The sequence below is a fragment of the Acidimicrobiales bacterium genome, assembly GCA_025455885.1.
Taxonomy (GTDB): Bacteria; Actinomycetota; Acidimicrobiia; order Acidimicrobiales; family Acidimicrobilacustridaceae; genus Rhabdothermincola_A.
In genome coordinates, this window is sequence record JALOLR010000005.1 from 113,394 (window position 1) to 170,479 (window position 57,086).

The window sequence follows — 57,086 nt, forward strand, 5'->3', positions numbered from 1 at the left end:
CAGGGTGGCGGCGTTGTCGGAGGCCGGGCCGATGGTGGCGATGATCTTCGTGCGACGGGGCATGGAGGGGAACGCTACCGGGTGCGGGTTCCGGCCCCGGCGACGGTTCCGGCCCGCCGGCGGTCAGTTCAGCCGTGACCTGACGTGCTCGGCCCGCGCCGTGAGCTGGGCCGCGGCCGCGTGGTCGGGTGCCGCCACGGCCAGTGCGTCGAGCACCTCGGCGGCCCCCCGGAAGTCGCCCGCCGCGACCAGCGCCGAGGCGAGCTCACGGTGCTCGACGGTCCGCTCCCCCGGGACCAGGACCCGCAGCCGCAGGACCCAGAGGAGGTTGGCGGTGTCCCCCCGTGAGGCGAAGGTCGTCCGGAGGTTGGCCAGCATGCGGGAGGCGATCGCGTGGGCCCCGACCGGCTGGAGGTACGACGGGTGGAAGGGCGTGGCGGCACCGTGCAGCGAGTGGAAGAGTCGCTCGCATCCTGCCGTGTCGAGCAGGCTCCCGTGGTGGAAGGGATCGAGGAACACGTCGGCGTCGCGACCGTCGGCGACGAGGAAGTGCCCGGGCATGCCCACGCCGACCAGCGGCACACCGAGGCGGCGGCCGACGGCGACGGCCAGCACCGACAACGAGATCGGGATCCCGAGGCGACGCGTCACGACCTCGTCCAGATAGGAGTTGCGCGGGTCGTGGTAGTCGAGGCGGTCGCCGGTGAACCCGAGCTCGGCGAAGAGATGGGCCCGCAGCCCCTCCAGCGTCGCCTCGGGGCAACCGGAGGCCAGCGCGTCGAGGCGGGCCCGCTCGACGTCGGGGTCGAGCCCCGGGCGGGCGTTGGCGGCGATCGACCAGGCGAGCTCGTCCAGTTCGATCGTCGCTTCGGGCCGGGCCACGAGGGCCGCGAAGCGCTCCCTCTCCTCCACGGCCGGAGCGTACCGGCCGCTACCGTTCGGTGATCGCCCCGCCACCCACCCCGACGTCGACGAAGCCGTTCCTCGACCACCCCCACCCGATCCCCTTCGCCCATCGCGGTGGGGCGGGCGACCGGCCGGAGAACACCATGCCCGCGTTCGCCGCGGCCGTCGAGCTGGGCTACCGCTATGTCGAGACCGACGTCCACGTGACCTCCGACGGTGCGGTGCTGGCCTTCCACGACGATCGGCTCGACCGGGTGACCGACCGATCGGGCGCGGTGATCGACCTCCCGTGGTCCGAGGTCGGCCGAGCCCGAGTGGCGGGGCTCGAGCCCATCCCCCTCCTGGCCGAGCTGCTGGCCGCGTGGCCCGACCTGCGGGTCAACCTCGATCCGAAGCACGACGCCGCGGTGGAACCTCTCGCCGAGGTGATCCTCGCCGCCGGTGCGGTCGACAGGGTGTGCGTCGGCTCGTTCTCCGACCGACGCATCGCACGGCTGCGGGCGATGCTCGGCCCGCGGCTGTGCACGGCGATGGGACCGCGCGCCATCGCCCGCCTCCGGGCGGCGAGCTACGGCTACCCGCACCGGCCGATCGCCGACTGCGCCCAGGTCCCGGTGCGCCAGGGCCCGTTCCCGATCGTCGACGACCGCTTCGTGGCGACCGCCCACCGCTTCGGGGTGAAGGTCCACGTGTGGACCATCGACGAGCCCGAGGAGATGGAGGACCTGCTCGAGCTGGGCGTCGACGGGATCATGACGGACCGTCCGGCCGTGCTGAGGTCGGTGCTCGAGCAGCGGGCCGCCTGGCTCGGGCGCTGAGGCTCAGCGGCGGGGAACCAGCACCTCCGGGTTCAACACCGCGTCGGGGTCGAAGGCGCGGCGCAGCGCACGGAAGGCCTCCAGCTCCTCCGGACTGCGGGCGAGGTGCAGCCAGCGGTTCTTGGCCACCCCGATCCCGTGCTCGGCGCTGATCGAACCTCCCGACCGGGCGACGAGGCCGAGGACCGCGTCGTCGACGGTCTCGTCGTCGGGGTCGGTGCCGGTGACGTTGACGTGGACGTTGCCGTCGCCCACGTGGCCGAACAGCCAGGTGCGCGCCGCCGGGTCGACGGCCGCCACGACGGCGGGCACCTCGTCGAGGAACTCGGCCAGGGCGACCAGCGGGAGCGTCACGTCGAGCTTGTGGGGCACACCGTGGGTGGCGATGGCGGCGGTCTGTTCTTCGCGGAGCCTCCACAGCGCCGCGGCGCGCGGTGCGTCCTCCGCCACCGCGACGTCGGCGACCCCCTCGGCACCGGCCACCCCGTCGGCCAGGTCCCCCGTCGGATCGGTCGACCCCGCCGCCTCCACGAGCACGTACCAGCGATGGGCGGCCGCGAAGGGGTCGCTCCCGCCGAAGACGCCCAGCACCGCCTCGAGCCCGTCACGTCCGAAGAGCTCGAGGGCCTCGATCCCCGCCACCTCCCGGCGCCACGCCGACGCCGCCGCCACGGCCGATGCGGCGTCGGCGAAGGCGCAGAGCGCCGTGGTGCGGTGCCGCGGTCGGGGCACCAGGGCGAGACGCACCGAGGTGACCACCCCGAGGGTGCCCTCGCTGCCGCAGAGGAGCCCGCCGAGGTCGTAGCCGGTGTTGTCCTTCACCAGCCCGCCGAGGTGGCGCACCACCGCGCCCGTACCGAGCACCGCCTCGTGGCCGACGACCTGGTGGCGCATCGACCCGTGGCGCACCACGCGCAGGCCGCCGGCGTTGGTGGCCACCATCCCACCGATCGTCGCCGAGTCCCGGGCGGCGAGGTCGACCCCGACGGTCAGGCCGTGCTCGGCGACGGCGGCCTGCACGGCGCCGAGCGGCGCGCCGGCCCCGACCGTGATCTGTCCCTGCAAGGGTTCGACAGCGCCGACGTCGGCGAGTCGGCGCAGGGAGAGCACCAGCTCGCCCCGATGGGGCGTGGCGCCACCCACGAGGCCGGTGTTGCCCCCCTGGGGGACGAGGGCCAGACCGTGCCGGCGGCACAGGGTCACCACGGCGGCGACCTCCCCGGTCGAACCGGGCGAGACAAGTGCCGGGCTCGACCCCCGGAACCGGCCGGTCCAGTCGACGACGTGGGGAGCGATGACCTCGGGGTCGGTCGACAGCCCGGCGGGCCCGGTGACGGCGAGCAGCTCGTTGCGCACGACGCTGGACAACCGGGTCGCCATCACCCCATCGTGCCCCCTCCGACGCCACCGGGTGGCACGAGCTGCGAAAGGTGCGACCCGGTGAGGCCGATGGAGAAGGGTGAACACTTCGCGCTCCGGCACCCTCGAGGCGTCGCGTGCCTTGCCTTCCCGTCCCGGGGGGGACGAGGCTGGTCGGGTGCGTCGATACCGGTCCGAGCCGATGCACGAGCGTGCCCGCCTCCTCGTCACCGCCCTGGTCGTCGCGACGGCCGTCGCCACCGGTCCGGCGATCGCGGCGGCACAGACGACCCCGCCGAGCTCGGCGGTGACGACCGGTCAGGACGCCGACCCGGCGCTCGTGGTCGACGACGCCCGGCTCCATCCGTCGTTGGCCGGCGTCCAGGTGACCGGCTCCGGACGCGCCGAAGTGGCCGACGCCTACCGCGGGGCCCTCGCCAGGCGCGACACCGCCGCCACCGACCTGGCGGCGACGCAGGGCGAGCGGGCCGCAGCCGCCGACGAGCAGGTCAGGGTCACCGCCGTCGTCGACGAGGCGACGGCCGACCGCACGTCGGCAGAGGCCGAGGTCGTGTCACTGCGCGCCAGCCTCAGGGACCTCGCCGTGCAGAGCTACATGAGGGGCGGGACCACGGCCGGCGCCTCCGTCGACCTCGAGGCGGTCGACGCGGAGCTGCGCCAGCAGGCGATGGTCAACACCGTCAGCACGAACAAGGTCGAGGAGCTCCGACGAGCGATGGCGGTGATCGATCGGTCCACCCGGGCCATCGAGGAGGGCGCTCGAGCGCTGTCGACGCTCGGAGCGCGCCTCGACGAGCTCGCCACCAGGGAGGCGGACCAGCAGCGACAGCTCTCGACCGCCGCGGGGGAGGTCGTCCGTACGCGCGCCACCCTGGCCGACTGGCGCCTCGGCTCCGATGTCGCCGGCACCGACATCCCGCTCGTCGTCCTCGACGCGTACGTGAAGGCCGCCGAGCGGACGGCCTTCGAACGGCCCGAGTGCGGCCTGCGCTGGTGGGGCCTCGCCGGGATCGGGAAGGTGGAGTCCCGGCACGCCACCTTCACCGGTACCCGTCCAGGGCCCGACGGCGTGACGCTGCGCCAGATCATCGGCATCCCTCTGGACGGCACCAACAACACCGCGGTGATCCTCGACACCGACGCCGGTGCGCTCGACGGCGACATCTTCGTGGATCGCGCCGTGGGCCCGATGCAGTTCATCCCGGGGACCTGGCGGTCGCTGGGACGCGACGCCACCGGCGACGGTCGTGCCGACCCCCACAACATCTACGACGCCGCCCTCTCCGCGGCCGGCCTGCTCTGTCGGGCCGGCGGTGCCGGCCTCGACCAGCCCGAACCCCTGCGGCGCGCCGCACTGGGGTACAACGCCTCCGGCCCCTATGCCGACCTGGTGGTCCGCACCGCCCTCGACTACGCCGCCCGGGCCGACACCATCATCCCGCCTCCACCCCCGACGCCCGAACAGGAGCTGATGGCGGCCCTGGCGGCGGGCCTGCTCCCCCCGGTGGCGGCCCCCCCGACCGCCGCCGCCTCGGGCGCCGTGGGCCCGTGAGCGACGCGACCACCTGCGTCGGGTCGGCACCCGGACCAGGGTCGTTGACACCGACCCGGGCCGTTCCTAACGTCGACGCTGTGGCCGAGGTCACAGCGTCGTCCCGGGTCTCGGGACCAGGGGGAAGCCGGGGACGGTGCGTGACGAGATCTAGATCGTGCGAGCGGGTCTCGCGATGAGGTTCGTGCGCAAGAAGCTCCTGCAGCTGGTCATCGTGCTGTTCGCGGTCACCTTCCTGTCGTTCCTGATGCTCAACCTCCTCCCCGGCGACACCGCCGAGCGACTGTGCGCAGGGGCGGGCGGCGACGAGTGCGTCGAGCAGAAACGCGAGGAGCTGGGCCTCGACCGGCCGATCCCGATCCGCTACGCCGAGTGGCTGGGCAACGCCGTCACGGGCGACCTCGGCACGTCGGCCCGCAACCAGCAACCGGTGTGGGAAGCCATCACCCAACGGCTGCCGGTCACGATCGAGCTGTTGCTCTACTCCCAGTTCATCGCCCTCGTCGTCGCGATCCCGATGGGGCTGCTCGCCGCGCAGCGCTCCGGCGGCATCTTCGACCGTGCCTCGACCAGTCTGCTGTTCGGCCTCCTCTCGGTGCCGAACTTCATGCTGGCGCTGATCCTGTTGCTGATCTTCTCCAAACAGCTCGGGTGGTTCCCGGCCGTCGGCTACACGCCGTTCAGCGAGAACCCCCTCGAGAACCTCTGGTCGCTCTTCCTCCCCGCCCTCACCCTGGCGGTCGCCGAGATGGCGGTGTACATGCGCCTCCTGCGCACGGACCTCATCGCCACGCTCCAGGAGGACTACATCACCATGGCCAAGGCCAAGGGGATGCCGTCACGTCGCGTCCTCCTGCGCCACGCCTTCCGGCCGTCGACGTTCTCGCTCGTGACGGTCGTCGGGCTCAACTTCGGCCGACTCATCGGCGGCACGCTCATCGTCGAGGTGATCTTCGCCCTGAACGGCCTGGGCAAGTACACGGTGGACTCGATCCTCGGCCAGGACTACATCCCGGTCCAGGGTGCGGTGCTCGTCATCGCCACCGGCTACGTGCTCATCAACTTCGCCGTCGACCTCTTCTACGCCGTGCTCGACCCGAGGATCCGCCATGCCCGCGCGCTCACCTGACGACCGGGCCATGCCCAGCCCGACGGGCTCCACCCTCTTCTCCGGCTCCGGCGACCTGGCCACCGAGGTCTCCGGGATCGCCGACGGCGACGCCTTCGTCCTCGATCTCCTCCACGAGCTCGATCCCGACCAGGTCGACACCACCGTCGCCAGGCGGCGCCTCGGTCCGGCGTTCTGGGTGGCGGGAGGCTGGTTCTCCCTCGTGGCGATCCTCGCCCTGCTCGCCCCCGTGCTCCCCCTCGACGACCCGAGCCTCCCTGCCGGCGCCCCCCGCCAGTCCCCCAACGCCGAGTTCTGGTTCGGCACCGACATGCTGGGACGCGACATCTTCAGCCGGGTCATCTGGGGGGGCCGCGTCTCTCTCGTCGTCGGCTTCGCCTCGATCCTGCTGGGCCTGGCCATCGGCGGCACGATCGGTGTCCTCGCCGGCTTCTTCAAGCGCCGCACCGAGACCGTCCTCATGGGCTCGATGGACGTGCTGTTGGCGTTCCCTTCCCTGCTCCTCGCGCTGGTCATCGTGAGCTTCACCGGCGACAGCAGCATCACCAACGTGGTGCTCGCCATCGGCATCGTCTCGATCGCCCCCGTGGCGCGACTGGTGCGGGCCTCGACGCTCGTCTTCAGCGAGCGCGAGTTCGTCACCGCCGCCCGCTCGCTCGGCGCGTCGAACGGGCGGATCATCACCCGCGAGATCCTGCCGAACGTCATGCTCCCGGTGCTGTCCTTCGCGATCATCGGCATCGCGGTGGCCATCATCGCCGAGGGCGGCCTCGCCTTCCTCGGTCTCTCGGTGCCGCCGCCCACCCCGACGTGGGGCGGGATGATCAACGACGGGCGAGCCCAACTCGACACCTATCCCTACATGTCGTTGATCCCGTGCTTCGTGATGTTCCTCACGGTCCTGTCGCTGAACCTCGCCGGTGACCGGATCAGGGAGTACTTCGACATCAAGGAGGGCGCACTGTGACCTCGAAGGTCATCACCGCCCCCGGCGACGCCCGAGGCGTCGCCTCCGACCACCGCCTCCTCGAGGTGGAGGACCTGCGCACCTGGTTCCGCACCGATCGAGGGACCGTCAAGGCGGTGGACGGGGTGTCGCTCACGCTCGACCGCGGCATGACCCTCGGCGTCGTGGGCGAGTCCGGCTCGGGCAAGACGATCCTGTCGCGCTCGGTCATGGGCCTCCTCCCGGCCCGCAACACCATCCGCACGGGCCGGGTTCGCTACGAGGGCGTCGACATCGTCGACTACGACCAGCACCAGATGCGCGACATCTGGGGCGCCGAGATGGCGATGGTCTTCCAGGACCCGATGACCTCGCTCAACCCGGTCATGAAGATCGGCCACCAGATCACCGAGTCGCTCGTCCACCACCTGCGCATGGGCAAGTCCGACGCCAAGCAGACCGCCATCGCGCTCCTGGCCTCCGTCGGCATCCCCGAGCCGGCGCAGCGCTTCGACGAGTACCCCCACCAGCTCTCCGGCGGCATGCGTCAGCGGGTGACCATCGCCATCGCGCTCGCCTGCGGCCCGAAGCTCCTCTTCGCCGACGAGCCGACGACCGCCCTGGACGTGACCGTGCAGGCCCAGATCCTCGACCTGCTCGCCGCCCAGCAACGGGAACGGCACATGGCGATGATCCTCGTCACCCACGACCTCGGGGTGGTGGCGGGTCGTACCGACGAGATCCTCGTGATGTACGGCGGCAAGGTCGTCGAGCACGCCCCCACGACCGCGCTCTTCGATCAGGTGAAGATGCCGTACACCGAGGCGCTCCTGCGGTCCATCCCCAAGCTGGACATGGCCAGCCACACCCGGCTCGACGCCATCCCGGGACGCCCGCCCGACCTGGTGAACCAGCCGGCCGGCTGCAACTTCGCGCCCCGCTGCCGCTACGTGCAGCCGCGCTGCCTGCGCGAGGAGCCGCCGCTGCTCACCATCGGCACCACCGGGCACCGCTACCGCTGCTGGTTCCCCGTCGGGACGGCCGAGGGCAGCGAGGCGCTGGCCCGCAACACCGCGCTCGCGGCCGGATCCGACGACATCGCCGCGGCCGGCCTGAAGGCGGCGACCGACGCCCTCGGCACCGCTCCGCGCCGCCCCGACGGGCCCCCGGCCGCCCCCGCCCCGCCGGTCAGCCCGTCCGCCGCCGACCTCACGTCCGCCGATGACGGGGTCACACCCACGGCGGCCACCGACACGGGAACCCCGGACACGGCGGTCACCGCCGAGGAGTCCTGAGATGGCCGGGAGCGGGACCGCCCACCTCCGCGACGACGGTGACGTCGTCCTGCGCGCCGAGAACCTCGTCGTCGAGTTCCCCCTCGGGGGGACGGGGCTGAAGGTGAACGCCGTGTCCGACGTCAGCCTCGACGTGATGCGCGGCGAGACCCTCGGATTGGTCGGCGAGTCGGGCTGCGGGAAGTCGACCACGGGTCGGGCCCTGATCCAGATGCCCCCTCCCACCAGCGGGACGGTCCACTACGAGCAGCGGGACCTCACCGCCATGTCGTCCGCGGAGCTGCGCAAGGTCCGCCCCGAGATGCAGATGATCTTCCAGGACCCGATCTCGTCGCTGAACCCCCGCCGCAAGGTGGGCGACATCGTGGCCGAGCCGCTGCGCATCTGGAACCGGGGCACCGCCGAGGAGCAGCGGGCCCTCGTCACCGAGACCCTCGAGGCGGTGGGCATCGACCCGGCCGCAGCCGTCGATCGACGCCCCCACCAGTTCTCGGGTGGGCAGTGCCAGCGGATCTGCGTGGCACGCGCGCTCATGCTCGACCCGAAGCTCATCATCTGCGACGAGCCCGTGTCGGCCCTCGACGTGTCGGTGCAGGCGCAGATCCTCAACCTGCTCGAGGACATGAAGGCCCGGTACGGGCTCACCCTGGTCTTCATCGCCCACGACCTCGCCGTCGTGAAGAACGTGAGCGACCGGGTGGCGGTGATGTACCTCGGCAAGCTCTGCGAGGTGGCCGAACCCGACGAGCTGTACGCCCATCCGGCTCATCCCTACACCGCGGCCCTGCTCTCGTCGATCCCGGTACCGGACCCGACCGCCGAGGTCACCGCCGAGCCGCTGGCGGGTGAGCTCCCGTCGCCGGTCGCCCCGCCGAGCGGCTGTCGCTTCCGGACCCGGTGCCCCCTGGCCCAGGACCTCTGCGCCCAGGTGGAGCCGGTGATGCGCGAGGTCCGACCGGGCCACCACGTGGCGTGCCACTTCCCCCTCGAGGGCGGGGACGGCGTCGCCTCGCCGACACCCGGCGCCTCGGCCCCCGGACCCGCAGAGCCGACCGTCTGAACCCCGAACTGTTGAGTGCTCAGCTCGCCCAGCCGAGCGGGGCGCTCAACAGTCCGTCGAGGTTCGGTCAGTCGTCGCCGTCGGCGGCGGCCCACAGGTACCAGGCGGCCACGCTGCGGTGGGGCCGGAACCGGTCCCCCAGCACCTCCAGCTCGCCCGGGGTGGGGGGCGTGGCCCAGCCGTAGGCGCGCCCCCAGCCGTTGCGCACCCCGAGATCCCCCACCGGCCACACATCGGGCCGGTCGAGGGCGAACATCAGGAACATCTGGGCGGTCCACGGGCCGATGCCCCGCACCTGGACGAGCTCGGCGACCACCGCGTCGTCGTCCCGACGCCCGACGCGGTCGAGTCGCACCCGTCCGTCGGCGACGTGGGCAGCCAGGTCGACGAGGGCCGCCAGCTTGGCGCCCGACAGCCCGGCTGCCCGGAGAGCCTCCGGGTCCGTCCCGAGGAGGGCGTCGGCGGTGACGTCACCCCCGACGGCGGTCCGGGTCCGCTCCCAGATGGACCGGGCGGCGGCCCCGGCGAGCTGCTGGTGGACGATCGAGTGAGCCAGGCGTTCGAAGCGGGCCGCGACGGGGGCGGGGCGCTCGAGGCGGACGGGACCGTGACGCTCGACGAGTGCGGCCATCACGGGGTCGGCGGCGCTGACGGCGGCCATGGCCTCGCGGTGGTGTCGGCGGACGCGCATGGCCGGGGATCCTACGGTCGGCCGGAGGGGGGATGGCCGGAGGGGGGACGGGCGGGGCGAGGTCCGTGTGCCACGATGCACCCATGCCGACACCACCCGAGATGGCCATCGACACCGACACGATCTACCGCGCCACGATCACCACCGAACGCGGGACGATCGTCGCCGACCTCGATCCGCGCATCGCCCCGATCACCGTCAACAACTTCGTGGGCCTGGCCCGCCAGGGCTACTACGACGGACTCACGTTCCACCGGGTCGAGCCGGGCTTCGTGATCCAGGGCGGTTGCCCCGAGGGCAGCGGTCGGGGCGGCCCGGGCTACAAGTTCCAGGACGAGCCGGTGCAGGGCAACTACCGAGAGGGTGCGGTGGCCATGGCCAACGCCGGCCCGGACACGAACGGCTCGCAGTTCTTCATCTGCCTGAACGACCTCACCGGCCGGCTGCCGAAGCAGTACAACCTGTTCGGCCACGTCGTGTCGGGCCTCGACGTCGTGCAGGCCACCAAGCGGGGCGACGTGATGCAGACCGTGGTGATCGAGGAACGCCCCGTCGACGCATGAGCGACGCCGTCGTCGAGATCGTGTGCCCGAGGTGCGCCCTGACGTCCACCGTCCGCTACTACGGGCCGTGCGACGACTGCCGCTCGGCGCTGCGGATGTCGTACGCCGGGTTGGCCCGCCACGTCGAGGCGGCCGAGTACGAACCGAAGATGAACGTCACCCCGAACGCCGTCGCGTCGAAGGAGTGACGGGGTCGTCCACAGGGACGGGCCGTGACGACACAGGGTTGTCCCTCTTGTGACCCACAGGACGCCGTTCCTACGGTGAGCCACGCACCGGGATCCCGGTGCGTGGCGAGAGGAGGACAGGATGGCGATCCACGAGGTCACGATGCGCGACCAGTCGGTGGAGCGCATCGCGGGTGCCGATGCCTACGCCCAGGAGGGTCCGCTGACGACCTTCTTCCGCACCGATCCCGACCGGCGCCTGATCGACCGCTGGAGTATCCGACTGGCCAGCTTCCGCACGACCGACGTGACCGCCGTCCGCCGCCTCGACGAACCCGGTCCGGCTGCCCCGGTCGGCCCGGTCTGACCGGCCGACCGTGAGGCCTCGGCCGAGGAGGGCGCCATCATCACGCCCCGCAGCCACGTCCGAAGGCCCGTCCCAGGCGAGGCGGGGAAAGCGCCAGCGACCCGCCTCGCACCGCGCCCCGACGAGGCCTCGGCCGAGGAGGGCGCCATCATCACGGCACGTAGACGCCGAGCCAGGCGAGCCCGCTGAGGGCCACCACCCCGCCGGAGAGGACCGCGAGCGCGACCCGTTCGACCCGGGGGTCCCGGGTGAGGCCGGCGAGGGCGAGGGCCAGCGGGAAGGCGCTGAGGGCGTAGCGCTCGAGGGAGTTGAGGTTGTCGGCGCCGAGGGCGACGACCAGCACCGCGGTGGCGAAGAGGCCGTACGAGGCGGGCCACCACCGCCACACCAGCACCACCAGGACCACGAAGGCCAAGGCGAAGGGGATGTGGAGGCCGTCACCCATGGCCTCCGGGCCGACCATCTGCCCGAGGCCCTCCCACAGTCGGCTCAACGGGTTGATCGAGTCGCCCCGCAGCGGTCCCTGGGTGCGGACGGGCAGCCACCAGTCGTCGAAGGACACCTGCACCCAGGCCAGATACGCGCCGACGCCGAGCACCGGGGCGACCAGGGCCGCCACACCGGCGAGGCGCTCGTCGTTGCGCGCCGGTCGCCAGATCCGGATCAGCTCGACCAGCACCGGCAGGACGAGCAGGACGCCGAGCGGTCGGGTGGCGCCGGCGAGGAACCCGGCCAGCACGGCCCAACCCCACCGCCGGGACCTGATGGCCCAGAAGACGACCACCGCACCCAGCATCCAGAGCGCCTCGGCGTAGGCCCAGCTCAACACGAAGGCGCCGGGGAAGAGCACGGTCACCCACACCGCACGATCGGCGAGCTGCGTGCTTCCCCGCTCGAAGATCACCAGCCGCCGCACCGCGACGGCGAGGGCCAGCGAGCAGAGGTTCGCCACCACGATCAGGGCGATGTCGGCTCGTCCCGCGAAGAGCGGGGAGAGGATGCGCCCGAGGAGCGGGAAGGCGGGGAAGAACCGCAGGCTCTCGAGGGGCAGGGCGCCGTAGCCCATCTCGGCGATGTCGCGGTACCAGGTGCCGTCCCAGGCGACGAGGCCTTCGGTCAGCGCGGTGGGGCGGGCGCCCGGGACGAGCTGGTCGGCGGCCGCGTAGGCCATCACGAACCCGGCCGCGACGAGGAGGCGGGCAGTCAGCCAGGGGACGATGACGACCCGGAGGTCCGCCCCGAGCACCCGGAGCCGACTCATCCCCCGGGGGCCTGGGTCACCGTGCCGTGCTCGAAGAACCGGCCGCCGCCGTCGGGGACCAGCTCGCGGGCGGGTCGGGCGGCGGCGATGGCGTTCACCAGGGCCTCGCACTGCCCGTCGAAGGTGCGGTAGCTGCCGTTCCAGACGACGAAGATGCCCCGGTCCCCTGCCCGATCGAGCGCCTGCGCGGCGAAGGCCTCGGGGTCGGCGGCCGCGTTGCGGGCCGCGTAGTCGACCCAGTCGACCCGCTCGGGGGAACCGAACGTCGGATAGACGACCTGGTCGAACCCGTCGGGCAGCTCGCGGCTCCCGGCGGGCCCGAGTTGGTCGGGGCAGTAGACGACGAGGTCGCCGGGCCGGCCCTCGGCGACGATCGCCGCCGCCCACTCCTCGGACTGGGTGCGCTCGTCCGTGACGTTGAAGACCGCCCCGACGGCGAACAGCGCGAGCACCACGGCGAGGCCGCCGAGGCGCACCCAGGCGTGCAGGAAGCGGGTGAGGCCGGCGGCGACGAGGACGGCGAAGAGGGGGAACACCACCGCGGCGTAGCGGGTCGCGAACGCGCTCCACGTGAGGTAGGTGAAGGCCGTGCCGAGGCCGAGGGTCGACACGAACAGCAGCGCCTCGGGTCGGTAGGCCCGCTCGCTGCGCAGATCGAGCAGGATCGACCTGGCATCGACGCCCCGGCCGAACACGGCGAGCAGCGCCACCGTGGTCACCACGAGGGCGATGAACCCGGCGTCGGCGAACGGGCCGGCGGTGAAGTCGGCCAAGGTGATCCCGACCACGGTGGTGGGTCGGGAGGGCGACGCCCACGGCGTCCCGGTGTTGGCCGACTGGTAGAGCAGGGTCGGGAGCCACGGGAGGAAGGCAACGCCGGCGACGACGAGCGCACCGACGGTCCGCCACGCCGAGCGGTTCGAGCCCGAGCCCCGATTGCGCCAGAGCCGCCACACCAGCCAGAGCCCGACCGCACCCAGCAGCCAGATCGCCCAGTAGTGCGTGTAGAGGAGCGCGGCCCCCACCAGCGCCACTCCGACGATGCGGCCCCACCCGTCGTGGCCGCGGGCCAGGACGTCGTCGAGCAGCACCGCGCCGACGAACACCAAGAGGACGACGAGGGCGTACATCCGGGTCTCGGTGGCGTAGCGCAGGGAGTAGGGGGCGAGCGCGACCACGGCGAGGACGAGCCAGCCGAGCGCGGGTCCACCCCGGCGGCGGCCGTACCACCAGGCGACGGGGAGGGTGAGCACGGCGACGACGCCGGAGAGGGCGCGCACCGCGGCGTCGCCGTCGCCGAAGAGCTCGATCCACCCGTGGAGCGCCACGTAGTAGAGGGGCGGGTGGCCGTCCTGGCGGAGGGCGTCGAGGAGCTCGCCGATCGGCAGCTCGGCGATGTTGACGCTCAGCGCCTCGTCGAGCCACAGCGCCGACCCGGTGGCGAACCGCAGCGCGATGCCCAGCGCCGCCGCCCCCACCGCGACCACGATCGTCAGGGTCGCCGCGAGATCGGCCCGACGTCCCACGACCGGCGCGGGAGCGCCCGCCGAAGGGGTCGGCGCACCCCCGTCGGGCGCCTCTGGCGATGCGTCGTGCATGGCGGCCGACACTACCCTCGGCCCCCGTTCGGCCCGGGTACCGCCCCGCCCACGATGCCCGGGCCGGAACGACCCGTTCACTACACTGCCGAGCGTTCTCCATCCCTGAAAGCGATGTCCTCAATGCCATCAACCGACGCCTCCGGTGCCGAGACCCGCACCGATCCCAAGGTCGTCATCATCGGGGCCGGTCCCGCCGGGCTCACCGCTGCCTACCAACTCACCAAGCACGACCTCTCGAGCACCGTGCTCGAGTCCGACGGCATCGTGGGCGGCATCTCGCGCACGGTCGAGCGGGACGGCTGGCGTTTCGACATCGGCGGGCACCGGTTCTTCACCAAGGTCGTGCCGGTCCAGGAGCTCTGGCACGAGATCCTGCCCGCCGAGGAGTTCCTCCTGCGCCCGCGGATGAGCCGCATCTACTACGACGGCAAGTACTTCGACTACCCGTTGAAGGCCTCGAACGCGCTGAAGAACCTGGGCATCTGGGAAGCGGTCCTCTGCGTGCTCTCGTACGTCTGGGCGCGCATCAAGCCGCCGAAGGACCAGAGCACGCTCGAGGGGTGGATCGCCGCCCGCTTCGGATGGCGGCTGTACCGCCACTTCTTCAAGACCTACAACGAGAAGGTCTGGGGGGTTCCGGCCAGCAAGCTGCAGGCCGACTGGGCGGCGCAGCGCATCAAGAACCTCTCGTTGCTGAACGCCGGCACGAACGCGGTGATCGACGAGCTCTCGAAGCGCTTCCCCGCGCTGTCGAAGCGCAAGGCCACCGACATCACGAGCCTCATCGAGGAGTTCGAGTACCCGAAGTACGGACCGGGCCAGATGTGGGAGGTCTGCCAGGAGAAGGTCGAGGCGGCGGGCACCAAGGTCCACATGCGCACCCGGGCCACGAAGGTCCGCCACGACAACGGCCGGGCGGTCGCCGTCGTCGCCACCTCCCGTGACGGCGTCGAGACCGAGTACGAGTGCGACGAGGTCATCTCCTCGATGCCGATGTCGCAGCTGCTGCGGGCGATGGACCCGCCCGTGCCGCCCGACGTCCTCGCCGCGGCCGACAACCTCGCCTACCGGGACTTCCTCACCGTGGCCCTCGTCGTCCCCGAGTCGGCGAGCTTCCCCGACAACTGGATCTACATCCACTCCCCCGAGGTCGAGGTCGGTCGCATCCAGAACTTCGCCTCCTGGTCGCCGTACATGGTGAAGGAGGGCCGCACCTGCCTGGGGCTCGAGTACTTCGTCTTCGAGGGCGACCACCTCTGGAACGCGACCGACGAGGACCTCATCGCCCGCGCCAAGCGGGAGCTCGAGACGATCGGCCTGGTCAAGGCCGACGCCGTCGAGGCCGGGTACGTGGTGCGGATGCCCAAGGCGTATCCGTTCTACGACGAGCACTACAAGGCCAACGTGCAACGCCTCCGGGACTGGCTCACCGACTGCGCGCCGAACGTGCATCCCGTCGGCCGCAACGGGATGCACCGCTACAACAACCAGGACCACTCGATGTACACCGCCATGCTCACCGTCGACAACATCGTGAGCGGCACCGCCTACGACGTCTGGGAGGTCAACGTCGAGGAGGAGTACCACGAGGAGAAGGCCGCCGACGCGACCTCGTCGGGCGGGACGGGCCGTGACGCTCCGGTGATCCCCCGCGAAGCCCTCGGGGCCGACCACCCCGTCAACCGGCCGCCGACCTGATCGACGCCCACGTGCCCGCACACGAGGACGGTCCGGGGAGCCCGCCCACCCCGGCGACGCACGCGTCCGGGGTGCTGGCCATCTCCGACCTCGCCACGCAGGCAGGTCTGCGTCGCGTGCACGTGCTGGCCTGGCGCGACCTCGTCGACATCGAGGCCGGAGGCTCCGAGGTCCACGCCGCGAAGATCCTGGCCATCTGGGCCGAGGCGGGCCTCGACATCACGATGCGGACGTCGTACGCGCAGGGCCACCCCTACGAGGGCACTCGCGACGGCTACCGGATCGTGCGCAAGCACGGGCGCTTCATGGTCTTCCCTACCGCGGTGCTCGCCGAGCTGAGCGGGGCCCACGGACCGCGGGACGGGCTCGTCGAGATCTGGAACGGCGTGCCGTTCCTCACCCCGCTGTGGGCCACCGGCCCGAAGATCGCGTTCGTGCACCACGTGCACCGCGACATGTGGGACATGGTCCTCGAGGACAAGCTGGCCCGAGCCGGGAAGTTCTTCGAGCACCGCATCGCCCCACCCCTCTACCGCCGCACCCCCGTCGTCACGCTCTCGCACTCCTCACGCCACGAGCTCGTCGACTACCTGGGGCTGCGGCCCCAGCAGGTCACGGTCGTCCCCCCGGGGATCGACGAGCGCTTCAGCCCCGGCGGGACCAGGAGCGAACGGCCCCTCGTCGTGGCGGTCGGGCGGCTGATGCCGTCGAAGCGGTTCGACGAGCTGATCCGCGTCGCCGACGAGGTACGGCGCACCGTGCCGGACCTGCAGCTCGTCATCGTGGGGGACGGCTACGAACGACCCGACCTCGAGGCCCAGGTGGCCGCCCTCGACGCCGAGGACTGGGTTCGGCTGGCCGGCAAGGTCTCCGACGAGGAGCTGTTGTCGCTCTACCGGCGGGCATGGGCGGTGGCGAGCGCCTCGATCGCCGAGGGCTGGGGGATGACGCTCACCGAGGCCGCGGCGTGTGGCACGCCGGCGGTGGCGAGCGACATCGCCGGTCACCGCGATTCCGTCGCCGCGGGGCGCTCCGGCCTGCTGGCCCCCGATTCGCGGGGCCTCGTCCGTGACCTCACCGCCGTGCTGACCGACGCGTCGCTGCGCGAGGCGCTCAGCACGGGCGCCCTCGCCCACGCCGCGACGCTCACCTGGGAGGCCACGGCTCTCGGGGCCTTCACGCCCCTGGCCGACGACGCGATCCGTCGGTCGGGCGGGTCCGGGCCCGCCTCCCGCCGCTCCGACGCGACGTGACCGCCACGGCCACCGGCACCCCGCCCCGAACCCGGCGAAGGTTCGACTGGCTGGGCATCGGGCTCCCGGCGCTCATCGCCTACGTGCCACTGCTGCTCACCCAGCCCGGGATCGTCGGCGCCGACACCAAGACCTACCTCTACCTCGACCCCGGCAAGCTGCTCTCCGAGGCGCCCTACCTCTGGAACACCGATGTCGGCCTCGGGTCGGTGACCCACCAGAACATCGGCTACCTCTGGCCGATGGGGCCCTTCTACCTCTTCTTCGAGACCATCGGTGTGCCCGACTGGGTCGCGCAGCGGCTCTGGATGGGAACGCTCATCTTCGCGGCCGGCATGGGCGTCCGCTTCCTCCTGCGGACCATCGGATGGGGCTCGATCCCTCTCCGCCGCGGCGGGGTCCTCGTCGCCACGCTCGCCTACATGCTGAGCCCCTACCTGCTCAACTACTCCGCTCGCATCAGCGTCATCCTGCTGCCCTGGACGGCCCTGCCCTGGCTCATCGCCTTCACCGCCAGGGCGCTGCGGCGAGGTGGGTGGCGCGACCCCGCGCTGTTCGCGCTCGTCGTGCTCACCGTCGGCGGTGTCAACGCCACCGCCCTGTTGCTCATCGGCCTCGGCCCCCTGCTGTGGCTGGTCCACGCAGTGGTCGTCGACCGGGAGGCCAAGGCGCGGGCCGCGCTCGCCGCGGCGGCCCGCATCGGCGTGCTCACGATCGCCGCGTCGCTGTGGTGGATCGCCGGCCTCTGGGCGCAAGGTCGTTACGGACTGCCGGTGGTGCGCTACACCGAGACCTACGAGGTGATCGCCGACGCCTCGAGCGCGCCCGAGGTGCTCCGTGGCCTCGGCTACTGGCTGTTCTACGGCACCGACAAGCTCGGTCCCTGGATCGAGCCGAGCATCACCTACACCCGCAACCTGTTCTTCCTCGGCCTCAGCTACCTGGTCCCGCTCCTCGCCATGCTCTCGGCGTCGCTGCTGCGGTGGCGCTACCGGGCGTTCTTCCTCACCCTCGTCGTCGTCGGCACCCTCGCCGCCGTCGCCGGGCACCCGTGGGACGGCTCGTCGTTCCTGGGGTCGCTCTTCACCGACTTCACCCGCACCGACGCCGGCCTGTCGCTGCGGTCGACGCCTCGTGCCGTGCCGCTCATCGCCCTCGGGCTCTCGGTGTGCCTCGGTGCCGGCGTGGCGGCGCTGTCGCGACGGGTACCCCGCCTCACCGTCCCGGTGACCGCCGTCGTCGTCCTCCTCGTCGCCGCGAACCTGCCCACGCTGTGGAACGGCGAGATGGTGGCCGCGAACCTCCAGCGACCCGAGAACATCCCCTCCTACTGGGTCGATGCGGCGAAGTACCTCACCGAGACCGACGACGGCACGCGCGTGCTCGAGGTCCCCGGGGCCGACTTCGCCAGCTATCGGTGGGGCAACACCATCGATCCGGTCACCCCCGGCCTGACCGAGCGCGAGTACGCGGCACGCGAGCTGTTCCTCTACGGCTCCGAGCAGGCGGCCGACCTGCAGCTGGCCGTCGACCAGCGCTACCAGGAGAACACCCTCGAGCCCGAGGCGATCGCCCCGCTGGCCCGGCTGGTCGGCGGAGGGCAGATCCTCCTGCGCAACGATCTCAAGTACGAGCGGTACCGGTTGGCCCGCCCGCGGTACATGTGGGACCTGTTGCGCCGTGCCCCCGGCCTCACCGAGCCGGTGACCTTCGGTCCCAGCACGCCGAACCGCGCCGGGCCCGAGCTGCCCGTCATCGACGAGATCGAGCTCGACGCCCCCGACACCTGGGAGGACCCGCCGGCCATCGCCGTGTTCGGCGTCGAGGACCCGCTCGCCACCATCCGCACGAGCCCGAGTGAGCGGCCCCTCCTCCTCTCGGGCAGCGGTGACGGGCTGGTCGACCTCGCCGGCGTCGGGGCGCTGCACCCCGAGCAGTCCATCTTCTACAGCGGCACCTTCGCCGGTGACGCCGGGACCATCGACGAGATGGTGGCCGACGGCGCCGACCTGGTGGTCACCGACACGAACCGCAAGCGCGCCCGGTCGTGGAACACGCTGCGCGAGAACGCCGGCTACACCGAGCAGGCCGGCGAGGAACCCCTCACGTATCGGCCCGGCGACCAGCGCCTCCCGCTCTTCCCGGACGCCGACGACGACGCCTACACGGTCACCGAGCAGGAGGGCAACGCCACGGTCCTCGCCACCGGCTACGGCAACATCGGCACGCTCACCGCCAACGACCGGGCCGCAGGGGCCCTCGACGGCGATCCCCTGACCGCCTGGCGGGTCGCCGACGGCGGGGACCCGAAGGGCGAGCGGCTCGTGATCGTCGCCGACGAGCCGGTCACCACCGGTGAGGTGCGCCTGCTCCAGCCGATCAACGGGGTCCGCACGAGATCGATCACACAGGCCCGGCTGTGGTTCGACGGTGCCGACCCGGTGACCGTCGACCTCGGTGACGCCAGCCTCGCCGAGCCCGGGCAGGTCGTGACCTTCCCCGAGCGGACCTTCTCCCGCCTCGAGGTCGAGATCCTGGCCGACACCTCCGGGCGGCGCTCGCTCTACTTCGGCCAGGCCGGTGTCGGTTTCGCCGAGGTGGGGGTCGGCGACCTGCGGATCAGGGAGCTCATCCGACCCCCGGTCGACCTCCTCGAGGCAGCCGGACCGGCGTCGGCCGCCAACCGGCTGAGCTACGTGTTCACCCGCCTGCGCAGCAACCCGAGCGAGCCGGTGCGCACCGACACCGAGGTCGACATGACCCGGATCGTCGACGTGCCGACGCCGCGGGCCTTCGGGCTCACCGCCCAGGCCAGGCTGAACCCGCTCGCCCCGGACCAGCGGCTCGACGCCCTCCTCCAGATCCCGGGAGCTGCCGACGGCGGGGTGAGCGCGGTCGCCTCCGACTCCATGCCGGGTGCCATCTCGGCGAGGGCATTCGCGGCGGTCGACGGCGACCCTGGGACCGCGTGGACCACGCCGTTCGGCGCGCTGCTCGGGCAGTGGGTGGAGGCCACCGGTCCCACCCCGCTGACGATCGACCGGCTCGACCTGCGGATCGTCAACGACGGCCGTCACTCCGTCCCCACCGTGGTGACCCTCCGGGCCGACGGCGATCCCGCCCTCGTGCGCACCATCGAGCTGCCCACGATCGACGACCAGGCCGACCCGGATGCCTCGGTGGTGGTCCCGGTGTCGTTCGAACCCCTCACCGGCACCACCTACCGCCTGACCGTGGACGCCGTCCGGCCGGTCACGACGACCGACTGGTACACGAAGCAACCGATCGACATGCCGGTCGGGGTGGCCGAGCTGGGTATCCCCGGGCTCACGGCGCCGGCCGGGCCCGCGGCCATCGACACGGGCTGTCGTAGCGACCTGCTGGCCGTCGACGGCGTGCCCGTCCCCGTCCGGGTCACCGGGACCACTGCCGACGCCGTGCGGCGGGAGCCGCTGACCGTCGAGACGTGCGACCCCCAGGGTGCCCCCATCGTGCTGGACGCCGGCCGCCACGAGCTCACGACCGCCATCGGTCGCGACGTCGGCATCGATCTCGACCGTGTGGTGCTGGCCTCGGATCGCGACGGAGGACCCCTCTCGTCCGCCGGGTTGCAGGTACCGGTGGTCGAGGCCGACGTCGCCCTCGACGTGACCCGGGACCGCGGCGTCGGCTACGAGATCGAGGTGCCGGAGGCCGACGAGGTGCGGTGGCTCTCGTTCGGTCAGTCGTGGAGCCCCGGCTGGACGGCCGAGGTGGCGGGCCGGGACCTCGGGCCCTCCGTCGTGATCGACGGGTACGCGAACGGATGGGTGCTCGACCCGGAGGTGCTCGGACCGGGGCCCTACACGGTCAGTGTCACCTGGGCCCCGCAGCGGACCATCTGGATCGCCATCGCCGTCTCCGCACTCGCCATCCTGCTCTGCCTCGGCATCATCCTCGCCTCGTTGCGGCGCTCGTCCTCCGCCGGGCGGACCTCGCGCGACGCCGACCCCGTCGAGGAGGACGCCGAGGCCTCACTGCGCACGGGGCACCGGGCCCTGCCCCTCGACCCCGATCTCTCCCCGCCCCCGTGGGCCCTGCCGCAGCGTCCCGGCGTCGTCGAACAGGCCTCCCCCCGTGCTGCGCTCGTCGCGGCGGTGGCCCTCTTCGTCGTCATCGTCCCCAACGTGCCCCTGACGGCCCGCGAGCTGGTCATCGCCCCGGTGGTGGCCGCGCTGTCGTGGTTCGCCTTCCGGTCCCCCCGGGGACGGGGTGTGCTGGGTCTCGCCGGCACCGCCAGCTACGCCCTGGCCGTCCTCTACACGATGGCCGCCGAGTGGCGCAGGGGCGAGACCGCGGACTTCATCCAGCTCGTCGCCCCCGTCAACGGACTGGGGCTCGCCGCCGCCTTCCTCCTCTTCGCCGAGGGGGTCCGCGACGTCATCGTCCGCCGCCGTCGGTCCGAGGACCGGGCCCCGTCCAGCCAGGAGACCGCCCCGTGACCCCACCCGTCGTGCTGCTCCACGGGTTCGCCACCTCCGCCGCCCGCACGTGGGGCGACAACGGTTGGTTCGACATCCTCGCCGACACCGGCCGTGAGGTGCACGCTCCCGACCTCCTGGGCCACGGCACCGCCGAGCGGCCGACCGAACCACGAGCCTACGACCGCCTCGAGGAGGAGATCCTCTCCCGGCTCCCCACCGAGCCCGTCGACGCGGTCGGCTTCTCGCTGGGCGCCCGCACCCTCCTGGTCTGCGCCGGGGCACACCCCGAACGCTTCCACAGCCTGGTCGTCGCCGGGGTCGGGGCGAACCTCTTCACCCAGGACGGCTCGTCGGCGGCGATCGCCGACGCCATCGAGGGACGGGGTGACCTCGACGACCCCACTCTGCGCTACTTCGCCACCTTGGCCGAGTCCCCCGACCAGGACCCGGCCGCGCTCGCTGCGCTCATGCGTCGCCCCGAACCGGCCACCCTCACCGACGAGGCGCTGGCCCGGATCACCTGCCCCGTCCTCGTCGTCCTCGGCGACGCCGACTTCGCGGGACCCGCCGATCCCCTCCTCGAACGACTCCCCGATGCCCGTCTGGTCACGCTGCGCGGGGTCGACCACTTCGCCACCCCGAAGAACTTCGGCTTCATCGACGCCGTGCTCGACTTCCTCGAGCGCGGGTCCTGACGGCTCGGGCCGGACGTGGCCGACGAGTTCGTCCTCGGCGTCGACCTCGACGGGGTGTGCGGCGACCACGGTGAGGCGTTCCGACGGGTGGTGGCCATGGAGCGCGGCGTGGACCCGGGGCAGCTGACCCCGCAGACGAGCTGGGACTTCGGCGAGTGGGGCCTCGATCGGGACGCCTTCGAGGCCCTCCACAAGCGGGCGGTCCTCGAGCACCGCATCTTCCGGACGATGCCGGTGGTCGGGGGGGCGGCGGCGGCGCTGTGGCGGCTGTCCGACGCCGGGGTGTGGATCCGGCTCATCACCCACCGGCTCTACACGAACTGGGGTCACGCCGTGGCGGTCGCCGACACGGTGGCCTGGCTCGACGAGCACGCCATCCCCTACCGGGATCTCTGCTTCCTCGGCGACAAACCCCAGGTGGAGGCGGACGCCTACGTGGACGACGCCCCCCACAACATCGCGGCGCTGCGGGCCTCGGGCGCAGCCGCAGCGGTGTTCGACCAGCCCTACAACCGCGACGTGGCCGGTCCCCGGGTCACCGGGTGGAGCGAGGTCGAGCAGTGGGTCCTGGCCGAGATGGCCCGGCGAGGCCGGTCCGTACAGCCCGCGTTGGCCCTCGGCGAGGACCCAGCCGCCCGTCTTCGGCCCCCGTCGACGGACGGTACCTGAGCCCCGGGGGCACCGGGCACCGTGCCCACGCCCGGCCCGTCGAGCGGGGGCCCCACTCGGTACCGTGGCCGGATGGACGACGTGGGAGAGCTCTTCGGTGCCATCGCCTGGACGGCACTCCTGTGCGTCCCGCTCGGCATCTCGCTGTGGGCCCTGCTCGACTGCGCGAAGCGGCCCGGCTGGGCGTGGGCGCTCGCGGGGCGCCGTCAGGTGATCTGGATGGCGGTCATCCTCGTCGGGTTCATCTCGGTCGTCGGCGGGCTCGCCGTCTCGATCTGGTACCTGGCGAAGGTGCGACCGGTGATCGCCCGGGCGGAGGCCGGCGTCGGGTCCTGACGGTCAGGCCTGCTGGCTGACACTGGCCCGCAGGAGGGCGTGCTGCACCAGCTCGAGGAGGGCGGCCTTGGTCTGGGTTCGGTCCCGGGCGTCGGTGGTGATGAGGGGCACGTCCTCGGGCACCGCGAGCGCCTCCCGGACGTCCTCGAGGCGATGGTCGAGCTGACCGTGGAACTTGTTGACCCCGACGATGAAGGGAACGCCGTGGCTCTCCATGTAGTCGACGGCCGGGAAGCAGTCGGCCAACCGCCCGGTGTCGACCAGGACCACCGCCCCGATCGCCCCCCGGACGAGGTCGTCCCACATGAACTGGAACCGGTCCTGGCCCGGCGTGCCGAACAGGTAGAGGATCAGGTCCTCGCCCAGCGTGATGCGCCCGAAGTCCATGGCGACGGTCGTGGAGGTCTTGCCGGTGTTCGTACCGCCCGTCTCGTCGATGCCCTCGGCGGCGCTGGTCATCGCCGCTTCGGTCGTGAGCGGCGGGATCTCCGAGATCGACCCCACGAAGGTGGTCTTGCCGACGGCGAAGCCGCCGGCGACGATGATCTTGACGGGCAGCGGGGTGTGCTCGTCGGCACCCCCGGCGCGGCGACCGTCGGCGATCGGGGCGGACGTGGTGGCGTCAGAGTGCTTGGAGGCCATCGAGGACCCTTTCGAGCAGGCTCAGGTCGGGCCGGTCGTCGGCGCCGATGTGCTGGGGGGTGGATGCGGTCAGGAGGCCCTCGGCGGTCATGTCGCCGACGATGACCCGGCAGACGCCGAGCGGCATGTGGAGGTGGGCGGAGAGCTCGGCGATCGAGAGGGTCTCCTCGGCACGCCCGACGATCTCCTTGCGCTCGAGCGTCAGGCGGGGCCCGAGGAGGCGACCCCGCTCGGTCACCTTCACCAACGTCTCGAAGGGGAGGTCGGTGGCGGAACGGGTTCGGCCGCCGGTCAGGACGTAGGACCGGACTCGCATCGCCGGGGTGGCGTCAGGGCCTTCGGGGGCACCCGCCGGGGTCATCGCGGAAGCGACGCCTGGAGCTCTGCGCGGATCTCGGGCGTCAGGACGGCGCCGGCCTTGTCGACCAGCACCGCCATCTCGTAGCCGACGAGGCCGACGTCGCACTGGGCGTCGGCCACGCAGGCGAGACAGGACCCGTCGCTGATCCCCGTGACGAAGAGGAAGGCGTACTCCATCTCGACGATCACCTCGTTGACGGCCCCGCCGCCGAAACGGCCCGCCGCGCCGTAGGCCAGGCCGATGAGACCCGACGACACGGCCGCGAAGCGGTCGGCCGCGTCACGGTCGAGTCCCGACGAGGCGGCGATGGGGAGCCCGTCGGAGGAGACCACGACGGCCTCGTTCACCCCGGCCACCTTCTCGGCGAAGCTCTGGACCAGCCAGTTCAGATTGCGGGCTCCTGCGGACAGTTCGATCATGTCTCTCTCGATCCTTCGTTGCGGCCGAATCAGGCCTGGTCGTCGCTGCTGGTGCTGGTGGTGTCGTCACCCTGGCGTCCCCGGTCGAGACCGGAGCGGTACCGCGAGAGCATGCGCCGGACCTCCTCGGGTGAGCGGCTGCTGCGGGCCACGGGTCGGGCGGCCGTCGCCGCGGACTCCACGGGACTGGTCGGCGTGGCGGTGGCCGCCTTCGGCGTGCGGCGCACGAGCCCTGCGGCGGTGAGCGCCGGTGCCGCCGAGTCCGGCGCCGACACGCTCGGGGCGCTGTCGGTGACCGGGCTGGGGGCCGGCGCGCCGACCGAGGCGCGACGAGCCGGGAGACCGGAGGCCCCGACCGTGGCCGGCTCGGGAACGGCGGCTGGCGAGGGGGCGGGCACGGGCGACGTCGGCGCCGCCGGTGCGGAGCGCCGCACGAGCGGTCCGGCCGACCGGGCCGCGCCGTCGGTCCCGCCGGGACGCTCGACACGACCGGCAGGGAGCAGCTTCGTCGGGGTCGCCCCCCGAGTGGTCGACCGACCGGTCGACGGGGTCGTCTCGCCGTCCTCGGGGTACTCCACCAGAGAGAACGGGAGGGTGACGGTCGCCGTCGTCCCGCCGTTCGGCGTGGGCTCGAGCGTCACCGTCAGCCCGAACCGGTTCGCCAGCCGGCCGATCACGATGAACCCGAGGGAGCGGGACAGGGCAAGGCCCACGAGCGGCGGCCGGGCGAGCTGCGCGTTCGCCTCGGCGAGTTGCTGGGCGTTCATCCCGATGCCACGGTCGGCGACGGTCAGCACGTAGCCGTTGCGGTCCCCGCGGCGTCCGAGCACCTCGACACTGCTCTCGGGCGGCGAGAAGTGGGTGGCGTTCTCCATGAGCTCGGAGAGCAGGTGGGCGAGGTCGACCGCCACGTTGCCGGCGATGGTGGCGTCGTCGAGGGCGATGAGGTGCACGCGGCTGAAGTCCTCGACCTCCCCGATGGCCACCCGCACCACGTCGACCACGGGCACGGGACGACCGCGGCGCCGAGGCGGTTCGGCGCCGGCGAGCACCAGGAGCGACTCGGCGTTGCGGCGCATCCGGGTGGCGAGGTGGTCGAGCTTGAAGAGGTTGTCGAGCTGGTCGGGGTCCTGCTCGTGGGTCTCGAGGTGGTCGATGAACTCGATCTGGCGGTCGAGCAGGCTCTGGTTGCGGCGGGCGAGGTGGACGAAGATGTCTCCGATGCCCTTGCGCAGCAGGCGGCTCTGCTCCTCGGCCACGTCGACGGTCACCGTCTGGATCGAGTTGAAGGCCTCGGCGAGCTGGCCGATCTCGTCGGTGGAGTCGACCGGGATGGCCTCGAGGGACTCGGTGACCGACTCGCTGGCTTCGTCGTCGGGGTTCCGGAGCTGCTCGACGAGCGACGGGAGCTGCTCGGTGGAGAGGCGGTACGCCGCCCCGGTGAGCCGGTTCAGCGGGCGGGTCACGGACCGGGCGACCACGACGGCCAGGCCGAAGGCCAGCACCAGTGCACCGATCCCGGCGACCAGGTAGAGCAGCGCGCCCCGGAAGGCGTTCGAGGCGAGGTCGGAGGCGGTGCTGGCGACGTTGGCGGTGAGCACCTCGCTCACGCCCGACAGCCCGTCGACCGCGGCGAGGGATGCGGCGGTGAGCTCGTCGGCCGGCACGGTGATGACGTTGCCCCCCACGCCCTCGTCGAGGGTCCGCTGGGCGAGCTCCTCGAACTGGTTGGCCGCCTGCGCGTTCTGGACGAGCTGCTTCTCGGCCGGGGTGGCCCGGCCCTGCGAGAAGGCGTCGGTGGTCTGCTGCAGGTCGCCGTTGGCCTCCTCGGCCCGGACGAACGAGTCGCACTCGGTGCCGAAGGTGGCGCAGACCTGGCCGGTCCGGTCGGTGAACTGCCCGACCCGGGCGGCGCCCACGGTCTGGACGGCGAGCGCGCCCTGGGCGACGCTGATCCGGTCGAGCGCCGCCACCGTCTCGAGGCCCCGCAGCAGTTCGGCGTCGTTCGCCGTCTGGACGAGTGCGGACGTCACCGCACCGAGGGCGTCGACGCTGTCGCTGTAGCTCTGGCCGATGGCGTACGGGAGCACCTGGCCGGTGTCGACCGAGGTGCGCAGGGTGCCGAGGGTGCCGAGTCGGGCCTCGGCGAAGCGCAGCGAATCGGAGACCGCACCACCGAGGTCGGCCGCGCCGCTGCGCTCGGCGGCATCCTCGAACTCGGCGAGAGCGGTGTCGGTCGCAGCCCGCTGGGCGGCCAGCTCGGGGGCTCCGACGGCCCCCTGGGAACCGCTGACGTTCACCGACCGGACCGCCTCGATCTGGAGCTGGTCGGCCAGGGTCGACGTGGCCGCCGCGAAGCCGGCCACCTCCTCGACGCTGTTGGCGCTGCGAGCCACATCGAGTCGGTCACGGACCCCGATGGTCACCAGGACGACGATGACCAGCGCCGGCGCCACCAGGGTCGCCATCAGCTTGGTCCCGACCTTCAAGTTTCGCAGCATCCTCGGCCTCTCAGCTCTCCGCCCGATCCGGCTCGGCGTGGTCACGGGGAGGTCTCCACTCCTCGTCTGAGGTTGATCGGGCGGTTCCGGCCGTGACTTGAGAGCGGAGGTCCCGACGGCCCAACGGCGCCGGGCGAACGCTGTCCCCGCCCGCGGCCCTCGCAGCACCGCCACGATCGCCTCACACCGAAGAGCCGCGCCGGAGCACGCGACCTGACTAAGTTGACGGAGGATTCTCGGGCCCGACTCCTGGTCGGGTCCGTCTGCTCGACAAGGAGACGGAATGAGCGACACCTCGCAGGGCCCGGGCTGGTGGCAGGCCTCCGACGGCAAGTGGTACCCGCCGGAGCAGGCGCCGGGCGGACCTCCCCCCGGCGCGCCCACGGCCCGACCCGCCGGCGCCGGCGGCGGCGTCGACATCGGCGGCTCGATCTCCTACGGGTGGAACAAGTTCACCGCCAACGCCGGTCCGTTGATCGTCGGGATCCTGTTCGTGTGGGGCGTCAGCGTCGTCCTCAACGTCGTCGGCATCCCGATCTCCCGTTCCGGCTTCTTCGTCCAGCTCCTCTGGAACGTGGTGGTGATCTGCGTGTCGGCCGTCGTCTCGTTCGGCATCGTGCGCATGGCCCTCGCCCTCACGAAGGGCGAGCCGATCGACATGGGGATGGCCATCCCCAGCGGCCCGCAGGTCGTCGCCTACGGGATCACCGGGGTGCTGGTCGGCCTGGCCGTCGGCATCGGGATCATCCTGTGCGTGATCCCCGGTCTCATCGCCGCCACCTTCTTGTTGTTCTCGTCGTTCGCGGTCCTCGACGAGAACCTCCAGCCGGGGGACGCGATCAAGCGCAGCATCGACCTCGTCAAGACCAACTTCGGCGGCGTGCTGGGCTTCATGATCGTGGCGTTCCTCGTGAACCTGCTCGGCGCGCTGCTGTGCTTCGTGGGGCTGCTCGTCTCGTGGCCGGTCACCATCGTGGCCGGGGCCTACGTGTACCGAGGCCTGAAGGGCGAGCCGGTCGCCGCCTGACGCCGCCCCGGCGGTCACCGAGGACGACGAGAGCCCCGGGCCACGGGCCCGGGGCTCTTCGCGTGGCGGCGGGCACGACCGACGGTGCCCCGCCGACCGCACACCGACCGGGGTCAGGTCAGAGGGCGGGCGTCGGGAGTGAGCGGCGACGGCAGCATCGTCTCGCCCATGAGGTGACGATCGACCGCAGCGGCCGCCGAGCGCCCCTCGGCGATCGCCCAGACGATGAGGCTCTGCCCCCTGCCCATGTCACCGGCCACGAACACACCGGGGACGTTGGTCGACCACTCGTCGTCCCGGGCGACGTTCCCCCGGAGGTCGAGGTCGACACCGAGCTGGTCGACGAGACCGCCCTTCTCCGGGCCGACGAACCCCATGGCCAGGAACACCAGCTCGCAGGGGAGCTCGAACTCGCTGCCCTCCACCGGGACGAACGACGGCCGGCCGTCGACGACCTCGGAACGCACCTCGACGGCCCGCAGGCCCACGAGGTTGCCCTCGCCGTCGCCGAGGAACTCCACGGTGTTGACGGCGTAGACCCGCTCACCGCCCTCCTCGTGCGCCGACGACGTGCGGTACAGCAGGGGCCAGGTGGGCCAGGGCGTGGTCTCGGCGCGGGCGTCGGGCGGGCGGGGCATGATCTCGAACTGGTGGACCGACGCTGCGCCCTGGCGGTGGGCCGTGCCCAGGCAGTCGGCGCCGGTGTCGCCACCGCCGATGATGACCACCCGCTTGCCGCCGGCGTCGATCGGGGCCGAGGCCAGGTCGCCCTCGATGACGCGGTTGGCGCCCGGCAGGTACTCCATGGCCTGGTGGATGCCATTGAGGTCGCGGCCCGGGATGGGCAGGTCTCGCCACGCCGTGGCCCCCGCGGCGAGCACCACGGCGTCGTACTCGCGCCGTAGCTCGTCCCCGGTCACGTCGACACCGACCTCGACGTTCGTCCGGAACTCGGTCCCTTCGGCGACCATCTGCTCGAGGCGGCGCTCGATGTGCCGCTTCTCCATCTTGAACTCGGGGATCCCGTAGCGCAGGAGCCCTCCGATGCGGTCGGCTCGCTCGAGGACCACCACCTCGTGGCCCGCCCGGGTGAGCTGCTGGGCGGCGGCCAGCCCGGCCGGACCGGACCCCACGACGGCCACGCGCCTGCCGGTGGTCTCTGCGGGCACCTGCGGGGTGACCCACCCCTCCGACCAGGCCCGGTCGATGATCTCGACCTCGACCTGCTTGATCGTCACCGGGTCCGCGTTGATGCCGAGGACGCAGGCCGCCTCGCACGGGGCCGGGCACAGCCGGCCGGTGAACTCGGGGAAGTTGTTGGTGGCGTGCAGCTGGTCGATCGCCTCGTGCCAGTGGTCGCGGTAGACGAGGTCGTTCCAGTCGGGGATCAGGTTCCCGAGCGGGCACCCGTTGTTGCAGAACGGGATGCCGCAGTCCATGCACCGGCTGGCCTGCTCGCGCACCTTGACGATCGGGAACTCCTCGTACACCTCACGCCAGTCGCGCAGGCGCACCGGCACCTCCCGCCGCGGCGGCAGCTCGCGGGGCAGCTTCAGGAATCCGGTCGTGTCGCCCATCGTCGTCCTCAGATCCGGGCGGCGGCCATGACCGCCTCCACGGGGTCGGCGCCGGTGGCCAGCGCGTCGCGCTCGGCGAGCAGCACCCGGCGGTAGTCCTTCGGCATGACCTTCACGAACCGCTCCGCGGAGTGGGTCCACTCGTGGAGGAGCCGTCGTGCGACGGCCGAGTCGGTCTCGGCGAGGTGGCGCTCGACGCGGTGGTGCAGCCACACCAGGTCGTCGTCGTCGAGCGGGTCGAGGTCGACCATCTCGGGGTTCACCCGGGACGGGAACGTCCCGTCGACGTCGAGGACGAAGGCGGTTCCGCCGCTCATGCCCGCCCCGAAGTTGCGACCGGTCGGCCCCAGCACCACGATGCGGCCGCCGGTCATGTATTCACAGCCGTGGTCGCCGACACCTTCGACGACGGCGATCGCGCCGCTGTTGCGGACCCCGAAGCGCTCGCCGACGACGCCGCGGAGGAACACCTCGCCGGCGGTGGCGCCGTAGAGGATGACGTTGCCGGCGATGATGTTCTCCTCGGCCACGAAGGTCGAACCCGCGGGGGGTCGCACGACGAGCCGACCACCGGAGAGGCCCTTGCCGACGTAGTCGTTGGCGTCGCCGGAGAGGCGCAGGGTGATCCCCCGCGGCAGGAACGCCCCGAGGCTCTGGCCGGCCGAGCCGGTGAGGTTCACGACGATCGTGTCGTCGGGCAGCCCGTCCGCGCCGTGGCGGCGGGTCAGCTCGGCGCCGAGCATGGTCCCCACGGTGCGGTTCACGTTGCGCACGGGAAGGTCGATGCTGACCGGCTCACCCGCCGTGAGGGCCGGGCCCGCCCGGGCGATGAGCTCGTTGTCGAGCGCCCGGTCGAGGCCGTGGTCCTGGCCCACGACCTGGTGGCGATGGGCCCCTTCGGGGAGGTCGGGGACGTGGAGCACCGGCGAGAGGTCGAGCCCGGAAGCCTTCCAGTGGTCGACGGCGGCGGTCGCGTCGATCATCTCGACCCGTCCGATGGCCTCGTCGAGGGTGCGGAAGCCGAGCTCGGCGAGCAGCTCGCGCACCTCCTCGGCGATGTACTCGAAGAAGGTCACCACGAACTCGGGCTTCCCGGTGAAGCGCTTGCGCAGCTCGGGGTTCTGCGTCGCGACCCCGACCGGGCACGTGTCGAGGTGGCAGACCCGCATCATCACGCAGCCCGACACGACCAGCGGGGCGGTGGCGAAACCGAACTCCTCGGCGCCGAGCAGGGCCCCGATGACCACGTCGCGGCCGGTCTTGAGCTGCCCGTCGACCTGCACCACGATGCGGTCGCGCAGGTCGTTGAGCAGCAGGGTCTGCTGCGTCTCGGCGAGCCCGAGCTCCCAGGGGCCGCCGGCGTGCTTGAGCGACGTCAACGGGGAGGCACCGGTCCCGCCGTCGTTCCCCGAGATCAACACCACGTCGGCGTGGGCCTTCGAGACACCGGCGGCGACGGTGCCCACACCGATCTCGGCCACCAGCTTGACGTGGATGCGAGCCTGGTCGTTGGCGTTCTTCAGGTCGTGGATGAGCTGGGCGAGGTCCTCGATCGAGTAGATGTCGTGGTGGGGCGGCGGGGAGATGAGCCCCACCCCGGGCGTCGAGTGCCGGGTCTTGGCGATCCAGGGGTACACCTTGCTGCCGGGCAGCTGGCCGCCCTCCCCCGGCTTCGCGCCCTGGGCCATCTTGATCTGGATGTCGTCGGCGTTCACGAGGTAGTCGCTCGTCACCCCGAAGCGGCCCGACGCCACCTGCTTGATGGCCGAGCGCTTCGAGTCGCCGTCGGGCATGGTGACGAACCGCTCGGGGTCCTCGCCGCCCTCGCCGGTGTTGGACTTGCCGCCGAGACGGTTCATGGCGACGGCGAGGGTCTCGTGGGCCTCCGCGGAGATCGAGCCGTAGGACATGGCGCCGGTGGAGAACCGCTTCACGATCTCCGAGACGGGTTCCACCTCCTCGATCGGGACGGGAGGACGCTCACCGGTGCGGAGGCGGAACATGCCGCGCAAGGTGGCGAGCTGGGCCGACTGCTCGTCGACCCGGCGCGTGTACTCCTTGAAGATCTCGTAACGGCGCGAGCGGGTGGCGTGCTGGAGCTTGTAGACGGTCTCGGGGTTGAAGAGGTGGAACTCCCCCTCCCGACGCCACTGGTACTCGCCGCCGACCGCGAGGCTGCGATGGGCCCGCTCGGTCGGGTTGGCGGGGTAGGCCATCGCGTGGCGGCGGCGGACCTCCTCGGCCACCTCGTCGATCCCGATCCCGCCGAGCCGGCTCACGGTGCCGCTGAAGTACTCCTCGACCAGGTCCTCGCCGAGGCCGACGGCCTCGAAGATCTGCGCTCCGGTGTAGGAGGCGACGGTGGAGATGCCCATCTTGGACATGACCTTCAGCACGCCCTTGCTGGCCGCCTTGATGTAGTTGGCGACCGCCTTGTTGGGGTCGTGCATGTCGGTCAGGCCCTCGGCGATGCGGTCCTCGATCGTCTCGAAGGCGAGGTAGGGGTTCACCGCGGCCGCGCCGTACCCGATCAGGAGGCACATGTGGTGCACCTCCCGGGCCTCCCCCGTCTCGACGACGAGCCCCACCTTGGTCCGGGTCTTCTCGCGGATCAGGTGGTGGTGCACGGCGGAGGTGTAGAGCAGGGACGGGATGGGGGCGAGCTCCTCGTCGGCACCGCGGTCGGAGAGCACGAGCATCGTGGCCCCGGCGGCGATGGCCTCGCTGGCCTGGCGCCGAACGTCCTCGATCGCCCGGCGGAGCCCCTCGCCGCCCTCCGCCACGGGATACAGGCAGCGCAGGACGGTCGTCGAGAAGCCGGGGATCACCTCGGCGATGTGGACGATCTTGGCGAGCTCGTCGTTGTCGATGACCGGTCGGGGGATGTGCAGCTGTCGACACGACCCGGGTTGGGGGTTCAACAGGTTCTGCTCCGGGCCGAGGTTGCGACCCAGGGCGGTGACGAGCTCTTCGCGGATCGCGTCGAGCGGCGGGTTCGTGACCTGGGCGAAGAGCTGGTTGAAGTAGTCGAACAGCAGGCGGGGCCGGTCGGAGAGCACGGCGAGGGGCGTGTCGGTGCCCATCGACCCGATGGGCTCGGCCCCGGTGCGGGCCATGGGGTCGAGGAGGATCCGCAGCTCCTCGGACGTGTAGCCGAACACCTGCTGGCGGTTGACGACCGTCCCGTGCAGGCGCAGCTCGTGGCTTCGCGCCGGGAGTCCCTCCAGCGCGATCAGGTTCTGGGCCAGCCACTGGCCGTAGGGGTGGCGGTCGGCGAGGTGTCCCTTGATCTCCTCGTCGCCGATGATGCGACCGGCGGTGGTGTCGACCAGGAACATGCGCCCCGGCTGCAGCCGTCCCTTCTGGACGACCCGGGCGGGATCGACGTCGACGACGCCGACCTCGGACGCCATGACGACGATGTCGTCGGCGGTGACCCAGTAGCGCGACGGGCGCAGCCCGTTGCGGTCGAGCACCGCGCCGATCACCGCACCGTCGGTGAACGCGATCGACGCCGGGCCGTCCCAGGGCTCCATCAGCGAGGAGTGGTAGCGGTAGAAGTCACGCTTCGCGACGGGCATCGAGGGCTGGTGCTCCCAGGCCTCGGGGATCATCATCAACACGGCGTGGGGCAGCTCGTAGCCCCCCATGTGCAGGAGCTCCAGCACCTCGTCGAAGGTGGCCGAGTCGCTCGCCTCGGGGGTGCAGATGGGGAAGATCCGCTCGAGGTCGCCGGGCAGCAGGTCGGAGTGCAGGAGGGCCTCGCGGGCCTGCATCCAGTTCCGGTTGCCCTGGACGGTGTTGATCTCGCCGTTGTGGGCGACGTAGCGGAACGGATGGGCGAGCGGCCACGACGGGAACGTGTTCGTCGAGAACCGGGAGTGCACGAGGGCCAGGGCGGACTCGACCCGCTCGTCGACCAGGTCCGGGAAGAACTCGGGGAGCTGGTTGGTGGTGAGCATGCCCTTGTAGACGAAGGTGCGACACGACAGCGACGGGAAGTACGCCCCTCCCTCGCCGTTCAGCGGCCCCAGCTCGTGCTCGATGCGCTTGCGCACGATGTAGGCCCGTCGCTCGAGCGACATGTCGGCGAGCCCGTCGCCGGCCAGGAAGGGCTGACGGAACGAGGGCTCGACCGAGCGGGCCTGTGAACCGATCATCGAGTCGTCGTGGGGGACGTCGCGCCAGCCGAGGACCCGGAGGCCCTCGCTGGTGGCGATCTTCTCGACGGCGTCGACGACCTCGGCCGCCGCGTCCGGGTCCTTCGGGAGGAACCCCAGGCCGGTGGCGTACTGGCCCTCGGCGGGGAGCGGGAACTCCACGACGTCACGCAGGAACCGGTCCGGGATCTGGATGAGGATGCCGGCGCCGTCGCCGGTGTTCGTCTCGGCCCCGGCCGCGCCCCGGTGCTCGAGGTTGCACAGGGCCCCGACGCCCTGGACCACGATGTCGTGGCTCCTGAGGCCCTTCATGTGGACGACGAAGCTCACCCCGCAGGCATCGTGCTCGAAGCGCGGGTCGTAGAGCCCTTGGCGGGGTGGGGACAGGGGGGAATGCGAGGCCATACGTCTTCCTGGGAGCGTGGGGTGGCCCGGGCGGGCGCTGGACACGACACGCGTGGCGGGGACGACGTTGGCCCCTCAGCGGAGGTTGCACCGTAGCCGTCCGCGACGGGTACGGGCCACTCCGGGAGCGAGGGTTCGTGGCTCACGTCGGGACGGATCGAGGGCGTTAGGGTGCCCGGGTGGCTGCACCCGACCGGTCCGACCGCACCACCCCCCCGGCCGGCGACGGCGCGGCGTCGTTCACGACCCAGGCCGCCGACTTGTGCGCCTTCCTCGACGCCGCCCCGTCGCCGTACCACGCCGTGCAGGAGTGCGCCCGCCGGCTCGACGGGGCCGGCTTCCAGCAGGTGCTCGAGGCCGACGAGTGGCCGGTCGGTCCGGGGCGGCGCTACGTGGCCCGGGGCGGCGCCCTCGTCGCATGGGTGGTGGGTGACGACCGCCACCCTGCGCAGGGGTTCCACCTGGTCGGCGCCCACACGGACTCACCGAACCTGCGCGTCAAGCCGCACGCCGACACGGGGGGCCACGGTTGGCGACAGGTCGGCGTGGAGGTCTACGGCGGTGCGCTGCTGAACTCCTGGCTGGACCGAGACCTCGGGCTGTCCGGACGCGTGACGGTCCGGGGTCGCCACGGTCCCGAGGTCCGCCTCGTCCGCGATGACCGGCCGCTCCTGCGCGTCGCCCAGCTCGCCATCCACCTCGACCGGGGCGTGAACGACAAGGGCCTGGTGCTCGACCCACAGCGCCACATGGTGCCGCTGTGGGGCACGGGCCCGGTGGGCGTCGGCGACCTGGTCGCCCTGTTGGCCGAGCGGGCGGACGTGGCCCCTGCCGACGTCCTGGCCCACGACGTGATGCTCCACGACCTCACCCCGGCGACCGTGCTCGGTGTCGACCGCTCACTGCTCGCCGGCGCCCGCATCGACAACCTACTGTCCTGCCATGCCGCGGTGGACGCCATGCTCCGGACCGTGGCCACGCGGGAGGAGGGCCCTCGACCGGTGCCGGTGATCTGCCTGTTCGACCACGAGGAGGTGGGCAGCGCCACCACCACCGGCGCCGCCGGCCCGATGCTCGCCACCACGCTCGAGCGGATCGCCTCGGCGGCGGGGCTCGGGCGCGACGAGTGGTTCCGGGCACTCGCCGCGTCGATCTGCGTCTCCGCCGACGGAGCGCACGCCACGCACCCCAACTACGCCGAACGCCACGAGCCCGAGCACCACGTCGCCCCGAACGCCGGTCCGGTGCTGAAAGCCAACGCCAACGCCCGCTACGCGACGGATGCGATCGGGGCGGCGAGGGTGCGGGCGGCGGCCGAGTCCGTCGGCGTGCCCCTCCAGGACTTCGTGTCCCGCACCGACATGCCGTGCGGCTCGACGATCGGGCCGGTCACCGCCACCCGTCTGGGGATCGACACGGTCGACGTCGGCGTCGCCCAGCTCTCCATGCACTCCGCTCGTGAGCTGTGCGGTGTCGACGACCCGGAGTGGTTCGCCCGGTTGCTGTCGGCCGTCCTCCACGACGGCCCCGTCGCGCCCACCACCTGAACGTCCGGACCTCTGCTCAGATGCGGCGCCCACCTTCGGGCCAGTAGCGGTCCCGCAGCACGCGGGTGTGCAGCTTGCCCGTCGTGAAACGGGGCAGGGCCTCCTCGAAGTCGACGGAGCGGGGCACCTTGTAGCCGGCCAGGCGTTCACGGGCGAAGGCCAGGATCTCCTCGGCCAGCTCCTCGGAGGGACGACGGTCGCCGAGCAGCTCCACCGCCGCCTTGACCTGCTCCCCCCACTCCTCGTCGGGGACGCCGAACACGGCCACGTCAGCCACCGCGGGGTGGTCGGCGAGCACCTGGGCCACCTCAGTGGGGTAGACGTTCATCCCCCCGGTGATGATCATGTCGGCAGCCCGGTCCGAGAGGTGCACGAACCCGTCGTCGTCGACCCGTCCGATGTCGCCGAGCGTGTACACCCCGGGGGAGGCGAACGCCGCCGCGGTCTTCTCCGGGGCGTTGTGGTACTCGAAGACGCGGTCCGAGAGGACGTTGCGACACCAGAGCAGGCCCTCGTCACCGGTGGGGAGCGGTGCGCCCGCGGTGTCCCCGGCGTAGACCTCGTAGGTGGACACCGGCCGCCCGACGGTGCCGGGGTGGTCGAGCCACTCCTGCGTGGTGGCCACGGTGACGTAGCCCCCCTCGCTCCCCCCCCAGTACTCGACGAGGATCGGGCCCCACCAGTCGATCATGCGGTGCTTGACACCGGGCGCGACGGGCGCCGCCCCGTGCAGCACCGTGCGCAGCGAGGAGCCGTCGAACCGGGCGCGCTCCTCGTCGGGCAGCCGCAGCAGGCGGACGAACATCGTCGGGACGAGGTGCGTCGTCGTCACGTGGTGCCGGTCGACCAGCTCGAGGAAGGTGCGCTCGTCCCAGCGGGGCATGAGCACGAGCGGCGCACCGTTGTGGAGGTCGAACAGCGCGAAGCCCAACGGTGCGGCGTGGTGCAGCGGGCCGGTGACCAGATGGGGGCCTGCGCCGGTCAGCCCGAGGGGACGACCCGAGGCGGCCAGTGCCCGCAGCTGGGCCCCCAGGTCCGAGGCGACCCACCGACGCACGCCCTTCGGACGCCCGGTGGTGCCGCTCGTGTAGAACATCGTCCCGCCGGCCGGCCCGCTGAGCGGGTACGGCGTGGTCGTGGTCGCGGCGAGCCGGTCGTCCAGGTCGTCGCCGGCGACCACCACGTTCCTGTTCCCGGCGGCCCGACGGGCGAGCTCCTCGTGCTCGGGATCGGCGAGCACCACGGTCGCCCCCGAGTCGTCGAGCACGTAGCGGACCTCGTCGAGGGTGAGGTGGCGGTTGACCGGCGTGAGCCACGCGCCCGAGAGGGTGGCCGCCAGGACCGCCTCGACCACCTCGACCCGGTTGCCCCAGAGGGCGGCGACATGTCCGCCCGTCCCGACGCCGAGGAACTCGAGGAGCCGTCCCAGCCGGGTGGCCCGGTCGAGGAGCTCACCGCGGGTGCGACGTCGCGTCCCGTCGTCGAGCGCCGCCGCGTCGGGATCTCGGGCGACGAGGTCGGTGAACACCGGCCGATGCTCGCACGCCGGGAGCAGCCGGGTGCACGGGCGACGGTTGTGACCCCTCGGGGAGGTCGCCGTACCCTTCGTGCGTGCGTCGCCGCGGACCCATGACCCTGCTCGTCGCCGCCGCGGCCGTCGCGTTCCTCGCAGGGTGCAGCGGTGACCCCGGCGCCGAGCCGCCGGCCGTCACCTCGCCGGTGACCCTGCCCACCGAGCTCGACCCGACGGCGCCCACCAGCGCACCCGGTTCGACGCCGACGCCCTCCGCCCCCGCCCCCTCCGCGGCACCTGCGGAGGGTCTGCGCATCGAGAGCTTCGCGGTGCGGGCTCCCCTCACCTGCGACGGGACGGAGTTCACCGCCCGCGCCGAGTGGACGGCGTCCGGGGCGGTCGGCGCCACGATCGTCGTCGACGGGGCGACGCTCGACGCCCCGGTGCCCGTCGCCGGCCCGGTGGACCTCACCCTCCCGTGCGACGGGTCGGCCCACCCGGTGCTGCTGGTCCTGGCCGCGGCCGACGGTTCGACCGTCGTGGGTTCCCAGGCCGTCCTGGCCAGCCCGGCCCGCTGATGGCGGAGATGACGCTCACCGAGGCGCTCACGGTCCTCGGGGTCGCACCGGGGACCCCCATGGCGGAGGTGCGCACGGCGTACCGGGCCCTGGTGCGGTCCAACCACCCCGATGTCGTGGACCGACCCCTCGCCACCGAGCGCACCGCCCGGGTGACGACGGCGTTCGCCACGGTCCGCTCGGCGGTCCTGGCCGGTGGCGCCGGGGTCGTCCCCGAGGTGACGCCGACCGCCACCGACCTCCCCGAGCCGCCGGCCCGCCCGGCGCCACGGTGGTCGTCGGACCAGGTCGCCGCGGACGCCGTGGACGGGGACACGATCGCCATCGAGGCGCCCGCCGCCGAAGCCTTCGCGCTGCTGCTCGACGCCGCCGCGACGGTGGGCAGCGTCGGCTACGTCGACCGCCACCTCGGGATCCTCGAGGTGCTCGTCCGCTTCGAGGGCGGCCCGACGTGCTCGGTGCTGATCACGCTGCAGGGCCGAGCCTTCGGCACCGACGCCTTCTGCACCATCGACTCCATCGAGGCGACGCCCGCTCCCCCGATCAGACCGGTCGTCGAGGCGCTCGTGGGAGCGTTGACCGCGCCCGGCTGACCATCCACCTCCGAGCGAGCCGACCGCGTCAGCATTGGTGAGGCGTCGAACATCGGGGAGGTGTCCGGATGACCATGGTCAGTCGAGCCTGGATGTTGGACCCGGTCGAGTTCCACCTCGACCTGGAGGCCCGGCGCCGACGCGGCGACGGCACCCTGGCCTGGCGGGACGAGGCCGTGCTCGTCTGGGAGCAACCCGATCCCGTCGTGCGCTCCTACCTCGAGCTGCTCCCCCTGTCGGATCCCGAGGACTGGCTGCTGGCCCCCGAGCCCGGTCACCTCGTCGAGTGGTACCGGGTGTTGATGGCGCCGTACCTCATCCCCACCCGGGCGTTCCGCTCGCCCGACCTGATGCGCCGGCGCTTCCCCGATCTGGGCTGGCCGCCGAGCGAGGCCCGCCGCCTGGCGCGGGGCCGTGAGCTGCTCGACCTCGCCGCGTCGTTCGCGCCCGACGCCGTGGTCGCCGAGCTCTCGCCGCTCATGCGCCTGGGCAACAAGGGGTGGCTCCACGACGACGACATCGCCGCCGGGCTCGAGCGGATGCGCCGGCTCGAGCGTGGGGCGTTCCGCCACCACCAGGACCTGGTGCCGGTGGTCGAGAACGCCTTCGAGGTGCTCGAGGCTGCGGCCACGAAGCCCGATCACATCTTCTTGAGCATCACCGACTGAGCACTCAGGGGTGCCCGCTGCGGCGCCGACCGGTGAGGGCGGCCAGGAGGGCGATCGCCGCGTAGCACACCACCACGCCCCAGAACCACGGATCCGCAGGGTTCTCGAGGTAACGGGCGAACCCGACCCCGAGGCCCACGCCGAGCGGCACCGTGACCGCCACGAGACGACGGGGCGACGGTGCCCACCATCCCAGGTGCTCCGCCACGAAGTCGACCAGCGCCGGGAGCGGCAGCACGACGAGCGCGACGATCCCGAACGCCTCGGGGAAGCGGGCGCCCAGCAGGGCGAGGGCCAGGACCGCGAAGGCGAGCGGGTAGAGCACCGTGCACCGCCGACACACGTGGGCGCGCCCGACGCGCACGCAGCGGTCGTAGTCCTCGGGCCAGTGGTGCGACAGCCAGAGCGGGGTGGTGCGCCCCTCGTCGCGGTTCACCGTGGGTCTCGGCGCATCGCGCCCCGCCACCTCACCGGGAGAACCCGGCGAACACCTCGTCGGCGCCGGGGCCCAGCTCGAGGACGGCGGCGCCGCCGGTCGTGGTCCGTGGGGTGACCGGGAGGGTCACCGCCACCGGCGACGCGCCTCTCAGCGCCCAGCCCAGACGCAGCGCGCCGAAGTAGGTGAGGTCGTCGTCGATGCGCATCCCGCCGCCCACCGCGCCGGGGATGCGGGCGAGGGCGAGCGGGTTGCGGGTGTCGGCCACGGATCCGAGCAGGGTGGTGAGGAACGCCCGCTGGCGCTCGGTCCGGCCGATGTCGCCGGTCGGGTCGGCCTGCCAACGACCGTCGACGAGCTGTTCGTAGTAGCGGCTGCGCACGTAGGCCAGCGCCTGGTCCCCGTCGAGGGTGACGGGGCCGGCCTCGTCGACCTGGAGCCCCGAGTTGGCGTCCCGGGCCGGTGCGGGGAACTCGACGGTGATCCCCCCGATGGCGTCGACGAGCCCCGCGAAGCTCACGAAGTCGATCTCCATGTAGTGGTTGACGGGGATGCCGAGCTGCTCGACCGCCGTGATCAGGTTCGCCGGGCCGGCGGCGAAGGTGGAGTTGATGCGTCCCTTGTCGCCCGTGGCCGGGTCGGTCACCCAGAGGTCGCGGGGGATCGACAGCAGTGTCGTCGGCCCACCGCCGACGCGCAGCACCATGATCGTGTCGGTGCGGGACCCGGCGACGCCTTCGTCGAGGAACGCCCCGGCGTTGGGGGACGAGGGATCGATGCCCTCCCGCGAGTCGGTGCCGACGATGAGGTAGTTCGTCCCCGCGCCCGCCTGCGGGGCGAGCGCCGCGGACACGTCCACGGTCGCGATCCGTGAGAACTGCCACCAGCCGAACAGGAGAGCGAGCACAGGGACGAGGACGACGAACCCGAGGGCCAGGGCGACGATCCTGCGCCACGGGGGTCTCGAGCGCGGGGCGCTCGGGGTGGGTGCCGGTCGCGGCGGCCGAGGGGCCCGACCCCCCGGCGGCGACGCCGGCGGCGCCGGTGGCGGTGGTGCGACCGCTGCCGCTCGGACGGGCGCCGGCAGGGCGCCGCTCCCCGAGCTGCGGCCCAGCACGGTGACCCGCCGTGCGGCCCGCCCCGGGTCCGCCACGTTCCATGGCGCCGGACCGGGAGGCGCCGGGGGCGACGGCTCAGGCGACGGCGGCGGCGGAGCGGCCCCGGCCGGAGCCGCCGAACCGCCCACCACCACCTTGCGGGACTCGGCGTCCGCCGACCGACCGATCACACGACGACCCGGTGGCACCGGCGCGTCGTCGGTGTCGCTCACGGTGTGGTCCGACAGGGCACGGCGACCGAGCGTAGGGCGCCGCCCACCATGGTCGGGGTCACAGCTGACCCCACACGACGAGATGGCGATCGGGGACCGCCGTCACGTGGAGCGCTCCCAGCAGGCCGGCACGACGGAGCTGGTCCTCGACCTCGGCGGGTCGGTACGCAGCTCGCAGGGAACGCCGGAAGTCCTCCCGGAGGACCTCGGGCTCGCCGGCCGCCTCGCGGGCCACGAGGTCGTCCACCTCGGCGGACGTGACCGGGCGGGACAGGTCGGCGACGTGGACGAGCGTGCCGGGGACGGCGAGCGCCGCCACGGCCGCCCAAAGGTCGCCAGGGTCACGGAGGTGGTGGAGGAGGCTGTTCGAGACCACGAGGTCGGCGGGGCCGATGCTCGCGCCGAGCGCCGCGTCCACCCGTGCGAGGTGCAGCACGACGCGCTCGGCGAGGTGCGCGTCGCGCACCCGGTCCCGGCCGTGGCCGAGCATCGCCGGCCCGGCGTCCACGCCTGCGATCGTCGCGCCCGGCAGCGCCCGGGCGAGCCGCACCGTCACGTCGGCGGGCCCGCACCCGAGGTCGACGACGCGTAGGCGACGGTCCCGCACGCCCGGGTGCCGGTCGAGGAGGTCTCGGACGAGGGCGTCGTGCGCGGCCGCGAAGTCGGCGGCGGCGTACGCGGCGGCCTGGGCCGGGTCCTCCATCAGCTCGGGCTCGGGGATCCGCTGATCGAGTCGCTCGCCGTCCTCGCCCACCTCCGTCGAGGGTACCGAACGACGGCCTGGCAGGGGTCGATCCGGACCGACCCGGAGCCCGGCCCCGCTGGGTAGCGTCGGGCGTCATGGACCACGACGTCGTCGTCATCGGGGCGGGACTCGCCGGCCTGGTGGCCGCGCGCACCCTCGCCGCGGCCGGGCTCGACGTGGTCGTGCTCGAGGCGTCGGACGGGGTGGGCGGTCGGGTTCGCACGGACCGGGTGGACGGCTTCCGGCTGGACAGGGGGTTCCAGGTCCTGCTCACCGCGTACCCGGAGCTCGAGCGCTGGATCGACGTCCCCGCCCTCGACCTCCGCCCCTTCGAGCCGGGGGCCGTGGTGCGCGTGGACGGGGTGTTCCATCGGGTGGGCGACCCCCGGCGCGCCCCGTGGCAGGCGCTCACCACGGTGCGGGCGCCGATCGGGACGCTGGCCGACAAGGTCAGGGTGCTGGCCCTGGTGGCGTCCGTGGTCCGCGGCCCGGCCCGCGACCTGTTGCGCCGTCCCGACCGGACCACCCTCGAACGCCTCGACGACGCCGGGTTCAGCCCCGTGATCGTCGAGCGGTTCTTCCGACCCCTCTTCGCCGGCATCCAGCTCGACCCCGCACTGGAGGTGTCCTCGCGGCGCTTCGAGATGATCCTGCGGATGCTCGCCGTGGGCGCCACGGGCGTCCCCGCGCAGGGCATGGGCGCCCTCCCCGCCCAGATCGCCGGCGGGCTGGCCGACGGCGTCGTCCGGCTCGACCACCCGGTCGAGCGGATCGAGGGCCGTGCTGCGGTCCTGCCCGACGGACGGCGGGTGGAGGGCCGTGCCCTCGTGGTGGCGACCGCCGGTCCGGTGGCCTCCCGCCTGCTCGGGCTCCCCGATCCGGGCTCCCGCCCGGTGGCGGCGCTCTGGTACGCCACGCCGGAACCACCCCGACGGGGCACGGCACTCCTCCTCGACGGCGATCGGTCCGGTCCGGCCCGCAACGTGGCCGTCATGAGCGAGGTCGCCCCGGGGTACGCCCCGCCGGGCCGACACCTCGTCGTCGCCGCCGTCCCCGGCCCCGCCGCCCTCGGGCCGGGCCTCGAGGAGACCACGACCGCCCAGATGCGCACCTGGTTCGGGGGGGCCGTCGAGGAGTGGGAGACGGTGCGGATGGACGTGATCCCCCACGGCCAGCCCGACCAGCGGCCTCCTCTCCTGCCCCGCCGCCGCGTGGCGCTCGGCGACGGGCGCTACGTGTGCGGCGACCATCGCGACACCGCGTCCATCCAGGGGGCGATGTTCTCCGGGAGGCGCACCGGCGAGCGGATCATCGCCGACCTGGGCACGGCGCGCTGACGCGGAGGGCGTCACCGGGATCGCCGCCCGCTCCGGGGGGGGGGGGGGACCGGTCTGCGTCAGCAGGGCTTGTCGATCGCTTGCGACCCTTGCGAGAGCTGTAGTAGCAACACCACGGCGAGCGGTGGAGTGGAACCGCCGGGGTCCCGCACGACGGCGGCGGGCGGGGAGCAGGATGGACACGACCGAGGAACAACGACAGGCCTTCGGTCGAGCGGTACGCCAACGTCTCGAGGACCAGGGCCGCAGCCGGGCCTGGCTCGGGAGCGAGGTGGCGCGCTGCGAGATGGGGGACGGCAGCCGGCCCTACACCGCCTCCGCGGTCACGATGTGGGTGAACGGCGACACCGAGCCGACGCGCCCCAAGGTCTGGGCGATCGAGGAGGCGCTCGGGACGAAGCCCGGCACCCTGTCGCGCCTGCTCGGCTACCTGCCGCTCGACGCACGGGCGGTCACGAGCGTCCCCGGCGCCATCGAGCAGGACCCCCGCCTCGACGAGGACGGTCGACGCATCCTGTTGTCCGTCTACCGGGTGCTCACCGAGCCGGGTTGATCCGACCGGCGCAGGGGGCGGACCGGCCGATGGCGCTCACGAGGCGGCGCTGACCACCCCGAGGATGCGCTCGACGAACTCGCGGCTGCCCTCCTCGAGGCGGTTCCGTTTGATCGCCATCCCGCCGATCACGTCACCGCCCCGGTCTGCGACGATGGCGCTGAGCTTGTCGAGCGTGGGTCCGGTGTCGAGGGCGTAGGTGCAGAACACCGCGGCGGTCTTACCGGTGATGAACGGCATCTGGCCGAGTCGGGCCGCCTTGGCGGGGCGCTGGCCGAAGAAGAACAGCCCGTCGGTCCAGCTGCCCACGATGACGAGGTCCGCGTCGGCCAGCGCCTGGTAGTCGATGGCGGCGACGGGGCACACGACGGAGCTCACCCCCTCGGCCCGCAACCCGGCGGCGATGTGACCGGCGGCCTTGGCCGTGTTGCCGGTGAGGCTCTCGTAGATGACGACGGCACGCATGGGCTCGATCCTCCCGGGACCGGTGACGAACCGCCAGAGACTAACGACCCGTCGGCGACCCGCTCACGATGCGCGGACCCCGCTCGAGGGTTCGGGCGTCCGCGGCACGGCGGTACCTTGGCGCCATGGCCGAGTTCACCCATCAGGACCTGCTCCCCCTCGGGCAGGACACCACCCCGTACCGCCTCCTGACGACCGAGGGGGTCGCCACCGTCGACACACCGCTCGGGCCGTTCCTGCAGGTCGACCACGAGGCCCTCACCCTGCTCACCGCCGAGGCCATGCGCGAGATCGCCCACTTCCTGCGTCCCGGTCACCTCGCCCAGCTGTCGTCGATCCTCGACGACCCCGAGGCCTCCGGCAACGACCGTTTCGTGGCCCTCGACCTGCTGCGCAACGCCAACATCGCCGCCGGGGGCGTGCTCCCGTCCTGCCAGGACACGGGCACGGCGATCGTGAAGGGCAAGAAGGGCCAGTTCGTGATGACGGGCGGCGGCGACGAGGCCGCCATCGCCCGGGGGGTCTTCGACACCTACCAGACCTCCAACCTGCGCTACTCGCAGATGGCCCCCCTCGACATGTACCGGGAGCAGAACACCGGCACGAACCTCCCGGCGGAGATCGAGATCGCCGCGGTCGACGGGTCGGAGTACAAGCTCCTCTTCATGGCCAAGGGCGGCGGCTCGGCGAACAAGAGCTACCTCTTCCAGGAGACCAAGGCCCTCCTCAACCCCCGGAGCCTCCTCGAGTTCGTGGCCACCAAGATGGACCTGCTCGGGACGTCGGCGTGCCCGCCGTACCACCTCGCCCTCGTGGTGGGCGGCACCTCCGCGGAGTACGCGCTGAAGACCGCGAAACTCGCCTCGGCGCGCTACCTCGACAGCCTGCCCACGACCGGCAACGAGCTCGGCCGGGGCTTCCGCGACCTGGACCTCGAGCTCGAGATCCTGAAGGTCTCCCAGCAGTCCGGCATCGGTGCCCAGTTCGGCGGGAAGTACTTCTGTCACGACGTGCGGGTGATCCGCCTCCCCCGTCACGGTGCGTCGTGCCCGGTGGCCATCGCCGTGTCGTGCTCCGCAGACCGCCAGGCCCTCGGCAGGATCACCGCCGACGGGGTCTTCCTCGAACAGCTCGAGCACGACCCGGCGCAGTACCTGCCCGAGGTCACCGACGAGCACCTCGACGACGACGTCGTCCGGATCGACCTGACCCGACCGATGGCGGAGATCCGCTCCGAGCTGTCCCGTCTGCCGGTGAAGACCCGGGTCTCGCTCACCGGGCCGATGATCGTGGCCCGCGACATCGCCCACGCCAAGCTGAAGGAGCGCATCGACGCCGGGGAGGGGCTGCCGCAGTACATGCTCGACCACTGCGTCTACTACGCCGGGCCGGCCAAGACGCCCGACGGCTACGCCTCGGGCAGCTTCGGCCCCACCACGGCGGGGCGGATGGACTCCTACGTCGACCTCTTCCAGGAGCACGGCGGCAGCCTCGTCATGCTCGCCAAGGGGAACCGCTCGCGGGCTGTCACCGAGGCGTGCGCCCGCCACGGCGGCTTCTACCTGGGGTCGATCGGCGGGCCGGCCGCCCGGCTGGCCCTCGACTGCATCCGCAAGGTCGAGGTCCTCGAGTACCCCGAGCTCGGCATGGAAGCGGTGTGGCGCATCGAAGTCGAGGACTTCCCGGCCTTCGTGGTGGTGGACGACAAGGGGAACGACTTCTTCGAAGAGGTCGCCAAGAGCCGGCCGGTCACCCTCAGCCGCTGATCCCGGCTCGTCGCACCGGCACCTTCGACGGGATCCCTGGCACGCCGTCGCCAACCGGGCCAAGATGGTCCGACAGCGGGTCACCGCCGTCCCGGCGGGGCCCCCGTCCCCAGGAGGTCCGCCCATGGGAGCACGGCATCGTGGAGGTCGCCGAGACCGACGGGTCCTGCCCGGCCGGACGATGCGCAGGGTCGAGCACCGGAAGGTGCGCCACCTCGCCCACGTCCAACTCCACCAGGCGGCCCACGGGCTCGACCTCGACGAGCTGGTGGTCGCCGAAGCGATCCGTCGCCACGGCTACGACGACGCGGTGAGCGAGCCCGAGGCCATCGGGCCGAAGCGGATCAAGCACTGGAAGACACCGTTCTGGAAGCGCCGCAACGTGCTGCGCGCCCAGCGCTGGCAGCTCGCGCTGGCCGACCTGGACTGACCGACCGATCGGGCCTCAGTCGACCTGGAGGCGTTCGAGCAGCTCGATCTTGCGCTCCTCGAACTCGTCGAACTCGATCTCCTTGGCCTCGTACTGGCGGTGCAACTCCTCGACCAGAGCCAACAGCTCGCCGGCGGTCAGCTCGTGACCGTCATCGGCGAGCAGCGCGGCGGTGTCGGGGGCCTCGATGGGCGTGCCGTCCTCGGCCTCGCCCCGCCCCTGGCGCTTCTCCCGCTTGCTCGCGGCCTTGGCCTTCTTGGCCCGATCCCTCTGCAACTTCTCGAAACTCGTGCGCTGTGCCCCCATCGGACACCGCCTTTCCTCTACCCGGGCAGAAACTGCATGGAGCTGCCGGCCCGGAGGGCCGGCAGCTCCGGTCGACCCGAAGGTCAGATGGGGCGGACGTTCTGGGCTTCCTCGCCCTTCCGGCCGGGCGCCACGTCGAACTCGACCTGCTGACCCTCTTCGAGGGTCTTGTAGCCGGAGCCCTGGATGTTGGAGAAGTGCACGAACACATCGTCGCCCTGCTCCCTGGAGATGAAGCCGAAGCCCTTCTCGTTGTTGAAGAACTTCACGGTTCCAGTAGTCAACTGATTTCTCTCTCTACGTGTACGAGGCGGTCGGATGTGACCGCCTCACCGACCACGGTAGAGGACAACCCCCCCGTTCCCCACATCGGCCCTCCTCCCGGGCGCACGCCGTTCACGCGGCCGTCGGTGTCCGTCCACCCGCGCGCCTCAATTGCTCCACCTTGCCTGCCGACACTATGGACGTGATGTTCGGTCTGTTCCCGCGCGCCCGCTCGGGTCGGGCGCGCCCGTGGTCGATCGGGGTCGCCGTCGCGTCGGCGGCGGTGCTCGTGGCCACCCTGCTGCCGACTCCCCCGGTCGGGGCCGACGATCCGGCCGATGCCGTGGCCCCGGCGATGGAGCGCCTCACGGCTTCGGTCGACCGGGTCGTGGCCGCCGAGGCGGTGTCGGCGACGGCGCTGGCGGGCCGCCAGGACGCCGCCGAGCTCGAAGCCCGCACCGCCGCGGAGCGCAACCGGACCAGTGCCGCCCACGACGACCAGCGCGCCCGTTACGGACAGCTCGGAGCGGCCAGCTACGTCCGACACGGCGTGGCCTCGGCCCGCGACCACCAGGTCATGGTGGCCGCGCTCACCGCCCGCAAGGCCCTCCTCGCCGAGGCCGCCGAGGCCGCCGAGGCCGCCGAGGAGGCGCACCGGTCTGCTGCCGCCGCCCTCGTCGCCGCGGAGCGGGCGGCCGACGCCGCCGAGACCGAGCGTGTCGCCGCGGAGGCCCAGCGCGGCGCCGACGAGGTGGCCGCCGACCAGACCCTCGCCGCCGTCGGGGCCACCGACCTGCCGGCCGTGGCCTACCTCGCCTACAAGCGGGCCGCCGAGACGGCCAACTCGACCGACCCCGGTTGTCGCCTCTCCGGCGCGGTGCTCGCCGGCCTGGGTCGGGTGGCCTGGCGCCACGGCCGACCGACCGGCCCGACCGCCGAGCTGGGCTTCGTCGAGCCGGGTCCCGGCGAACCTCGTGGCCCCTACGACCTCGAACGGGCGTCGGCCCCGGTCGCCGAACGCCTCTGTGCGGGCGACAGCGCCCTCGACTCCTTCGCTCCGCTGCAGCGGGCGGTGTGGGAGATCGAGCAGGACTCGGCGCGGGTGCGCATCATCCTCGCCGCCGCCCGCCGGTACTCCCGGATCCCCGGCGTCGATCTCGGGGCGGTGCCCGACGATCCGTACCAGGCGGCCGACGGCGTCCCGCAGTTCGACGACGGCTCACCTCCGCTGTTCCCGGGTGACGTGGCCGGGATGATCGACTGGGCGATGAGCCGTCTTGGTACCCCCTACTCCCAGTGCCTCGGACCGGAGGCCCGCCCCCAGGACCCGATCTGCCCGCCCGGCACCAACCGCTACGGCGCAGGGTTCTTCGACTGCTCCGGATTCGTGTGGAGTGCGTACCGCAAGATCGGGATCGCGGTGCCGGCCACGACCTACGCCATGGAGGCCGACCCCGCGTTCATGGCGCTGAAGGTGGCGGATCGGCTCGATCCGAGGCTGCTCCTGCCCGGCGACGTGTTCCTCATGGACGGCCACACCGGCATGTACGTGGGCGGCGGGATGATCATCCACGCATCGGGCGGGGGGCTCGGCATGGAGCCGATCCCGAGCTGGGTGGCCCACGCCACCTTCGCGGTGCTGCGCCCGACCATCCCCTTCGGCGCCCCCGGTCCCCTCCCGGGCTGACACTCGCGCACCACGGGGTCACCTCGACGAGAGCACGAACCGCGGCTACGGCCAGGGCTTCTCGCGATAGGTGTCACGGAGGTCCTGCTTGAGGACCTTGCGCAGCGTCTGGTTCCGGGGCAGCTCGTCGACGACTTCCAGCTGCTCGGGGATCTTCTGGCGCATCAGATCCGCGGCCTTCAGGTGCTCGACCATCTCGTCGAAGGTGAGGTCGTCGGCGCCCTCGGCCCGCTCGACCACGGCGCAGACCCGTTCGCCCCGCTCCGGATCGGGCAGGCCGATGACCGCGACGTCACCGACCTTCGGGTGCTGGTAGAGGAGGTCCTCGACCTCCTTGGCCGAGATGTTCTCGCCCTTGCGGATGATCACGTCCTTGAGGCGACCGGTGAGCACGACGTGGCCGGACTCGTCGAGGTGGCCGAGGTCGCCCGTGCGGAAGTACCCGTCCACGTCGAAGGCGTCGGCGTCGAGCGAGGAGTCGGTGTAGCCCTTGAACACCATGGGCCCCTTGACCCTCACCTCGCCGTCGACCCCTGCCGCGGCGACGACGCCCTCGCTGGTGACGATGCGCACGTCGCAGGCGGTGACGGGGTGGCCGTCGGTGTAGGTGAGCTGGTCGTCGGTGTCCGACGGCCCGCCCTGGGCGATCATCGGGCACTCGGTCATGCCGTAGCCGTGGCAGATCGGGATGCCCATCTCCCGTTTCACCTCGAAGAACATCTCCGGGGGCTTGGGTGCGCCGCCCCCCGACAGCAGGCGCAGCGACGGGATGATCGGCGTGCCCGGTTGCGTGCGCTGCTTGGCGAGGTACATCTGGTAGAACGCGGGGCCGCCGCCGGCCATGGTGGCACCCTTCCGGGCGAAGAGCTCGACGGCGGCGTCGAGCGCGAAGTCCTCGACGAGCACGGCCCCGCACCCGCGGTAGAGCAACATGATCAGGTAGTCGGGGCCGGCGATGTGGGCGAAGGGGAACGCCACCGAACCCACGTCGTCGGGAGTGAGCTCGACGGCGTCGGCCAGACCGAGCCCACCGGCGAGGAGCGTGCCGTCGGTGTGCTTCACGCCCTTGGGCGCGGACGTCGTCCCGGACGTGTAGTAGATCCAGCGCACCTCGTCGCCGCTGTCGGGCGGGGCGGGCAGGGAGGCGGGGTCGCCCTCGGGGAGCTCGTCGTAGGTGACGACGACGGTCGGGGCGACCCCGGTGTCGGCGGCGATCCGCCCGGCCATCTCGACGAAGTCGAAGCCCTTCCAGGTACCGGGGACCAGGAAGAACTCGGCCTCGGTCTGGGCGATCACGAACCCGACCTCCCGATCGCGGTAGATGGGAATGATCGGGTTCTGCACCGCGCCCAGTCGGGCGAGGGCGAGGCACGTGAGCACGGTCTCGATGCGGGTCGGCAGCTGCCACGTGACCCGGGTGCCGCGGCCGATGCCGAGACCGGCCAGGCCGGCGGCCACCCGCTCGGCGCGATCGCGCAGCTCGGCGAAGGTGACCTCCCGGTCGTCGCCGTCGAGCAGCACGGCGACGTCGGGCGTGAGCGCGGCCCGGGCCTCCACCAGCTCCCACATCGTCTCGGCCTGCTCGATCGCCTGGTCCTGCGTGGCCACGCCGTACCTCCTGGGTCGTCTCGCCGGTCATCATGCCCCACCTCGACGATGGCGGGCCGCACCGACCGGCCCGCCGGGCGGGCCGACGGGCGGCCCGACGGGTCGCTCCCCGCCGTGCCAGGCTGCCCCCATGAGCGACACCATGACCGCCTACCGGATCCTCGGCTGGGAGCGGGCACCCGAGCTCGTCGAGGTGGCTGTTCCCGAGCCGGGACCCGGGCAGGTGCTCGTCGAGGTCGCCGGCAACGGGCTGTGCCACTCCGACGTGGGCATGTGGCAGATGCCGGCCGCCATCGGTGAGGCGATCGGCTGGCAGGTCCCGTTCACGCTCGGCCACGAGGTGGGCGGACGCGTGGCCGCGGTGGGCGCCGGGGTCGACGCCATCGCCGAGGGCACCGCGGTGGCCGTCATCTCTCCGAGCTCGTGCGGCGCCTGCGACGCGTGCGTGGCCGGCCGGCAGAACATCTGCCCGCACGGCCTGGCCGGGCGGGGGTACGGCCGCGACGGCGGCCTCGCCCGCTACGTCCTGGTCGCCGATCCCCGCGAGCTCGTGACGCTCGACACCCTCGACCCGGTCCTCGCCGGGCCCCTCACCGACGCCGGAGCGACGTCGTATCACGCCGTGCGCCGGGTCCTCCCCCACCTCCGACCCGGCTCCACGGCCGTCGTGCTGGGCGCCGGAGGCCTCGGCGCCTACGCCATCCAGCTCCTGGGGGCGCTGTCGCCGGCCACGGTGGTGGCCGTGGACCCGGTGGCCGGACGGCGCGCCTACGCCGCCGAGCTCGGCGCGGCGACCACCCTCGACGGCGTCGACGACACGACCGCGTCGTCGTTGCGCGACCTCGGTGGCGCCGACGTCGTGCTGGACTTCGTCGGCATCGACGCCACCGTCGCCGCCGGGCTCGCCGCCCTGCGCCCCGGCGGGGCGTTCGGGCTCGTCGGCGCGGGGCACGGGGCCCTCGACCGCCGGCCCCTCATGAGCGTGCTCCCGAAGGACGGCCAGCTCTTCACCTTCCAGGGCTCCGACATCGCCGACGCCCGCGACGTCATCGCCCTGGCCGAACAGGGCCGCCTGCGCGTCGACGTCGACCGCTATCCCCTCGAGCGGGTGGCCGAGGCGTACGGGGACATGGACGAGGGTCGACTCCGCGGCCGGGCGGTGGTCACCCCCGACTGAGCTCCGGCGCCCGAACCGTGGACTACGGCGCCTCGGGGTCGAGGTAGGGGGTCGCCTGGAGGTCGTCGACGAGGCGGACGAGGAGGCGCCCGAGCTCGTGGCGCTCCTCGGGCGTCCAGTCCGCCAGCGCTCGACCCAGGTGGCCGCCGCGCACCAGCTCGTAGCGCCGGTTGACCCGACGCCCCTCGGCGGTGGCCTCGACGAGCACGATGCTGCCGTGGGCCGGGCTGGTTCGGCGCCGGACCAGACCCTCGTCCTCGAGCACCTTGAGCTGGCGGCTGACCGCGCCGTTGTCCATCCGTGCCGCCCGGGCCACGTCGCTGACCGCCTGGGGAGGCTGGTCGCCCAACGCACGCAGGACCTGCAGCGCCTGTTGCGGGAGCGACACCCCGGCGGCGGCGGCCATCCCCCCGTGCACCCGACGGCTGGACAGGAGCCGCTGGAGCCGGGTGATGCCCAACCGCACCGCCGCCAGGTCCTCGTCGCCGGCGGCCGATCCTGCGACCGTGCCGTCGGTGGACGCCGGGGTCGGGAGCGGGGCGGCGGTGCGGGGGCTCACGGCGTCAGGCCCGCTGGAAGGCCGGGCTCTGGTGGTCGGGCACCTCGGCGAGGGGGGTGGCCAGCTCGTCGACGGTGGGGCCGATGCGGTCGGCGATCACCTGGAGCTTGTCGAGGTCGAAGCCGTAGACCGCGGCCTGGTTCTCGCTCAGGACCTTGCGCAGGTCCTCCTCGGCCCATCCGGCGAAGCTGTGGCGCAGCGACTCACGGCTCAGCGGCGAGCACGCCTCGTTGTGGGGGTAGTCGCTCCCCCACATGACCTTGTCGAGCCCGATGTCGCGGAAGGTGGCGACCTCGCCGGGCGAGGGGAAGCTGGCGCCGAGGAAGCAGTTGCGCTTGAAGTAGTCGCTGGGGCGGTGGGGCAGCACGGCGTTGGCGGGCAGCTCACCGATGCGCCCCCGCACCATGGAGTCGTGGATGTCGTCCATGCGGGCGAGCGTGGGCGGGAGCCAGGAGGCGCCCTGCTCCGTCATCACGAACTTCAGCCCGGGGAAGCGCTCGAAGACGCCCGACATGGTGAGGTGCCAGAGCGCCCGGTTGGCGAAGAACCCGGTCTCGAGCACGAAGATGGTGATGGTGGACGGGTGGTTCCCGTAGTTGGGGATGCCGCTGCCGCCCGCGTGGTGGGTGATCGACATGTCCAGCTCCTGGCACACCGCCCACAGCGGGTCGTAGGCCGCCGAGAACAGCGGCTCGATCCAGGGGGTGTCGGGCGAGACGCCGGGGAGCAGGATGCCCCGCAGGCCCTGCTCGTGGGCCCAACGGACGTCGGCCACGGCTTCGTCCACGTCGTTGAGCGCGATCTGCGCGAGCCCGGCTCGACGCTCCGGGGACTCGGCCACGAAGTCGACGAGCCAACGGTTGTGGGCCCGGAGCCCGGCGAGGCGCTTCGGGAAGTCCTCCGGCGACGGGGCGGGGGCGATCACCACCCCGGTCGGGAAGAACGGCGGCACCGTGTTGGGGAAGAGCACTTCGGCCGCCACGCCCTCCGCGTCGAGGTCGGCGTTGCGGCGGGCGGTGTCCCAGTTGCGGCTCCGGCCGTCGTCCTGCAGGTCGCGGAACGGGTTCTTGTAGCGCCCGCGCCAGGCGTCGAACTCGTCGCGCCACGCGGGGTCGAGGTACTCGCGGTACTGGGCGTGGTTCCCGCCGGCGTGGCCGTCGGCGGAGATGATCGTGTAGTGGTCCGAACCGGGCATGGGAGGCTCCTGGGTGGATGGCGGCACCGATGACCGGCCCAGCATACTGACAGAGTCTTGACCAAGTCAAGGCCTAACCAGAGGTCCGGCGGTGACGCCCGCACACCTACGATCGGCGCGGGGCGAGGAGGCACCCATGACGCAGGCACCGACCGGGAGCGAGCGGATCGACGTGGCGTTCCCCACCGACGACGGGGTGACGCTGGCCGGCTGGCTCTACCGCCCGGATCCGTTCCCCGGCGAGGTCGGCCCGGGCGTGGTGATGAACCACGGCTTCTCGGCGACCAGGCACATGGGCCTGCCGGGCTTCGCGGAGGCCATCGCCGCCCGGGGCGTCACGGTGCTCGTCTACGACCACCGCAACCTCGGCGACAGTGGCGGCGAGCCGCGCCAGGAGATCGATCCCTGGGCCCAGATGCTCGACGCCCGGACCGCGTTGACCTGGCTCGGCGGTCGACCCGAGGTCGACCCCGATCGCCTGGGGCTCTGGGGGTCGAGCTTCAGCGGCGGCGAGGCGATCTGCCTCGCCGCGGTCGACCGGCGGATCAGAGCGGTCGTGGCCAACGTGCCCTTCGCAGGCTCCGGTCGGGTCGACGACGGCGACCTGGCCGCCACCGCCGAGCGCTTCGCGGCCATCGCCGCCGTACTGGACCGCCGGTCGCCGCGGCCCGATGATCCCGTCCTCGGGCCGATGCCGGTGGTGCGGGCCCCCGGCTCCGACGTCGCCGGCTTCCTCGACCAACCCGAGAGCGCCGAGTGGTTCCTCTCCAACGGGGGTCCCGAGAGCGGTTGGCACAACTCCGTCACGGTGCGCTTCAGCGCCGATCCACCGTTCGATCCCGGGGCGTGCATCGCCCGGATCAGCCCGACGCCGCTCCTCGTCCTCGTGGCCCGCGACGATCGTGTGGCCGATGCCGAGGTCGCCCTCCGGGCCTTCGACGCCGCTCGCGAACCCAAGCAGCTCGTGATGCTCGCGGGCCATCACTTCGCCGACTACCAGGGCCCGGGCTTCGAGCAGGCGGCCGTGGCGACGGCGGAGTTCTTCGCCCGCCACCTCTGACCGCCGGGCGGGCGTCTACTCGAGCCCGTACCTCGGCATCGCGCCGGCGAACGCGTGCTCGTAGAGCCCGTAGCCGACGTGGCCGGCGTACTCGAACCGCGCCGCGTGGTCGACCACCGCGTACGAGCCGAGCAGCGCGATGTCGGGGACCTGGTAGGTGATGCCTTGCACCACCGTCTCGGGGCCCTGGTACATGCCGTGGCGCCAGTCCGGCTCCAGGCCGTAGCCCGTGCCGACGGCGATGAAGTTGGCGATGAGCGGTGTGCAGCGGACTTCGATGCCGGCGTCCGGGAACGAGACGGTGGACCCGGAGAGCAGGCGCATGCCGTCGACGAACTCGTGGGCGTGCTCGGTCCGACCGAGCTGCTCGATCCGACCGTCGAGCCAGACCCGCTCGGCCTGCTCGAGACTTCGGGTCCCGTCGGCGCCCTCTGAGCAGATGTAGAAGATCGAGTGGTCCTCGAAGCGCATCGGGAAGTAGCTCCACATGCCCCCGGGACGCACGGTGTCGGCGTAGATGCCCTCGGGCTCCTTCTCGCCCACGGGCCGCACACCCCACGACCGGTCCCGTGATCCCCAGGTCGCGTCCGGACCGACGGGCAGGGCCTCCCCCGCCACCTCCAGCGTGCCGGACCACGAGCCCATCTGGGCGAGTCGCTGGGTGTCGAAGGTGACGCGGGTGCCCTGACGGATGAACTGGTTGGGCTCGGGGATCGCCGGGCCGAAGCCCTCCCAGGTGAGATCGGCGGCCACGGCGTGCTCGGTGGGCTCGCACACCACCCGGAGGCGCTTCAGCGGCTCGAGGACCTCGATGCGCAGCGGGCCGACGCTGATGTCGGCCCGGTCCGTGAGCGGCTTCGACGCCCGCACGACGTGTTGCTCGTCGCCGGTGCGCACCGTGATGAACGCATCGGTCGTCCCGAGGTTCGGGTACTGCCCGAGGCCCATCACGCACATGTAGCGCCCCCCGGTGTCGAGGGCGTTGAAGTAGTAGCGGTCGTAGAAGTTCCGGTCGCTCGTGGCGACGTGGGCGATCCAGTCGGCCGACTGGTGCACCGGGTAGTCGTCCCAGCTCGTGACGGTCATGTCGCAGTCCCCCTGCCTGCCCCTGCCGGTCGCGTTCGAACGACGCCGGCGGCGCCCCCGGTCGATCGGTCGGCCAGCCGGTCGGTCAGCCGATGACGACGGCCGGTCGACCCAGGCCCTGCTGCTCGCACATGGCCAGGTAGAAGGCCAGGCTCCCGGCGCCGTCGGCCACCGACTCGACGTTGCCCTCGGCGTCGAGGTTGAGGTTCACGCCGTACATGTGGAACCACACCCGGGTGTCGTCCTCGATGCACTCCAGCGTGTGCACCGACCCGGCGGGCTCGTAGAGGAACGACCCGGCCCGGTTGACGTAGTCGTACTCCTTGTACTTCCAGCCCCCCGAGACGGTGTAGCCCCAGACCGGACCGGTGTGGCGGTGGGTCTGCACGGAGAAGCCCTTCTGGAAGATGTTCTCGATGATCCAGAGGCCCTCCTTCTCGTCGACCTGCAGGACGCGCAGCATGTTGCCGCCGCCGATCTCGACGAAGGGCAGGTCGTCGACACCGATGTGGACGGCTTCGGGGACGTTGATCTCGGTGATGGCCATCGGTGCTTCCTCCAGGGGGTCGACGCCGGTTCGTCCGGTCGTCGGAAGGCTACTTCGGATGTGCGGTCGTCGCGCCGGTCGGCGCGTGCTTCAGCGAGCGCCCCGGACGAGGCGGCCGGGGCGGGCGCCGGTGTCGGCGTCGTGGCGTCGGGTGACGGTGCCGGCCACGATCGTGGCGTCGTAGCCGCGTGCCTGCTGCACGAGACGACGGCCCCCGGCGGGAAGGTCGTGGACGACCTCCGGCGGGAGCAGGTGCAGCGAATCGAGGTCGATCACGTTCACGTCGGCGCGCCGGCCCGCCTCCAGGACGCCCCGGTCGCCCAACCCGTAGAGGGCGGCCGTCTCGGAGGTCTGCATCCTCACGGCCGCCTCGAGGGTGATGCGCGGCCCCCGGGTCCGGTCGCGCACCCAGTGGGTGAGCAGCATCGTGGGCATCGACGCGTCGACGAGCATCCCGCAGTGGGCGCCGGCGTCGCTGAGGCCGAGCACCGACGCCGGGTGGGTGAGCATGTCGTGCACCCCGTCGAGGCCGGCGTCGGCGTAGTTGTTGATCCCGGCCTGGAAGAGGATCCTCCCGCCGCGCTCGAGCATGAGGTCGTAGCTGTACTCGAGGGGGTCCCGTCCGGCCGCGGAGGCGAGGCCGGCCACCGATCGGTCGGCGGTGGGCTCCTGGTCGACGGTGTCGTCGATCGGGTACAGCAGCGCGGTGGCGTGCTGCGCGAACGCCGCGACGCCCTCGAAGAGCTCCCCGGTGAGCGGCAGGTCGTCCTCGGCGAGGATGGCCGACTTCACCTCGGGGCGGCGCAGCTCGGCGACGAGGGCGTCGAGGTCGGCGCCGGTGCGCTCGGCCAGCGCCACGAACGTGGGCCGGCGCTGGAAGGCGTGGGAGGTCGTGAGCCCCACCAGCAGTCCCTGGCTCTTCGCCGACACCTGCGGCACCACCATCGCGCCGTCCGCCCGGGCGGCCAGGCAGGCGTCGAGGACCTCGCGGTAGAGGCCGGGGTTCGTGGGGATCTGGGCCAGGACCGGGGAGACGGTGAGCCCGAACTCGAGGGAGAGACGCCGCATCCAGTCGAGCTCCTTCAACACCTCCTCGGGGTCCTGGCTGGTGGTTCCCTGGGGAGCGAGCTGGAAGACCCCGGGCCCGGCCTCGGCCACCGCCGCGGCGATCGGCCACAGCTCGTCGGCGTCGGCGTAGGTGCCCGGCACGTAGTTGCCGTCGGGGGCCTTGTGGCTGAAGGTGCGGGAGGTGGAGAAGCCGAGGGCGCCGAGCTCGATGGCCTCGGCGACGAGCGCGGCCATCTGCGCCACCTCGTCGGCGGTGGCGTCGACGTCGCCGATGGCCCGGTCCCCCATGACCCAGACCCGCAGGGCGCCGTGGGTGATCTGGGTCCCGACGTCCATCGACCACCGGCGGGTGGACAGGACGTCGAGGTAGTCCGGGAAGGTGGTCCAGTCCCAGGTCATCCCCTCGGTGAGCGCCGTCCCGGGGATGTCCTCGACGCCCTCCATGAGCTGGACGAGCTGATCCCGCCGTTCGGGGGAGCACGGTGCGAAGCCCACCCCGCAGTTCCCCGCCACCACGGTGGTGACACCGTGGGAGGCCGAGGGCTCGAGCAGGTCGTCCCATGTCACCTGGCCGTCGAAGTGGGTGTGGACGTCCACGAAGCCCGGGGTCACGATGCGGTCGGTGG

51 protein-coding genes and 1 pseudogene (2 of these 52 cut by a window edge) are annotated in these 57,086 nt (G+C 72.4%); 27 read left to right on the top strand and 25 right to left on the bottom strand.

All coding sequences use genetic code 11. From position 1 onward, the window contains the following. Positions 1-63 carry the start of a pyruvate kinase gene (pyk, locus tag MUE36_05845; GenBank protein MCU0310446.1) on the bottom strand. It extends 1,371 nt beyond the left edge of the window, so 63 of the gene's 1,434 nt are visible here — the first part of the coding sequence; the start codon lies at positions 61-63; the stop codon falls past the left edge of the window. Between the two features lie 60 nt (positions 64-123). Further along, positions 124-912, bottom strand: a complete 789-nt coding sequence (locus MUE36_05850) for a transglutaminase-like domain-containing protein (protein ID MCU0310447.1) — start codon at positions 910-912, stop codon at positions 124-126. 29 nt (positions 913-941) lie between these two features. Between MUE36_05850 and MUE36_05855 the strand changes: the two genes are divergently transcribed. Continuing rightward, the gene (locus tag MUE36_05855; protein ID MCU0310448.1) at positions 942-1,724 is read left to right on the top strand and encodes a glycerophosphodiester phosphodiesterase; all 783 of its coding nucleotides are present in this window, start codon (positions 942-944) and stop codon (positions 1,722-1,724) included. Between the two features lie 3 nt (positions 1,725-1,727). Here the strand turns inward: MUE36_05855 and MUE36_05860 are convergent, their stop codons facing one another. After that, entirely contained in the window at positions 1,728-3,104 is a 1,377-nt protein-coding gene (locus tag MUE36_05860; GenBank protein MCU0310449.1) for an FAD-binding oxidoreductase, read from the bottom strand. Between the two features lie 181 nt (positions 3,105-3,285). On the opposite strand from MUE36_05860, the gene MUE36_05865 reads away from it, so the two are divergent. From MUE36_05865 to MUE36_05885, 5 genes are all read left to right on the top strand, one after another. Further along, positions 3,286-4,656 carry a hypothetical protein gene (locus tag MUE36_05865; protein MCU0310450.1) on the top strand — a complete coding sequence of 457 codons (1,371 nt, stop codon included), beginning with the start codon at positions 3,286-3,288 and terminating at the stop codon, positions 4,654-4,656. A 175-nt stretch (positions 4,657-4,831) separates the two neighbouring features. After that, on the top strand, positions 4,832-5,785 hold the full coding sequence (locus tag MUE36_05870; GenBank protein ID MCU0310451.1) for an ABC transporter permease: 954 nt from the start codon (positions 4,832-4,834) through the stop codon (positions 5,783-5,785). Then, a complete protein-coding gene (locus tag MUE36_05875; GenBank protein ID MCU0310452.1) occupies positions 5,766-6,752 on the top strand; it encodes an ABC transporter permease in 987 nt (328 codons plus the stop codon). The genes MUE36_05870 and MUE36_05875 overlap by 20 nt, the downstream gene beginning before the upstream one ends. Beyond that, on the top strand, positions 6,749-8,026 hold the full coding sequence (locus MUE36_05880) for an ABC transporter ATP-binding protein (protein ID MCU0310453.1): 1,278 nt from the start codon (positions 6,749-6,751) through the stop codon (positions 8,024-8,026). Before MUE36_05875 ends, MUE36_05880 begins: the two co-directional genes overlap by 4 nt. A gap of 1 nt (position 8,027) precedes the next feature. Next, positions 8,028-9,086, top strand: a complete 1,059-nt coding sequence (locus tag MUE36_05885; protein ID MCU0310454.1) for an ATP-binding cassette domain-containing protein — start codon at positions 8,028-8,030, stop codon at positions 9,084-9,086. 67 nt (positions 9,087-9,153) lie between these two features. Here the strand turns inward: MUE36_05885 and MUE36_05890 are convergent, their stop codons facing one another. Beyond that, positions 9,154-9,777, bottom strand: coding sequence for a DNA-3-methyladenine glycosylase 2 family protein (locus MUE36_05890; protein MCU0310455.1), 624 nt, complete (start codon positions 9,775-9,777; stop codon positions 9,154-9,156). 185 nt (positions 9,778-9,962) lie between these two features. Here MUE36_05890 and MUE36_05895 point away from each other — a divergent pair. From MUE36_05895 to MUE36_05905, 3 genes and pseudogenes are all read left to right on the top strand, one after another. After that, positions 9,963-10,256 (top strand): annotated as a pseudogene (locus MUE36_05895) (peptidylprolyl isomerase). 80 nt (positions 10,257-10,336) lie between these two features. Next, positions 10,337-10,528: a hypothetical protein gene (locus MUE36_05900; protein MCU0310456.1), complete on the top strand. Its 192-nt coding sequence runs from the start codon at positions 10,337-10,339 to the stop codon at positions 10,526-10,528. 121 nt (positions 10,529-10,649) lie between these two features. Further along, complete coding sequence (locus MUE36_05905; protein ID MCU0310457.1) at positions 10,650-10,874, top strand: hypothetical protein; 225 nt, start codon at positions 10,650-10,652, stop codon at positions 10,872-10,874. Between the two features lie 151 nt (positions 10,875-11,025). Here MUE36_05905 and MUE36_05910 read toward each other — a convergent pair whose 3' ends face one another. Continuing rightward, on the bottom strand, positions 11,026-12,135 hold the full coding sequence (locus MUE36_05910; GenBank protein MCU0310458.1) for a hypothetical protein: 1,110 nt from the start codon (positions 12,133-12,135) through the stop codon (positions 11,026-11,028). Further along, positions 12,132-13,733, bottom strand: coding sequence for a glycosyltransferase family 39 protein (locus tag MUE36_05915; protein MCU0310459.1), 1,602 nt, complete (start codon positions 13,731-13,733; stop codon positions 12,132-12,134). The genes MUE36_05910 and MUE36_05915 overlap by 4 nt, the downstream gene beginning before the upstream one ends. A 123-nt stretch (positions 13,734-13,856) precedes the next feature. Here MUE36_05915 and MUE36_05920 point away from each other — a divergent pair, with 123 nt between their 5' ends. The 6 genes from MUE36_05920 to MUE36_05945 all read left to right on the top strand — a co-directional run bounded on the left by MUE36_05920 (position 13,857) and on the right by MUE36_05945 (position 22,850). Then, positions 13,857-15,434, top strand: a complete 1,578-nt coding sequence (locus MUE36_05920) for an NAD(P)/FAD-dependent oxidoreductase (GenBank protein ID MCU0310460.1) — start codon at positions 13,857-13,859, stop codon at positions 15,432-15,434. 11 nt (positions 15,435-15,445) lie between these two features. Next, positions 15,446-16,687, top strand: a complete 1,242-nt coding sequence (locus MUE36_05925; protein MCU0310461.1) for a glycosyltransferase family 4 protein — start codon at positions 15,446-15,448, stop codon at positions 16,685-16,687. Continuing rightward, positions 16,684-21,168, top strand: coding sequence for a DUF3367 domain-containing protein (locus tag MUE36_05930; GenBank protein MCU0310462.1), 4,485 nt, complete (start codon positions 16,684-16,686; stop codon positions 21,166-21,168). Before MUE36_05925 ends, MUE36_05930 begins: the two co-directional genes overlap by 4 nt. Beyond that, entirely contained in the window at positions 21,165-21,845 is a 681-nt protein-coding gene (locus tag MUE36_05935; protein ID MCU0310463.1) for an alpha/beta hydrolase, read from the top strand. The genes MUE36_05930 and MUE36_05935 overlap by 4 nt, the downstream gene beginning before the upstream one ends. A 15-nt stretch (positions 21,846-21,860) precedes the next feature. After that, on the top strand, positions 21,861-22,514 hold the full coding sequence (locus MUE36_05940; GenBank protein ID MCU0310464.1) for a hypothetical protein: 654 nt from the start codon (positions 21,861-21,863) through the stop codon (positions 22,512-22,514). Positions 22,515-22,586: 72 nt separating this feature from the next. Then, positions 22,587-22,850: a hypothetical protein gene (locus tag MUE36_05945; GenBank protein ID MCU0310465.1), complete on the top strand. Its 264-nt coding sequence runs from the start codon at positions 22,587-22,589 to the stop codon at positions 22,848-22,850. 3 nt (positions 22,851-22,853) lie between these two features. Here the strand turns inward: MUE36_05945 and MUE36_05950 are convergent, their stop codons facing one another. From MUE36_05950 to MUE36_05965, 4 genes are read right to left on the bottom strand one after another with little or no spacing between them, the layout of a single operon-like run. Next, a complete protein-coding gene (locus MUE36_05950; protein ID MCU0310466.1) occupies positions 22,854-23,492 on the bottom strand; it encodes an ATP/GTP-binding protein in 639 nt (212 codons plus the stop codon). Next, complete coding sequence (locus tag MUE36_05955; protein ID MCU0310467.1) at positions 23,473-23,808, bottom strand: DUF742 domain-containing protein; 336 nt, start codon at positions 23,806-23,808, stop codon at positions 23,473-23,475. Before MUE36_05955 ends, MUE36_05950 begins: the two co-directional genes overlap by 20 nt. Before the next feature lie 41 nt (positions 23,809-23,849). Beyond that, the gene (locus MUE36_05960) at positions 23,850-24,272 is read right to left on the bottom strand and encodes a roadblock/LC7 domain-containing protein (protein MCU0310468.1); all 423 of its coding nucleotides are present in this window, start codon (positions 24,270-24,272) and stop codon (positions 23,850-23,852) included. 29 nt (positions 24,273-24,301) lie between these two features. Beyond that, complete coding sequence (locus MUE36_05965) at positions 24,302-26,773, bottom strand: nitrate- and nitrite sensing domain-containing protein (protein MCU0310469.1); 2,472 nt, start codon at positions 26,771-26,773, stop codon at positions 24,302-24,304. A gap of 283 nt (positions 26,774-27,056) precedes the next feature. On the opposite strand from MUE36_05965, the gene MUE36_05970 reads away from it, so the two are divergent. Further along, the gene (locus MUE36_05970) at positions 27,057-27,800 is read left to right on the top strand and encodes a hypothetical protein (GenBank protein MCU0310470.1); all 744 of its coding nucleotides are present in this window, start codon (positions 27,057-27,059) and stop codon (positions 27,798-27,800) included. Between the two features lie 113 nt (positions 27,801-27,913). Here the strand turns inward: MUE36_05970 and MUE36_05975 are convergent, their stop codons facing one another. After that, entirely contained in the window at positions 27,914-29,377 is a 1,464-nt protein-coding gene (locus MUE36_05975; GenBank protein MCU0310471.1) for a glutamate synthase subunit beta, read from the bottom strand. A gap of 8 nt (positions 29,378-29,385) precedes the next feature. Continuing rightward, entirely contained in the window at positions 29,386-33,942 is a 4,557-nt protein-coding gene (gene gltB, locus MUE36_05980) for a glutamate synthase large subunit (protein MCU0310472.1), read from the bottom strand. 179 nt (positions 33,943-34,121) lie between these two features. Here gltB and MUE36_05985 point away from each other — a divergent pair, with 179 nt between their 5' ends. Continuing rightward, positions 34,122-35,489, top strand: coding sequence for a M18 family aminopeptidase (locus MUE36_05985; GenBank protein MCU0310473.1), 1,368 nt, complete (start codon positions 34,122-34,124; stop codon positions 35,487-35,489). Between the two features lie 16 nt (positions 35,490-35,505). Here MUE36_05985 and MUE36_05990 read toward each other — a convergent pair whose 3' ends face one another. Then, positions 35,506-37,017: an AMP-binding protein gene (locus MUE36_05990; protein ID MCU0310474.1), complete on the bottom strand. Its 1,512-nt coding sequence runs from the start codon at positions 37,015-37,017 to the stop codon at positions 35,506-35,508. An 83-nt stretch (positions 37,018-37,100) separates the two neighbouring features. Between MUE36_05990 and MUE36_05995 the strand changes: the two genes are divergently transcribed. The 3 genes from MUE36_05995 to MUE36_06005 all read left to right on the top strand — a co-directional run bounded on the left by MUE36_05995 (position 37,101) and on the right by MUE36_06005 (position 38,841). Further along, positions 37,101-37,580 carry a hypothetical protein gene (locus MUE36_05995; protein MCU0310475.1) on the top strand — a complete coding sequence of 160 codons (480 nt, stop codon included), beginning with the start codon at positions 37,101-37,103 and terminating at the stop codon, positions 37,578-37,580. An 8-nt stretch (positions 37,581-37,588) separates the two neighbouring features. Continuing rightward, positions 37,589-38,173: a hypothetical protein gene (locus MUE36_06000; GenBank protein MCU0310476.1), complete on the top strand. Its 585-nt coding sequence runs from the start codon at positions 37,589-37,591 to the stop codon at positions 38,171-38,173. Between the two features lie 68 nt (positions 38,174-38,241). Further along, on the top strand, positions 38,242-38,841 hold the full coding sequence (locus tag MUE36_06005; GenBank protein ID MCU0310477.1) for a hypothetical protein: 600 nt from the start codon (positions 38,242-38,244) through the stop codon (positions 38,839-38,841). Between the two features lie 4 nt (positions 38,842-38,845). Here the strand turns inward: MUE36_06005 and MUE36_06010 are convergent, their stop codons facing one another. The 3 genes from MUE36_06010 to MUE36_06020 form a co-directional block, all read right to left on the bottom strand. After that, positions 38,846-39,277, bottom strand: coding sequence for a hypothetical protein (locus MUE36_06010; GenBank protein MCU0310478.1), 432 nt, complete (start codon positions 39,275-39,277; stop codon positions 38,846-38,848). 31 nt (positions 39,278-39,308) lie between these two features. Continuing rightward, on the bottom strand, positions 39,309-40,136 hold the full coding sequence (locus tag MUE36_06015; protein MCU0310479.1) for an LCP family protein: 828 nt from the start codon (positions 40,134-40,136) through the stop codon (positions 39,309-39,311). Between the two features lie 529 nt (positions 40,137-40,665). After that, positions 40,666-41,361 (bottom strand): class I SAM-dependent methyltransferase, encoded by a 696-nt coding sequence (locus tag MUE36_06020; GenBank protein MCU0310480.1) that lies wholly within the window; start codon positions 41,359-41,361, stop codon positions 40,666-40,668. Between the two features lie 86 nt (positions 41,362-41,447). Between MUE36_06020 and MUE36_06025 the strand changes: the two genes are divergently transcribed. Beyond that, positions 41,448-42,689: an FAD-dependent oxidoreductase gene (locus MUE36_06025; protein ID MCU0310481.1), complete on the top strand. Its 1,242-nt coding sequence runs from the start codon at positions 41,448-41,450 to the stop codon at positions 42,687-42,689. Positions 42,690-42,864: 175 nt separating this feature from the next. Then, positions 42,865-43,242, top strand: a complete 378-nt coding sequence (locus tag MUE36_06030) for a helix-turn-helix domain-containing protein (protein MCU0310482.1) — start codon at positions 42,865-42,867, stop codon at positions 43,240-43,242. Between the two features lie 36 nt (positions 43,243-43,278). Here the strand turns inward: MUE36_06030 and MUE36_06035 are convergent, their stop codons facing one another. Continuing rightward, positions 43,279-43,707, bottom strand: a complete 429-nt coding sequence (locus tag MUE36_06035) for a flavodoxin domain-containing protein (protein ID MCU0310483.1) — start codon at positions 43,705-43,707, stop codon at positions 43,279-43,281. A 125-nt stretch (positions 43,708-43,832) separates the two neighbouring features. Here MUE36_06035 and MUE36_06040 point away from each other — a divergent pair, with 125 nt between their 5' ends. Both MUE36_06040 and MUE36_06045 read left to right on the top strand, forming a co-directional pair. After that, positions 43,833-45,473: a fumarate hydratase gene (locus tag MUE36_06040; protein MCU0310484.1), complete on the top strand. Its 1,641-nt coding sequence runs from the start codon at positions 43,833-43,835 to the stop codon at positions 45,471-45,473. A 181-nt stretch (positions 45,474-45,654) separates the two neighbouring features. Next, the gene (locus tag MUE36_06045) at positions 45,655-45,903 is read left to right on the top strand and encodes a hypothetical protein (protein ID MCU0310485.1); all 249 of its coding nucleotides are present in this window, start codon (positions 45,655-45,657) and stop codon (positions 45,901-45,903) included. 15 nt (positions 45,904-45,918) lie between these two features. Here the strand turns inward: MUE36_06045 and MUE36_06050 are convergent, their stop codons facing one another. Both MUE36_06050 and MUE36_06055 read right to left on the bottom strand, forming a co-directional pair. Beyond that, on the bottom strand, positions 45,919-46,209 hold the full coding sequence (locus tag MUE36_06050) for a hypothetical protein (protein MCU0310486.1): 291 nt from the start codon (positions 46,207-46,209) through the stop codon (positions 45,919-45,921). Between the two features lie 83 nt (positions 46,210-46,292). After that, on the bottom strand, positions 46,293-46,493 hold the full coding sequence (locus MUE36_06055; GenBank protein ID MCU0310487.1) for a cold-shock protein: 201 nt from the start codon (positions 46,491-46,493) through the stop codon (positions 46,293-46,295). Positions 46,494-47,740: 1,247 nt separating this feature from the next. On the opposite strand from MUE36_06055, the gene MUE36_06060 reads away from it, so the two are divergent. After that, entirely contained in the window at positions 47,741-48,160 is a 420-nt protein-coding gene (locus tag MUE36_06060) for a C40 family peptidase (GenBank protein MCU0310488.1), read from the top strand. Between the two features lie 45 nt (positions 48,161-48,205). Here MUE36_06060 and MUE36_06065 read toward each other — a convergent pair whose 3' ends face one another. After that, complete coding sequence (locus MUE36_06065; GenBank protein MCU0310489.1) at positions 48,206-49,768, bottom strand: AMP-binding protein; 1,563 nt, start codon at positions 49,766-49,768, stop codon at positions 48,206-48,208. Between the two features lie 130 nt (positions 49,769-49,898). Between MUE36_06065 and MUE36_06070 the strand changes: the two genes are divergently transcribed. Further along, positions 49,899-50,945, top strand: coding sequence for an alcohol dehydrogenase catalytic domain-containing protein (locus MUE36_06070; GenBank protein ID MCU0310490.1), 1,047 nt, complete (start codon positions 49,899-49,901; stop codon positions 50,943-50,945). Positions 50,946-50,967: 22 nt separating this feature from the next. On the opposite strand, the gene MUE36_06075 is transcribed toward MUE36_06070, so the two are convergent. Next, positions 50,968-51,504, bottom strand: a complete 537-nt coding sequence (locus MUE36_06075; GenBank protein ID MCU0310491.1) for a MarR family transcriptional regulator — start codon at positions 51,502-51,504, stop codon at positions 50,968-50,970. Positions 51,505-51,508: 4 nt separating this feature from the next. Then, on the bottom strand, positions 51,509-52,699 hold the full coding sequence (locus tag MUE36_06080; GenBank protein MCU0310492.1) for an amidohydrolase: 1,191 nt from the start codon (positions 52,697-52,699) through the stop codon (positions 51,509-51,511). A gap of 136 nt (positions 52,700-52,835) precedes the next feature. Between MUE36_06080 and MUE36_06085 the strand changes: the two genes are divergently transcribed. Beyond that, positions 52,836-53,759 (top strand): alpha/beta hydrolase, encoded by a 924-nt coding sequence (locus MUE36_06085; protein ID MCU0310493.1) that lies wholly within the window; start codon positions 52,836-52,838, stop codon positions 53,757-53,759. Between the two features lie 15 nt (positions 53,760-53,774). Here the strand turns inward: MUE36_06085 and MUE36_06090 are convergent, their stop codons facing one another. The 3 genes from MUE36_06090 to MUE36_06100 form a co-directional block, all read right to left on the bottom strand. Next, positions 53,775-54,845, bottom strand: coding sequence for a hypothetical protein (locus MUE36_06090; GenBank protein MCU0310494.1), 1,071 nt, complete (start codon positions 54,843-54,845; stop codon positions 53,775-53,777). 85 nt (positions 54,846-54,930) lie between these two features. Next, a complete protein-coding gene (locus MUE36_06095) occupies positions 54,931-55,392 on the bottom strand; it encodes a 2,4'-dihydroxyacetophenone dioxygenase family protein (GenBank protein MCU0310495.1) in 462 nt (153 codons plus the stop codon). A 90-nt stretch (positions 55,393-55,482) separates the two neighbouring features. Beyond that, positions 55,483-57,086, bottom strand: the 3' portion of a protein-coding gene (locus MUE36_06100; protein ID MCU0310496.1) for an amidohydrolase family protein. It continues 202 nt past the right edge of the window; the window shows 1,604 of its 1,806 coding nt (coding positions 203-1,806); the start codon falls outside the window, past its right edge; its stop codon occupies positions 55,483-55,485.

Excerpts from the sequence above, each read along its gene's own strand:
- MUE36_06090 (MCU0310494.1), bottom strand. The coding sequence starts at position 54,845 with ATGACCGTCACGAGCTGGGACGACTACCCGGTGCACCAGTCGGCCGAC.
- MUE36_05890 (MCU0310455.1), bottom strand. The coding sequence starts at position 9,777 with ATGCGCGTCCGCCGACACCACCGCGAGGCCATGGCCGCCGTCAGCGCC.
- MUE36_06050 (MCU0310486.1), bottom strand. The coding sequence starts at position 46,209 with ATGGGGGCACAGCGCACGAGTTTCGAGAAGTTGCAGAGGGATCGGGCC.
- MUE36_06025 (MCU0310481.1), top strand. The coding sequence starts at position 41,448 with ATGGACCACGACGTCGTCGTCATCGGGGCGGGACTCGCCGGCCTGGTG.
- MUE36_06080 (MCU0310492.1), bottom strand. The coding sequence starts at position 52,699 with ATGCCCGGTTCGGACCACTACACGATCATCTCCGCCGACGGCCACGCC.
- MUE36_06030 (MCU0310482.1), top strand. The coding sequence starts at position 42,865 with ATGGACACGACCGAGGAACAACGACAGGCCTTCGGTCGAGCGGTACGC.
- MUE36_06085 (MCU0310493.1), top strand. The coding sequence starts at position 52,836 with ATGACGCAGGCACCGACCGGGAGCGAGCGGATCGACGTGGCGTTCCCC.
- MUE36_06000 (MCU0310476.1), top strand. The coding sequence starts at position 37,589 with ATGACGCTCACCGAGGCGCTCACGGTCCTCGGGGTCGCACCGGGGACC.
- MUE36_06040 (MCU0310484.1), top strand. The coding sequence starts at position 43,833 with ATGGCCGAGTTCACCCATCAGGACCTGCTCCCCCTCGGGCAGGACACC.
- MUE36_06005 (MCU0310477.1), top strand. The coding sequence starts at position 38,242 with ATGACCATGGTCAGTCGAGCCTGGATGTTGGACCCGGTCGAGTTCCAC.
- MUE36_05915 (MCU0310459.1), bottom strand. The coding sequence starts at position 13,733 with ATGCACGACGCATCGCCAGAGGCGCCCGACGGGGGTGCGCCGACCCCT.
- MUE36_05910 (MCU0310458.1), bottom strand. The coding sequence starts at position 12,135 with ATGAGTCGGCTCCGGGTGCTCGGGGCGGACCTCCGGGTCGTCATCGTC.
- MUE36_05905 (MCU0310457.1), top strand. The coding sequence starts at position 10,650 with ATGGCGATCCACGAGGTCACGATGCGCGACCAGTCGGTGGAGCGCATC.
- MUE36_05960 (MCU0310468.1), bottom strand. The coding sequence starts at position 24,272 with ATGATCGAACTGTCCGCAGGAGCCCGCAATCTGAACTGGCTGGTCCAG.
- MUE36_05975 (MCU0310471.1), bottom strand. The coding sequence starts at position 29,377 with ATGGGCGACACGACCGGATTCCTGAAGCTGCCCCGCGAGCTGCCGCCG.
- MUE36_05875 (MCU0310452.1), top strand. The coding sequence starts at position 5,766 with ATGCCCGCGCGCTCACCTGACGACCGGGCCATGCCCAGCCCGACGGGC.
- MUE36_05965 (MCU0310469.1), bottom strand. The coding sequence starts at position 26,773 with ATGCTGCGAAACTTGAAGGTCGGGACCAAGCTGATGGCGACCCTGGTG.
- MUE36_06035 (MCU0310483.1), bottom strand. The coding sequence starts at position 43,707 with ATGCGTGCCGTCGTCATCTACGAGAGCCTCACCGGCAACACGGCCAAG.
- MUE36_06070 (MCU0310490.1), top strand. The coding sequence starts at position 49,899 with ATGAGCGACACCATGACCGCCTACCGGATCCTCGGCTGGGAGCGGGCA.
- MUE36_05900 (MCU0310456.1), top strand. The coding sequence starts at position 10,337 with ATGAGCGACGCCGTCGTCGAGATCGTGTGCCCGAGGTGCGCCCTGACG.
- MUE36_05885 (MCU0310454.1), top strand. The coding sequence starts at position 8,028 with ATGGCCGGGAGCGGGACCGCCCACCTCCGCGACGACGGTGACGTCGTC.
- MUE36_05955 (MCU0310467.1), bottom strand. The coding sequence starts at position 23,808 with ATGCGAGTCCGGTCCTACGTCCTGACCGGCGGCCGAACCCGTTCCGCC.
- MUE36_05945 (MCU0310465.1), top strand. The coding sequence starts at position 22,587 with ATGGACGACGTGGGAGAGCTCTTCGGTGCCATCGCCTGGACGGCACTC.
- MUE36_06045 (MCU0310485.1), top strand. The coding sequence starts at position 45,655 with ATGCGCAGGGTCGAGCACCGGAAGGTGCGCCACCTCGCCCACGTCCAA.
- MUE36_05860 (MCU0310449.1), bottom strand. The coding sequence starts at position 3,104 with ATGGCGACCCGGTTGTCCAGCGTCGTGCGCAACGAGCTGCTCGCCGTC.
- MUE36_06060 (MCU0310488.1), top strand. The coding sequence starts at position 47,741 with ATGAGCCGTCTTGGTACCCCCTACTCCCAGTGCCTCGGACCGGAGGCC.
- MUE36_05865 (MCU0310450.1), top strand. The coding sequence starts at position 3,286 with ATGCACGAGCGTGCCCGCCTCCTCGTCACCGCCCTGGTCGTCGCGACG.
- MUE36_06095 (MCU0310495.1), bottom strand. The coding sequence starts at position 55,392 with ATGGCCATCACCGAGATCAACGTCCCCGAAGCCGTCCACATCGGTGTC.
- MUE36_05970 (MCU0310470.1), top strand. The coding sequence starts at position 27,057 with ATGAGCGACACCTCGCAGGGCCCGGGCTGGTGGCAGGCCTCCGACGGC.
- MUE36_05920 (MCU0310460.1), top strand. The coding sequence starts at position 13,857 with ATGCCATCAACCGACGCCTCCGGTGCCGAGACCCGCACCGATCCCAAG.
- MUE36_05950 (MCU0310466.1), bottom strand. The coding sequence starts at position 23,492 with ATGGCCTCCAAGCACTCTGACGCCACCACGTCCGCCCCGATCGCCGAC.
- gltB (MCU0310472.1), bottom strand. The coding sequence starts at position 33,942 with ATGGCCTCGCATTCCCCCCTGTCCCCACCCCGCCAAGGGCTCTACGAC.
- MUE36_05870 (MCU0310451.1), top strand. The coding sequence starts at position 4,832 with ATGAGGTTCGTGCGCAAGAAGCTCCTGCAGCTGGTCATCGTGCTGTTC.